Annotated in this window: 54 protein-coding genes and 6 pseudogenes (2 of these 60 only partly in view); 28 read left to right on the top strand and 32 right to left on the bottom strand. The window is 66.7% G+C overall.

The window, feature by feature from the left end; translation table 11 throughout:
* From ACTRO_RS37045 to ACTRO_RS37030, 4 genes are all read right to left on the bottom strand, one after another.
* On the bottom strand, nt 1-643 hold the 5' portion of the coding sequence (locus tag ACTRO_RS37045; RefSeq protein WP_051451977.1) for a CpaE/TadZ family protein. The gene continues 167 nt to the left of window position 1, outside the view; only the first 643 of its 810 coding nucleotides appear in the window; the start codon lies at nt 641-643; its stop codon lies off the left edge, out of view.
* Entirely contained in the window at nt 643-1,200 is a 558-nt protein-coding gene (locus tag ACTRO_RS37040) for an SAF domain-containing protein (RefSeq protein ID WP_051451976.1), read from the bottom strand. Before ACTRO_RS37040 ends, ACTRO_RS37045 begins: the two co-directional genes overlap by 1 nt.
* A 195-nt stretch (nt 1,201-1,395) precedes the next feature.
* Entirely contained in the window at nt 1,396-2,061 is a 666-nt protein-coding gene (locus ACTRO_RS37035) for a hypothetical protein (protein WP_051451975.1), read from the bottom strand.
* Nucleotides 2,062-2,297: 236 nt separating this feature from the next.
* Complete coding sequence (locus ACTRO_RS37030) at nt 2,298-2,897, bottom strand: hypothetical protein (protein WP_157436662.1); 600 nt, start codon at nt 2,895-2,897, stop codon at nt 2,298-2,300.
* Between the two features lie 609 nt (nt 2,898-3,506).
* Here ACTRO_RS37030 and ACTRO_RS37025 point away from each other — a divergent pair.
* From ACTRO_RS37025 to ACTRO_RS37005, 6 genes are all read left to right on the top strand, one after another.
* Complete coding sequence (locus ACTRO_RS37025; RefSeq protein ID WP_157436661.1) at nt 3,507-4,124, top strand: prepilin peptidase; 618 nt, start codon at nt 3,507-3,509, stop codon at nt 4,122-4,124.
* Between the two features lie 184 nt (nt 4,125-4,308).
* Nucleotides 4,309-4,734, top strand: coding sequence for a hypothetical protein (locus tag ACTRO_RS37020; protein WP_034270752.1), 426 nt, complete (start codon nt 4,309-4,311; stop codon nt 4,732-4,734).
* Between the two features lie 215 nt (nt 4,735-4,949).
* Nucleotides 4,950-5,339: a hypothetical protein gene (locus ACTRO_RS50090; RefSeq protein WP_051451972.1), complete on the top strand. Its 390-nt coding sequence runs from the start codon at nt 4,950-4,952 to the stop codon at nt 5,337-5,339.
* A complete protein-coding gene (locus ACTRO_RS51590) occupies nt 5,266-5,571 on the top strand; it encodes an SUKH-4 family immunity protein (RefSeq protein ID WP_425394897.1) in 306 nt (101 codons plus the stop codon). The genes ACTRO_RS50090 and ACTRO_RS51590 overlap by 74 nt, the downstream gene beginning before the upstream one ends.
* A 91-nt stretch (nt 5,572-5,662) precedes the next feature.
* On the top strand, nt 5,663-6,487 hold the full coding sequence (locus ACTRO_RS37010) for a protein phosphatase 2C domain-containing protein (protein ID WP_034270750.1): 825 nt from the start codon (nt 5,663-5,665) through the stop codon (nt 6,485-6,487).
* Between the two features lie 6 nt (nt 6,488-6,493).
* The gene (locus ACTRO_RS37005; RefSeq protein ID WP_051451971.1) at nt 6,494-6,958 is read left to right on the top strand and encodes an NUDIX hydrolase; all 465 of its coding nucleotides are present in this window, start codon (nt 6,494-6,496) and stop codon (nt 6,956-6,958) included.
* A gap of 46 nt (nt 6,959-7,004) precedes the next feature.
* Here ACTRO_RS37005 and ACTRO_RS37000 read toward each other — a convergent pair whose 3' ends face one another.
* The 16 genes from ACTRO_RS37000 to ACTRO_RS51585 form a co-directional block, all read right to left on the bottom strand.
* Nucleotides 7,005-8,993 (bottom strand): ATP-binding cassette domain-containing protein, encoded by a 1,989-nt coding sequence (locus ACTRO_RS37000; RefSeq protein ID WP_157436659.1) that lies wholly within the window; start codon nt 8,991-8,993, stop codon nt 7,005-7,007.
* 110 nt (nt 8,994-9,103) lie between these two features.
* A complete protein-coding gene (locus ACTRO_RS48420; RefSeq protein WP_063628136.1) occupies nt 9,104-9,781 on the bottom strand; it encodes a histidine phosphatase family protein in 678 nt (225 codons plus the stop codon).
* Entirely contained in the window at nt 9,778-11,433 is a 1,656-nt protein-coding gene (locus ACTRO_RS44460) for an NUDIX hydrolase (RefSeq protein WP_157436658.1), read from the bottom strand. The genes ACTRO_RS48420 and ACTRO_RS44460 overlap by 4 nt, the downstream gene beginning before the upstream one ends.
* Nucleotides 11,434-11,455: 22 nt before the next feature.
* A complete protein-coding gene (locus tag ACTRO_RS50575) occupies nt 11,456-11,578 on the bottom strand; it encodes a hypothetical protein (RefSeq protein WP_281177925.1) in 123 nt (40 codons plus the stop codon).
* Between the two features lie 238 nt (nt 11,579-11,816).
* Entirely contained in the window at nt 11,817-13,199 is a 1,383-nt protein-coding gene (locus ACTRO_RS36985) for a tetratricopeptide repeat protein (protein ID WP_034270747.1), read from the bottom strand.
* A complete protein-coding gene (locus tag ACTRO_RS36980; RefSeq protein ID WP_034270744.1) occupies nt 13,196-13,540 on the bottom strand; it encodes a hypothetical protein in 345 nt (114 codons plus the stop codon). Before ACTRO_RS36980 ends, ACTRO_RS36985 begins: the two co-directional genes overlap by 4 nt.
* 143 nt (nt 13,541-13,683) lie before the next feature.
* Complete coding sequence (locus tag ACTRO_RS36975; protein WP_034270741.1) at nt 13,684-14,598, bottom strand: phosphotransferase enzyme family protein; 915 nt, start codon at nt 14,596-14,598, stop codon at nt 13,684-13,686.
* Entirely contained in the window at nt 14,595-15,287 is a 693-nt protein-coding gene (locus ACTRO_RS36970; protein ID WP_051451967.1) for a 3'-5' exonuclease, read from the bottom strand. Before ACTRO_RS36970 ends, ACTRO_RS36975 begins: the two co-directional genes overlap by 4 nt.
* 3 nt (nt 15,288-15,290) lie before the next feature.
* Nucleotides 15,291-15,920: a phosphoglycerate mutase family protein gene (locus ACTRO_RS44455; protein WP_051451966.1), complete on the bottom strand. Its 630-nt coding sequence runs from the start codon at nt 15,918-15,920 to the stop codon at nt 15,291-15,293.
* Nucleotides 15,917-17,593: an NUDIX hydrolase gene (locus ACTRO_RS44450; RefSeq protein ID WP_051451965.1), complete on the bottom strand. Its 1,677-nt coding sequence runs from the start codon at nt 17,591-17,593 to the stop codon at nt 15,917-15,919. Before ACTRO_RS44450 ends, ACTRO_RS44455 begins: the two co-directional genes overlap by 4 nt.
* 74 nt (nt 17,594-17,667) lie before the next feature.
* On the bottom strand, nt 17,668-18,645 hold the full coding sequence (locus ACTRO_RS36955; RefSeq protein WP_157436656.1) for a hypothetical protein: 978 nt from the start codon (nt 18,643-18,645) through the stop codon (nt 17,668-17,670).
* Between the two features lie 293 nt (nt 18,646-18,938).
* Nucleotides 18,939-20,342 (bottom strand): FGGY family carbohydrate kinase, encoded by a 1,404-nt coding sequence (locus tag ACTRO_RS36950; protein ID WP_034270735.1) that lies wholly within the window; start codon nt 20,340-20,342, stop codon nt 18,939-18,941.
* 335 nt (nt 20,343-20,677) lie between these two features.
* The gene (locus ACTRO_RS36945; RefSeq protein WP_034270732.1) at nt 20,678-21,292 is read right to left on the bottom strand and encodes a GNAT family N-acetyltransferase; all 615 of its coding nucleotides are present in this window, start codon (nt 21,290-21,292) and stop codon (nt 20,678-20,680) included.
* A 5-nt stretch (nt 21,293-21,297) separates the two neighbouring features.
* A complete protein-coding gene (locus ACTRO_RS36940; RefSeq protein ID WP_084316820.1) occupies nt 21,298-22,803 on the bottom strand; it encodes an APC family permease in 1,506 nt (501 codons plus the stop codon).
* 33 nt (nt 22,804-22,836) lie between these two features.
* Nucleotides 22,837-24,534, bottom strand: coding sequence for a GPP34 family phosphoprotein (locus tag ACTRO_RS36935; protein ID WP_034270729.1), 1,698 nt, complete (start codon nt 24,532-24,534; stop codon nt 22,837-22,839).
* Between the two features lie 45 nt (nt 24,535-24,579).
* The gene (locus ACTRO_RS51585; RefSeq protein ID WP_084316819.1) at nt 24,580-25,401 is read right to left on the bottom strand and encodes a helix-turn-helix transcriptional regulator; all 822 of its coding nucleotides are present in this window, start codon (nt 25,399-25,401) and stop codon (nt 24,580-24,582) included.
* Between the two features lie 214 nt (nt 25,402-25,615).
* Here ACTRO_RS51585 and ACTRO_RS36930 point away from each other — a divergent pair, with 214 nt between their 5' ends.
* Both ACTRO_RS36930 and ACTRO_RS36925 read left to right on the top strand, forming a co-directional pair.
* On the top strand, nt 25,616-25,912 hold the full coding sequence (locus ACTRO_RS36930) for a hypothetical protein (protein ID WP_034270727.1): 297 nt from the start codon (nt 25,616-25,618) through the stop codon (nt 25,910-25,912).
* Between the two features lie 301 nt (nt 25,913-26,213).
* Nucleotides 26,214-26,822 carry a flavoprotein gene (locus tag ACTRO_RS36925; protein ID WP_211244541.1) on the top strand — a complete coding sequence of 203 codons (609 nt, stop codon included), beginning with the start codon at nt 26,214-26,216 and terminating at the stop codon, nt 26,820-26,822.
* Between the two features lie 301 nt (nt 26,823-27,123).
* On the opposite strand, the gene ACTRO_RS36920 is transcribed toward ACTRO_RS36925, so the two are convergent.
* The 7 genes from ACTRO_RS36920 to ACTRO_RS46440 form a co-directional block, all read right to left on the bottom strand.
* The gene (locus ACTRO_RS36920; RefSeq protein ID WP_034270725.1) at nt 27,124-27,759 is read right to left on the bottom strand and encodes a 2'-5' RNA ligase family protein; all 636 of its coding nucleotides are present in this window, start codon (nt 27,757-27,759) and stop codon (nt 27,124-27,126) included.
* On the bottom strand, nt 27,759-29,114 hold the full coding sequence (locus ACTRO_RS36915) for a helix-turn-helix domain-containing protein (RefSeq protein ID WP_169740002.1): 1,356 nt from the start codon (nt 29,112-29,114) through the stop codon (nt 27,759-27,761). Before ACTRO_RS36915 ends, ACTRO_RS36920 begins: the two co-directional genes overlap by 1 nt.
* 384 nt (nt 29,115-29,498) lie before the next feature.
* Complete coding sequence (locus tag ACTRO_RS47750; protein WP_157436654.1) at nt 29,499-30,797, bottom strand: class I tRNA ligase family protein; 1,299 nt, start codon at nt 30,795-30,797, stop codon at nt 29,499-29,501.
* Between the two features lie 39 nt (nt 30,798-30,836).
* Nucleotides 30,837-31,922, bottom strand: a complete 1,086-nt coding sequence (gene serC, locus ACTRO_RS45015; RefSeq protein ID WP_034278455.1) for a 3-phosphoserine/phosphohydroxythreonine transaminase — start codon at nt 31,920-31,922, stop codon at nt 30,837-30,839.
* Nucleotides 31,923-31,993: 71 nt separating this feature from the next.
* Nucleotides 31,994-34,465, bottom strand: coding sequence for a valine--tRNA ligase (locus ACTRO_RS36905; protein ID WP_051451961.1), 2,472 nt, complete (start codon nt 34,463-34,465; stop codon nt 31,994-31,996).
* Between the two features lie 14 nt (nt 34,466-34,479).
* Entirely contained in the window at nt 34,480-35,712 is a 1,233-nt protein-coding gene (locus tag ACTRO_RS44440) for an NUDIX hydrolase (protein WP_169740001.1), read from the bottom strand.
* An 8-nt stretch (nt 35,713-35,720) separates the two neighbouring features.
* Nucleotides 35,721-36,818: a Gfo/Idh/MocA family protein gene (locus ACTRO_RS46440; protein WP_084316815.1), complete on the bottom strand. Its 1,098-nt coding sequence runs from the start codon at nt 36,816-36,818 to the stop codon at nt 35,721-35,723.
* 442 nt (nt 36,819-37,260) lie between these two features.
* Here ACTRO_RS46440 and ACTRO_RS51575 point away from each other — a divergent pair.
* From ACTRO_RS51575 to ACTRO_RS36895, 3 genes and pseudogenes are all read left to right on the top strand, one after another.
* Nucleotides 37,261-37,605, top strand: a pseudogene (locus ACTRO_RS51575) (NAD-dependent epimerase/dehydratase family protein); the annotation flags it as partial.
* Nucleotides 37,606-37,609: 4 nt separating this feature from the next.
* Nucleotides 37,610-38,149, top strand: a complete 540-nt coding sequence (locus tag ACTRO_RS50570) for an NAD-dependent epimerase/dehydratase family protein (protein WP_281177923.1) — start codon at nt 37,610-37,612, stop codon at nt 38,147-38,149.
* Between the two features lie 40 nt (nt 38,150-38,189).
* Nucleotides 38,190-39,221: pseudogene (locus ACTRO_RS36895) on the top strand (IS256 family transposase); the annotation flags it as partial.
* 21 nt (nt 39,222-39,242) lie between these two features.
* Here ACTRO_RS36895 and ACTRO_RS36890 read toward each other — a convergent pair.
* Nucleotides 39,243-40,481 (bottom strand): IS110 family RNA-guided transposase, encoded by a 1,239-nt coding sequence (locus ACTRO_RS36890; protein WP_034270723.1) that lies wholly within the window; start codon nt 40,479-40,481, stop codon nt 39,243-39,245.
* 384 nt (nt 40,482-40,865) lie between these two features.
* On the opposite strand from ACTRO_RS36890, the pseudogene ACTRO_RS46425 reads away from it, so the two are divergent.
* The 7 genes and pseudogenes from ACTRO_RS46425 to ACTRO_RS36855 form a co-directional block, all read left to right on the top strand.
* Nucleotides 40,866-41,084 (top strand): annotated as a pseudogene (locus tag ACTRO_RS46425) (transposase); the annotation flags it as partial.
* A 254-nt stretch (nt 41,085-41,338) separates the two neighbouring features.
* Entirely contained in the window at nt 41,339-42,001 is a 663-nt protein-coding gene (locus ACTRO_RS36880) for an HAD family hydrolase (RefSeq protein ID WP_211244539.1), read from the top strand.
* Nucleotides 42,002-42,272: 271 nt separating this feature from the next.
* A complete protein-coding gene (locus ACTRO_RS36875; RefSeq protein ID WP_084316813.1) occupies nt 42,273-43,553 on the top strand; it encodes a helix-turn-helix transcriptional regulator in 1,281 nt (426 codons plus the stop codon).
* Nucleotides 43,554-43,603: 50 nt separating this feature from the next.
* A complete protein-coding gene (locus ACTRO_RS36870) occupies nt 43,604-44,005 on the top strand; it encodes a GNAT family N-acetyltransferase (protein ID WP_063628135.1) in 402 nt (133 codons plus the stop codon).
* 339 nt (nt 44,006-44,344) lie between these two features.
* Complete coding sequence (locus tag ACTRO_RS46420) at nt 44,345-44,878, top strand: haloacid dehalogenase-like hydrolase (RefSeq protein ID WP_169739999.1); 534 nt, start codon at nt 44,345-44,347, stop codon at nt 44,876-44,878.
* A protein-coding gene (locus ACTRO_RS36860) for an IS3 family transposase (RefSeq protein ID WP_157436653.1) occupies nt 44,838-46,102 on the top strand; the annotation gives its coding sequence in 2 pieces (ribosomal slippage) (nt 44,838-45,116 and nt 45,119-46,102; 1,263 coding nt in all). The genes ACTRO_RS46420 and ACTRO_RS36860 overlap by 41 nt, the downstream gene beginning before the upstream one ends.
* Before the next feature lie 232 nt (nt 46,103-46,334).
* On the top strand, nt 46,335-46,892 hold the full coding sequence (locus ACTRO_RS36855; protein WP_034278434.1) for an NUDIX domain-containing protein: 558 nt from the start codon (nt 46,335-46,337) through the stop codon (nt 46,890-46,892).
* On the opposite strand, the gene ACTRO_RS36850 is transcribed toward ACTRO_RS36855, so the two are convergent.
* Together ACTRO_RS36850 and ACTRO_RS51190 are read right to left on the bottom strand one after the other, a co-directional pair.
* Nucleotides 46,875-47,756 (bottom strand): NsdA family TPR-like regulatory protein, encoded by an 882-nt coding sequence (locus ACTRO_RS36850; RefSeq protein WP_084316810.1) that lies wholly within the window; start codon nt 47,754-47,756, stop codon nt 46,875-46,877. The genes ACTRO_RS36855 and ACTRO_RS36850 overlap by 18 nt on opposite strands.
* 31 nt (nt 47,757-47,787) lie before the next feature.
* A complete protein-coding gene (locus ACTRO_RS51190; protein ID WP_084316809.1) occupies nt 47,788-48,000 on the bottom strand; it encodes a helix-turn-helix domain-containing protein in 213 nt (70 codons plus the stop codon).
* A gap of 108 nt (nt 48,001-48,108) precedes the next feature.
* Here ACTRO_RS51190 and ACTRO_RS51185 point away from each other — a divergent pair.
* The 10 genes and pseudogenes from ACTRO_RS51185 to ACTRO_RS36810 all read left to right on the top strand — a co-directional run.
* Nucleotides 48,109-48,387, top strand: a pseudogene (locus ACTRO_RS51185) (HAD family hydrolase); the annotation flags it as partial.
* 85 nt (nt 48,388-48,472) lie between these two features.
* Entirely contained in the window at nt 48,473-49,462 is a 990-nt protein-coding gene (locus ACTRO_RS36845) for an NAD-dependent epimerase/dehydratase family protein (RefSeq protein WP_034270712.1), read from the top strand.
* 125 nt (nt 49,463-49,587) lie between these two features.
* Nucleotides 49,588-50,064 (top strand): annotated as a pseudogene (locus ACTRO_RS36840) (asparaginase domain-containing protein); the annotation flags it as partial.
* A gap of 69 nt (nt 50,065-50,133) precedes the next feature.
* A complete protein-coding gene (gene tnpC, locus ACTRO_RS36835) occupies nt 50,134-51,567 on the top strand; it encodes an IS66 family transposase (RefSeq protein WP_063628134.1) in 1,434 nt (477 codons plus the stop codon).
* Between the two features lie 255 nt (nt 51,568-51,822).
* Entirely contained in the window at nt 51,823-51,948 is a 126-nt protein-coding gene (locus ACTRO_RS50565; RefSeq protein WP_281177921.1) for a hypothetical protein, read from the top strand.
* Between the two features lie 27 nt (nt 51,949-51,975).
* A protein-coding gene (locus ACTRO_RS36825) for an IS3 family transposase (RefSeq protein ID WP_157436651.1) occupies nt 51,976-53,171 on the top strand; the annotation gives its coding sequence in 2 pieces (ribosomal slippage) (nt 51,976-52,252 and nt 52,252-53,171; 1,197 coding nt in all).
* 44 nt (nt 53,172-53,215) lie between these two features.
* A pseudogene (locus tag ACTRO_RS51180) lies at nt 53,216-53,443 on the top strand (asparaginase); the annotation flags it as partial.
* Nucleotides 53,440-53,913, top strand: a complete 474-nt coding sequence (locus ACTRO_RS36820; RefSeq protein WP_034270704.1) for a PPC domain-containing DNA-binding protein — start codon at nt 53,440-53,442, stop codon at nt 53,911-53,913. The pseudogene ACTRO_RS51180 and the gene ACTRO_RS36820, both read left to right, overlap by 4 nt.
* A gap of 169 nt (nt 53,914-54,082) precedes the next feature.
* On the top strand, nt 54,083-54,550 hold the full coding sequence (locus ACTRO_RS36815) for an NUDIX hydrolase (RefSeq protein WP_034270701.1): 468 nt from the start codon (nt 54,083-54,085) through the stop codon (nt 54,548-54,550).
* Between the two features lie 55 nt (nt 54,551-54,605).
* On the top strand, nt 54,606-55,580 hold the full coding sequence (locus ACTRO_RS36810) for an inositol monophosphatase family protein (RefSeq protein ID WP_211244537.1): 975 nt from the start codon (nt 54,606-54,608) through the stop codon (nt 55,578-55,580).
* A gap of 366 nt (nt 55,581-55,946) precedes the next feature.
* Here ACTRO_RS36810 and ACTRO_RS44435 read toward each other — a convergent pair whose 3' ends face one another.
* Together ACTRO_RS44435 and ACTRO_RS36800 are read right to left on the bottom strand one after the other, a co-directional pair.
* Nucleotides 55,947-56,840 (bottom strand): phosphotransferase, encoded by an 894-nt coding sequence (locus ACTRO_RS44435; RefSeq protein WP_051451954.1) that lies wholly within the window; start codon nt 56,838-56,840, stop codon nt 55,947-55,949.
* Between the two features lie 148 nt (nt 56,841-56,988).
* A protein-coding gene (locus ACTRO_RS36800) for a phosphotransferase (RefSeq protein WP_034270699.1) crosses the window boundary here: on the bottom strand, nt 56,989-57,671 show its 3' portion. It continues 244 nt past the right edge of the window; the window shows 683 of its 927 coding nt (coding positions 245-927); its start codon lies beyond the right edge, outside the window — the gene reads right to left on this strand; the stop codon is at nt 56,989-56,991.

Here is a 57,671-nt window from a genome sequence, read left to right as displayed (position 1 = left end):
TAACCCCGCCTAGCCACGCCGCGCCCTTGCGGTCGTGCGGCAGCTGGGCCCACACGCGCATGCGCATGCTCGCCTCGACTTGACCCCGTTCGAACCCGGGGCCGACGAGGACCAGGCCGAGCTCGGTGTCCGTGGCCTCGGCGCGCACGGCGAGAGCGTCTATGGACTTGGCGAGCCGATCGCATTCATCGAGGGTCGGGCGCGCCACCAGCAGCGCGACATCGGCATGGGCGAGGATGCGGTGAGTGTGGGAGCCCGGATCGAGCCGCCCGCAGTCGACGACGGTGACCGTGTCCGTGTCGTGCGCAAGGTTCGCCCACAGTGGAAGCCCGTCCCCGGTCAGCAGTTCGAGCGCGCTGCCGGCCTGCTCTGCCGCGGCCGGTGCCGCGATCACCGGCAGCCCACCGGGAAGCTCCTGCGCCTGTTCGAAGGCGACCTTCACGGAGTGGTCGCGGCGTGCCACGGCGGAGAGCGAGACCAAGCCCGGCGCGGGATCCAGGCCGAAGCGCGCGGCGAGGTCCCCTCCGGACGGATCGGCTTCGATCACCAGCACGCGCTGGGTACCGGGCCACATCGCCGCGAGCGCGAGCGCGCTCGTCGTCACGCCGGGGCTGGCTTTGAGGGACGCGAGAGCGATCAGCATCACTGGTCTCCTGCGGCAAGCACGATCAGCTGGGCCCCGTCCGCCGGGATCGGCGCGATCTGCCCGGCCGCGGACGGCGAGGCCTGCAGCGAGACCTCCACATCGCCGCTCGAGTTCGACGCGGGCGTGATCGAGAGCACGGTCGCGGTCGGCAGGCTGGCCACCTCCACCGGGCTCGCGCTCTGGCCCGCAGCGGTCACGGGAGCTACCGCCACACTCGCTCCAGGCGCCACCTGGGACGGATAGGACCCAGGCTTGACCTCGAGGGCGACCAGCGCCTGCCCGGCCGCCGGGACCGAGGTTCCGCCGAGATCGGCCTCCGACAGGAGCGTGCCGGCCGGCAGGCTCACCCCGGCACGGTGCCCGATCACCTTGGCCGCGTCGGCCACCGGAATCAGCGGGACCGAGGAGTCCGCGGCCACCTGCACACTGCGCAGATCACTGACGCTGATCACCTGGCCCGCGATCACCGCGGAGCGCAACTCGATCACAGATGTGCGCCCGCCCAGGTGCGTGTAGGCCACTGCGAACGCGCCCGCACCGGCGAGAGTGAGCACCGATCCGATCGCCAGGAACGGCCGTGTGCGCTTACGCGGAGCGGCCGAAAGCCGCGATGCGCCTGGTACCGGAGCAGACGGCTTGGGGCCCTTGCCGCCGCGCCCGAGACGCGCCGGGCTGGTAGAAGAGGTGGGTGTAGCCATGAAGGTGCCTTACACGTGGTTCGGGAAATGGATGTCGTAGCCGGGCGAGCGTCAGCTGCCGGTGACCAGGGCGCGGGATTGTTCCACGTGCACGGCCTCGGTCGCGGTGGTGGTCATGCCGTTGAACGCGCCATTCTGGCCGCCGCCGGCCCAAGTGACGTTCCAGGTGATCGTGGCGCTGACCGTGTAATCCCCGGTGCCGGAATCCTTGGTGTAGGTGTGCCCGCACGTCGGGGAGGCGGCGCTCGGTGCATCAGAGCTCGTGTACGGAGTACCTGGACCGGAGCAGGTCGTGCTCGTTCCATCGCCCCAGGACCATGTCACCGACACCGGCTTCGCGGTGGCGGTCACCGACTCGCCCGGAACCGACGCGGTCGCCGACTTCGCGGCGAACTGGCTGGCCGGCACCCAACTCCACATCGGAACCGACACCAGTTGCGGCTTGCCAGGCGCTGGGCTCGACTCGATGGTCGGAACCGCCAGCTTCAACTCCTTCTGCGCCTCAGCGGCGAGCACCGCAGGAGCAGGCGCAGTCGGCAGCGTGCCATTCGGCACCCACACCACCTGGGTCGTGGTGGTGGCGATGTTATTCGAGTTGATGGCATCCGGGCACGTCATCAGATACCACGCGCCCGGCTTCTTGCCGGGCGTAACGCCAGCCGTCGGCTGGTAACCGGGATCCGCCTGATAGGTACAAGCGCCGTTGACGATCGTCACGGTCGGCGTGGGAACGGCGCCAGAACCCGTGGTCGAACCCGATCCGCCCGCAGAGCCGTTCGAACTGCCCGAGGAGCCGCCTTGGCCCGGAGAAGCCGGTGTGCCGGCGGTCACCGTACACTGCTGGGTCGCCGGATCGCACTCGCCGGTGGCGATGCCACTGTCCGCTAGTGCAGCCTGCGCGCAGCCCAATATCAGGGTTAGAACTAAGGCCGAAAGTAGTGCGTTGCGGGTCATCAGCAGGTCCCGACGATCTGAACGACGAGTTGGCTGACCTTCCACGTGCCGCTGGATTCGACGACGAGTGCCTGCGTCTTCTCTCGCCCGCCAGGCACCTTGTTGTAGAGGTGGCCATCGGTGGTGTAGAGCAACCAGGAATCCGTCTGGACGCAGTCGTTCACGACCACTTGCGTCGGGTCGTTGGCCGGGATGACCTGACCGGCTGTCGGATGCAGCAACACCGGCTGCCCGTGGGTTACGCCGCCCTTGACGTTCGTGTTGACGTACACCGCCCCGGTCACGTACGACAGCGCTGCTCCTGTCAAATGATCGGCTAGCCGAGGATTCTGGTAGTCAGCCTTGCTGGATATCGCCTCGACTGAGGCCCAGTCCGCGAAGGCGGACCGGTATGCAGCCAGAGCCTGTTTCACGGCAGCCGTCGCCTTGGATGAACTGCTGGGAGACGCGGACGCTGCCTTAGTCGTCGCGCCGCCCGAAGCGGCGGGAAGCGCGGCCGGCCCGCTCTGGCCGCCGCATGCGGCAACGGACGCGAGCAGCGCGGTCGCGGTGAAGCCGGCCGCGGCGCCGCGGCGCAATCGAAACTGAGTCATCGTCAACCGCCTCAATGAAGTCGTACTGCCCGGGCTCTGGAACGTCCCGGTGGGCCTGGGAAAACCAGGCCTTAGGTGGCTGCTGCAGGATTCCTGTCGCTCGGAGCCGAGCGACAACCGCCGTGTGAGTAACGGTCCAGTTCGGATCCGACACGGAGCTCTTCGTCAGGCGACATGGCCGGTCTGCCGATGTCGTCCGCCTCCCATCTCGCCGGCGCGCCGACTGCGCTCCGCCCCGCGAGAATCCATGTGGTTGCCGAGACCGTATCTGCCCCGAGCCCATGGAACAGGGGCAACGCCGTGCGCTCGCTGGTAGAAGCGGGCAGGGCGAAGCGATGCCGCACGTGGGTACGCGGCATGGCGAATCACCTCAAACTAGGGCTTAGAGTGCTCTCGCGAGCAAATGATCTCTTGCCCTAAATTCTTACCCGACCACACGCAGGAGGGGGCAAGGGCCACAAGGGCCGCCATGTCGGATTGTTGCCATATGCTCAGCAATCCGTTGCCATTCGGTTATAAAGTTAGCGATCCTAAGCAAGTCGCGGATCGCCGGGATCTCAGCCTCGGCCAGAACGAGGCTGCAGGATGCATAGACGCACGTCAGGAGTATGAACAGTGAGCGGTTGGCTCGCGATGGTGGCGGGAGGGAGCGTGGGTGCGGCGTCTGGTGCGTACGCAGCGAAGGAGCTCGCTGGCCGTTATCACGGACACGGAATGATAACGGCCGCTTTCTCGATTTTCGGCGCGGCCCTGGGAGCCGGTGTCGCGGCCCGGCTCCATCCCTGGGCTCTTGGTGCCGCATGCCTCGTGTTGCTCGCTGTTGCACTTCCGCTTTCGGCGATCGACGCCGCCACCCGGAAGCTGCCAGACACTCTCGTGCTGCCCGCCACCGCCGCCTGCGCTGCTCTCCTCGCGGTGACGGCCATCGGCTCTGGAGAATTCGGCCCACTCTGGCGTGCCCTGACCGCCGCCACCGTCATCTTCATCGGCTTCACCACCTTGGCGGTCGTCGTGCCGGGTGGACTGGGCTTCGGCGACTGCAAGGCAGCCGCCCTGTGCGCGCTACCGCTCGGCTACCTCGGCTGGCCTCACATCCAGGTCGGCATCTTCGCAGCGTTCCTGATCGCAGCCTTCTACATCTTGGGCCGCCGACTGACGGGTACGGCGTCGCGCACGCTCGCCTTCGGCCCGTTCCTGTTCGCGGGCGCCCTCTACGCTCTGCTCTTCACGTAGGCCTCTCGCTCGCATCAATTCACCTCAGCTTCAGCGCTCATGTGAGCCGCTACCGCTGGCAGGGCGCCACGCGACGAAGCGCCTTGCTGTTCGCCGAACCTGCACTACCGTTGGGTGACAAGAGAACCCAATGGGCCGGCCTCAGTGGGAACGGGCCGGCCGTGACGTGGACGGGCGTGATCGGATGGCCATCTTCCGGGCGTACGCCAAAGTGCTGGAGCCCGACGACCCCGCGGTGCGGATCTACAAAGCGGGTTATCGGACGTGCCCTGGGGAGCCTGGACAACTGCTTGCCGACGTGCTGCAGCGGACGGGTGGTGCCTACGAGACAACGACCCAGCTCTCGCCGTCGTTGCGTAACGACATCCGCGAGATCGCCGAACTCACCTCGGATACGGCGTTGCTCGCGATCGCGGATCTGGCCGAGGTGCCCGTGTCCCTGGAGCCTCTGCGTGGTCTCGACCCGCACACTCGCATCGTCATCAGAGCAGAACTCCAATACGAGGCGGACGAGGGCTCTCGAGTGAGTGGACTCAGGGAGCGTCGACCGGCCGTGGCGACGATCATGCCTGACGGCACAGTCGTCGCGGGGGATGCGCTTCCCACATGACATCAGTGCCGCGCACGCGGACGCTTACATCAAGAATTCCAACCCTGATTTTTCGAGGCCGCGAGCAGTGGCTGTCGCTGGACACGGACGGTAAACCGGTTCTCGTACAGTCTCGACTACGGCCTGACCAAAGCGGCACCGACATGAACTCGCTGCGTCGCACCCTAACTCAGGTCCGCGAAGGCTTGCCCAAGTAGACGCAACGGAGAGAGCCCATGCGCATCGAAGCCGAGCCGTTCGACTACGACCTGCCCGCCTGGCGGCCCTACGCCTCCGCCCGCCTCGCCACGCTCGGCGCCCCCGAACCTGCGAGAGCCGCGTTGACCGGTCGCGGCCTGCCCGATGCCGCCGCCGAGCACTTCGTGCGCGTCCCCGAACGGGAACTGGAAGAAGCCGATCTGCCCGGCTGCGGCAAGGCCGCCTTCCTCGGTCAGGTCTGGGACGGGTTCAACAACACCTACTGGCTCAGCCTCGCCGACGGGACCGTCTGGATGCGCTACGGCCAGCACGACGAACCCGCCCACGAAGCAGATCAACACCTCGGTCACGGCGCTCCAGGCGGTCCTCGCCGTCTACGAGGCCTACGTCTCTGCGGAGTCGGATGACCTCGAGCAGCAAGCACGCGAAGACCTCATCAACCAGACCGTCATCCACGCCGTCGCGGCCGACCCCAGCGCTTTCACCGACGACGAGAACTGGTGGTCCCAGACCTTCCTCGAGATCGAATTCAGTTCAGCGCGCATCCTCCTCGGCGAACAATCCCTGTTCCAGCTTGTCACCCAGGACGCGGCAGGACGTTGGGGAGTGGACCACCCCGGCTACGAGGACGACGAGTAGTTCAGCCAGCAGCGCTTCGCTTGACGTCTCTCGCCGAGTTAAGTGCGCCGCTGCCGCTCTCGGCCATCCGCAGCGGAGGATGATGAGAAGCATGACATTCGAAATCCTCGATACCGTCAGCGATGCCGGCGGCGCGAAGCCGACCGAGGACCGGATCGGGCACTCGCACGTCGCCGCATGGGTCATCGACGGCGCCACAGACATCTACCCGGAGCCGTTCCTGCCCGCGGTCAACGACGTGCACTACCTTGTCGATGCCGTCGGCGCCGAACTCTCGCGGATCGAAGAGCCTAGTTTCACTGCTGAGGGGCTGCTGAGGCATCTTGCCGACACCGTGCGCGAGGACATCGCCGCACGGGGCTTCCCGGCTGAGCGAACGCACCCCACCTGTTCGCTCGGCCTCGCGCTCGACCGCAGGGATGAACTCGAGTTCGCTCGCATCGGCGATGTCACGATCATCGCGGTCGGCAATGGGTTGACGGAGCTATCCACCGACTTCTACAACCAGCGCGAGATCGCCGCCGTCGCTGCCGCTGGGTCCTCCGGCTTGGACTCCGACCACGCGCGCCAAGCGCTGCTGCGCCGGCGCCGCGAATACATCACCGGCGCCCACGCCGAGGGCGTCTTCTCCGGCGACCCCGACGCCGTGCTGCGTGTGCACTGCGCCACCGTCGGACGTGAGGACGTGCGTCACATCCTGCTGTGCACCGACGGCTTCGCCAGAGCCATCACCGATTACCACCTGTTTCCCGACTGGCCAAGTCTGATCGAGGCTGCACTGAAGGAGTCGTTGTCCGCCATCGCCAGAGCGATCCGCAACATCGAGCACCACCCGAAGCATGATCTGACGGACAGTCACTTCAAGCGCAGCGACGATCTTGCCGCCGTGCTGTGCGCCCCGAGCAGGAGCCGCTGACCGGAGATGGCCGAGCACCCGCCCTACCTCGTACCTCACCCGGTCTATGGCCACCTCGAATATGTCATGCCCGTCTCGGCGAAGGCCGTCGTCGACTGCAACGGCCGCATCCCGCTGCTGCGCAACGAACGCGGCGAGTGGGAACTACCGGGAGGAAAGGTAGAGGCAGGTGAGGACCTCGAGACGTGCGCGATCCGTGAAGTCCACGAGGAACTCGGCATCGTCATCAGCCAGCTTCACCTGGTCCAAGCGTGGATCTACGCGATTACCGCGCAACGCCATGTCCTGGTCGTGGCCTACGCCGCCACGTGCGTCAGTCCAGGCGAGCCCCGACTCTCGCACGAGCATAGGGAACTCGGCCTGTTCAAACCCTCCGAGATCGCAGCGCTTCCGATGCCGGCTCCCTACAAGAAGGCTGTCCAAGCCTCCCGAGAGTTGAGCGCCTCCCGCTTATCCAACGGTGCGGCTTAGCGGCATGATCCATAAGGCCTCCGTGCCGGTCCGTAGACGTTGTGTATTACGTCGCAGCCCGTGCGCTTTCGTCCAACGCGGGCCCAGCAGCGTAGGAAGCGGCGCCGAACTGAGATGCTTGCAGCATATAAAGCAATCGATATTCTCCGTCTGCGCCCATCAGTTCCTTGTGGCTGCCGGATTCCACGACGCGTCCGTCCTTGAGCACGATGATCCGGTCGGCGCGGGCGACGGAGGAGAGCCTGTGGGTGATGAGTACGACGGTGCGTCCGTCGGCGCGGTCGAGGACCCGGTTGAAGGCCTCGGCCTCGGCGCGGGGGTCGAGTGCTGCGGTCGGTTCGTCATAGACAGCCCAGGCCGGGGCGCGGTAGGCCGCTCGGGCGTTCGCGATCTTCTGCCACTGGCCGCCGCTGAGGTTCGTGCCGCCCTGGAATTCGGAGGCAAGCAGGCTCCGGTATCCGTCGCCAAGCTTCTCGATCACCGCGTCCGCGCCGGAGGCCACGGCCGCGTCGCGGACCCGCTGCGGGTCCTCGAGGTCGGGGCGGCCGATTTGGATGTTGGCTTCGGCCACGAACGGCCAGCAAGGGTAGTCCTGTGCCAACACGCCCACGTGCGTGCCGGCGCGGGTGCGGTCCATCGCGGAGGTCGCCATGCCGTCCCAGTACACCTCGCCCTCGGTGGGCAGATACAGGCCGAGGATGAGTTTGGCGAGGGTGGATTTGCCCGAGCCGTTCTCCCCGACCAGCGCGATGACCTGCCCGGATTGTAGGTCGAGGTCGATACCGGCGATCGCGGGGCTCTCACGGCCGGGGTAGGTGAACGACACGCCGCGCAGGCTGATCGTCGTAGGCGGCCCTGCGGGGACGAGGCCTTGACCGGTGATGGCGGCGGCATCGGCCTGGGCGATCGCGTCTTGCCAGTCGGCGAGGTAGAGGCCGTATTCGAAGATCTGGTTGACGGTGCCGATCGCCGAGCGGATCTGGGCGGTGCCGGTGCGGATGGCGAAGGTGGCGGTGCCGGCGGTGGCCAGCGGCACTACCCCGCGCCAGAGCAGGTAGCCGAGCAGCAGGTAGCAGCACGCCAACGCGGTACCGGAGACGCTGCCCGCGGTCAGGGTGGTGCGAGCGTCCGCGCGCGCGAGGCGTTCTTGTTCACCCTCGTAGGCGGCGGACAGGCGGGCGTAGTGGGCGTGCAGGAACCGGTCGACTCCGTGCAGGCGGATCTCCTGGGCGGGCTGCTTCTCGGTCATCAAGTCGGCCAGGCGCCGTTGCTGGCGCGCCCGGCCCTGCCATGCGATGCGTGAGCGGTTGCGCCGCCGATACGACATCATGCTCGCGACCCCGCCCGGCAGCGCGGCGAGGATCAGCAGGGGCAGCAGGAAGGGGCCGAGGACGACCAGGACGGAGGCGGCCGCGGCCATCGCCGCCACGGCGGTGATCAGCTGCGTGATCTGCTCGATGACGTACTCGGCCCAGCCCGCGCCGAAGCTCGCGCCCTCGAGCGTGTCGTGGAAGGATCCGAGCTCGAACACCGACAGCTCCACGGAGGTCGCCCGGGTCATCAGCTCGGTGAACGCGTGCCGGGTCACCTTCGGGCGCAGCCGCCCGGAGGCTGCGGACCCGGCCGCCGAGAGCAGCGCCCCGCCGGCCGCGGCGACCCCGACCAGGATCAGGGACGGCAGGGCGGCGCGCGCCCGCGCCGGGCTCGGGCCCGCTGAGAGCAGCCGGATCAGGATCTGGTTCGTCGCCAGCAGCCCGAACGCGGTCGCGATCCCGGTCGCGCTCTGGAACACCAGCATCGCCAGCAGCGCACGGCGATCCGCGCGCCACCCCAGCCCCAAGCAGATGCGGATCAGCTGTGGCAGGCGCCTGGCGAGTTGGGCGAAGGACGCCTCGGCCACCGCCGTGTGATGGCGCGCCCAGCCCATCTGGAACACGATGCCTGACCCGAACAACGGATCCGAAGCCCCCGACATGTCCGCGTCGGTGCGGCGCCGGCGCGCCCGCCACCGCGATCCCGCTCCAGCCCTAGTCATGGAAACGCTCCCCGCGCTCACGGCCGGCGCGAGTCTCCAGAATCGGGATCCGCATGTCACGCCCCTCCCCAACTTGAATCAATAGGCTGTGGTAGTTCGGTTGCGCTCGGTCACTGGGTGCCGTCGGGTTCGAGACCGGTCCCGTGTAGGTGCCGCACGTCGTTGTGGGCGAGCAGTGCCCACGCCCCGCACTCGTGCGCGCCGGGCCACACCTGGCGGTGGTGGCGCCACCTGCTGATCCCGGTGTGCCAGGTGATCTGGTAGGCACGTGCGCCCGAATCCGGGCCGAGACCGAAGTAGGCGGCAATCGCGGCGTCCTGCGTTTCGGCGTGGGCGATGATCAGAATGCTGTGTCCGGGGTGGCGAGCGGGCAGGGCTGCGAGGAAGTCGCCGGCGCGCTGTCGGTAGCTTGCCCAGCACTCCGCGCCCGGCAGCGGGGCGGCCTCGGGCGCGAGCGGAGGGATGGTTCCGATCGCGTTGGACTCCGGGTCCCACGGGTCGCCCGGGCCGTGGTCGAGCGAGCGCAACTCCGGCGCGAAGACCACCTCCATGTTTAACGCCTTGGCGACGGGCTCCACCGACTCCACACAGCGGCGGCGCGGGGAGGCGTAGAGCGCGTCGAAGCCGCCGTCGGCTCTGGTGCTCGCGGCCAGGTGCGTCGCGGTGTATTCGGCTTGCGCGCGCCCGCGGGGGGTGAGACCGCGGCAGTCCGCGGCGGCAAGTCCACGCTCGGTGTTGATCACCGCCTCGCCGTGGCGCACTATCGTCACGCGGGTAACTTCGCTCACGATGCGTCTCCGTCTCTGCCTGCTGACGCGGCGGTGTGGGGTTGTGGGTCGCCGTGGTCGTGGTAGCCGTCCGGGGCGGGCCGGTCGACCGGTAGGCCGTGCTCTTCGATCGCGGCACGCTTGGCCGCGGCCGCCTGGAGGTGCCCGCTCGGCCCGAAGTCGAGCAGGGCCGCGGCGCGCTCGATATCCACCAGGTACCGCCGGTAGGCGGGCCTGCGCCCGGCCAGGTGCGGGTCGCCGTCCGGGGCGATCGGGTGGTAGCGGCGGATGACGGCGGCGTAGCGCAGTTGGAGCACTCCGTCCGGGTAGCGCGGGTCCGCGGTGCTCGACTGCCCGCCGATCAGGACGGCGGTGTTGAGGTACACCTCGACCTGGGATTCCTCCATCGCCTCGCGCGCGAGGGTCTCGAGCGGATGCTCGCCCGCCTCCGGCCCTCCGGCCGGCAGGGCGTAGCGGTGGGTATCGGTGCGGTGCTGCAGCAGCACCCGCCCGGATTCCTCGTCGAACAGCCACCCGCCGACCTGCCCGACCGGAAGATCCGGCAGCGCATCCGGGGCGTGCCACCGCCATTGCGCCCGCTCCCCGGTCCGGTAGCCGTGTTCGAGTGCCATCGGCGCGCCAGGATCGCGCAGACGCTCGAGCGCACCGGCGATGCGCCGAGCCAGGCGCGGGGTGACGAAAGCGCTGACACGGTCGGCATCGACGAACTCGAACGCGTCGAGTTCGTCTGCGGGTAACCGGATTGCTGCGATCGCGTGGTTATCGATGACGCCGCCGTCGAAGAGGTATTCGGTGTGCGTCTCGGTCTCGGCGCGCGCCGGACACTGGTCGATCACCAGCAGCCCGCCGGGCTCGAACTCCGCGAACCCGAGTTCCTCGATCGCTTCGCGCCGCGCCGCCTGCCACGGGTACTCACCCTCGTCGAAGCCGCCCCCCGGCAGTGACCAGCGCGAAGAGCCGGTCGGGCGCACCAGCAGGATCCGCCCAGCCCCGTCGCGGATCAGCACGTGCGCGCCCGCGACCGTACGCGGCAGCGATCTGCGATAGGCGCGCTCGGCGGCCCTGCGCGGGGATGCCGCCCCGACGTACTCGATGTGCAGCACGGGAGACGAGGGTACGGAGCCGTCGGATTCGGCCGGGGCCGTGACCCTCGCCATCGCGGCGGCCAGCGCGTCCTGATCGAAGTCCCGGTCGAGTTCCAAGGTCCGGCACACGACCATCGCATCGCCCGGGCCGGGGACCTCCACCAGCACCCCGGGCGCGAGCACCGGAGTCTTCCCAGCCGGTCCGGCCACATACCGGCTTTCTCGTTCGGCCAGGACCCGGCCCAGCTCGGGGCCTGCTTCGATCCTCACCGGCGGCTCGAGATACTCCACACACACATCCAGGCGCAGCGCGCACGCGAGCTCCGCGGTCATCGCGTCGGTGACGTAGCCGCCGACGTTGACCACCAGGAGCATGTCGGCCGCCGCAAGCCGCCGCCGGACGAACTGCTCACGTGCTCCCGTCACATCGGCGGCCGGGCCGACCACGACCGCGCCGGCCGCTGTAAGAACGGCCATGACCTGCTGCCATTCCCGCTCGGCCCAACTCGGCGCGCACAGGCACACCGTCTTCAGCGCGTACCTACGTGCACGCGATTCGTCCAGCACCTACGACCCCCTCATAGACGATTCAGACCTCTGCCATGGCGGGCATCGGACTCAGCTCGTTCCAGAACATCGCTGCGCCAATCTCTTCCGGCATCCGCCGCTTCCGGCGAACATCGCGCTTGCCCGCACCAGCCAGCCCCTGCATAGCCCGAGTGCACCCGTCTGGCTTCACGACCGCTGCGGAGTATCTCAGCCCGCGTGCCCGCCGCACCTCGACTGTAGATTGCCAGGCGTGTCCACCGAATTCCACTGAGTAATCACGCGTCGGTGAACCCGGCCACGCATCGAACGACGCCAAGCCGGCGGCGGTGCGCGAAGGATGCGGACACCGCGGCCGCAACGACCCAGTCCAGGTTCTGTCGGCGATTCCCGCGCACGAGTGACTATTCATGTTCTTCTCTGCAAGCTTCCGGTTCGCGCAGGCAGGTAAGGCGATCGATCTCGCGGCCGACGCCCATCGCGTAATACTTCTGGTCGTGCTCGGCATAGATGGCTTGGGCTTCATGGAGGAGCGCGAGCGCGACGCGCAGGTGGCCGCGCGCGGCCTGGATCCGGGCGTGTTCGACCAGCGGTTCGGCCAGCAGCAGCGGGATACCGATCTGCGCGGCGGCGTGCACGGCTTCGAGCGCTGTCTGCTCAGCGCTTGCCAGGTCATCGCACGACCGGTGAGCTGCGGCGAGAGCCACGGTCCCGTGGACCCTGTACAGGTCGTGGCCCGCCGCGAACGGCGCCGCGAGCGCGGCCGAGAGTTCGTCGCGGGCCAGTCCCGCGCGGCCAGTGCGGGCATGGATCGCGCCGAGGTGGATGCGGGCGACGGCTTCGCGCTCTTGGTCGCCGGCTTCGCGCGCGAGGTCGACGGCCTGATCGAAGAGGATCTCCGCCTCCGGCAGGGAGTCGGCGTGCAGCCAGGTCAGCCCGAGTCCATGGAGGGAGCGGATCACCGCTTGCGCATCGCCGTCGGCGCTGCGGATCTCGAGGGAACGCTGGTAGCGCGTGCGCGCAGCCGCCGTGTTGCCTCCGGCCAGGTCAAGGTGGCCGCCGTACTCCTCGAGCATCGCGCGAGCACCCCGGTGAGTGTCGCGGTAGGCAGCCGCGATGCCGTGCTCATACGCCTGCTGCCATCCGTCCCACGCCCCCGTGAGGGTGCTGATATTGAGCGTCAGCAAGGCCAGGCGCCACGCTTGGGCGTGGCCGCCCGACTCGCGCGCGGCTCCGATTTCCCGCAGGAGCCGGGCGCGTTCGCCAACGAACCAGTCCAGCGCGTGGGAGCGGTCGGTGAAGCTCAACGTTGGACGCTGCGGGTCCGGTGCGATCTGCTCTCGTCCGGGCAGGTCAGCCACACCGAGCACCTGAGCGGCCTCGAAAGTGCACGCGAGGTGCCACGTGGTGGCTCTGGTATAGCCGTCGCACGTGAGGATCGCGGGGCGCAGCGGCGAGGGGCCTGGCGCGGCGCGGAAGGAACCCGGGTCGGTCTCACTCGTCTGGGCCAGGTGATGCCGGGCAAGGTGGCGCAGATGACGCAGCGCTTCGCTGGTGGGCAGGTCGGCGTGCGCGGCAATCACCGCCGCTGGAGCGTCGACTCCGTCGAACGCGGCGAGTACCGCGAGCACTCGGCGTGCCGGCGCGATGAGGGGGATGACGCCGGGAAGCTCGATCCCTGATGCCCAATCGGGCACACGCAGCGAAGGGTTGCACGCCGCCTCGCCGCCGCGCTCGTCAGCGTCGATAGAGGCTGGCGCCGGTGGCCGAGCGAGCCGGGCGGTCATGAGCCGTCTCCGAACACGATGGTCTGCACGCCCGGGACGAACCGCGGACAGGAGGATGCGGTCCACTCCTGTCCGGATGGCTGCCAACCGAAGTCAGGGACTCGGTAGTGCGCCGACCAGGTAGCGTCTGTTCCGAGCGTGACCTCCCACCCACCGATCCGACATGGCGCGGAGATCTGACGGTCCACGGTCGTTCCCGCGGCGCTGCACCGGGTCTGGGCGACCATGACACCCGCGCTGGTCTGGTGCGCGTGAAAGTAGAGCCCGAGTGTGATGCCGGTGGATATCGCGCCGCCGCAGACGAGCCGGTAGGCGGCCTGGACGTAGCCGTCGGCGGCCATCACCGGATCCGGCCGGTCCTGGGTGGCTGAGCATGTTGCGAGCGGACCAGTGGAATCTTGTGCAGACAGTGCCAGGGCGCTGCCTGCGGCTGCGATGGTTACGACGGCTGCGGCGCCGATGCGTATAAGCCAGGGAGTGCGGTTCATAGCGCCGCCTCCGGGTGACGGCCGTCCTGCCGAGCGGAATCATCAGAACTCAGGATCCTGCGAGCGTGCTCGAGCAGGTGGGTGTCGTTGTGCGCGAGGGCCCAGGCGAGGGCGGAGAGCGCGTCCAAGACCGCCCAAGCACGCAGCGCCGTCGCCTCAACTGGCATGAGATCTCGTCCGTATCCGGTGTAGAAGGCGTCGCGTGCTGCCGGGCTCCGGGTGAAGACGCCAGTCTCCAGGCGTACCAGGTCGCGTACGGCCGGGGCGAGTGCGGCCCGCTCGAAGTCGATGACCGCGACCGTGCCGCTGTCTAGATCGATCAGGAGGTTGCGCGGCCAGAAGTCCCCGTGCGTCGGCACCGAGGGCATCGACGCGGCCACCGTGGCGAGTTGCTGCGCGGCACGGTGGATGCAGTTGCGCTGAGCCGCGTCCAGTTCGGCGCCGACTCGTTCGATGTGCGTGTCGGTCTGCGCGACCAGACGATCGATCACGTCCGAGTCGGCCACAGGCGCCGCAGAGTCGTGCAGTCGCCGCAGCAGCTCGCCGACCTGCCGATACGCCTGCGCCGATCGGGCCGGGTCCAAGTAGGCCTCCTTCAGCAGCACACCGGGCAGGAAAGTGGTGACCACGACGCGCAGATGCGGGTCGGCCGCCTCAAGCCGCGGCGCCCTGTCACGGCCGAGCGCGCTCGCCCAGGCGTATCCGGCCGTCTCCCGGGCGTAGAAGGTGTCATCGATCAGACGCTTGAGAATGTGGTCGGTGCCGTCTTCGTCGCGGATCCGGTAGACCTCAGACCCTTCATAGGGCCACGACAAATCCGCCACGACCCGCACGTCGCCGAGCCGGTCCTGGACGAAGGGTGCGAGTTCGATGGGCAGCGAGAGTTCGGCGATTCCAGTCGGTTGGCTCATGAGGCGGGGACCCCCACTTCCCATGGCGCGGCGGAACGCTGTGCCGGCGGCCGGGGCGCAGCGCGTCCGGCGACGCGATCAAGGCTGGCCAGGTCGTGCCAGCACCCGGCGGCTGCGCCGTCCGAGAGCAGCCGGAGGAAGATTTGGGTGGTCAGTTCGACGTCTGCCATTGCGCGGTGGCGATCTGGTCCAGGTGTAATGCGGTAGTGGTCGAGGACGGCATCGAGCCGATGCGAGGTGAGGTGCGGGAGTACGGCCCTGGCCATGGTGACGGTGTCGAGTAGCGGTGTGACGGCCAGGTTCGGGCAGTGCTCGGCCTGTCTGCGGATCAAGCTGCCCTCCGTCCCTGCGCTGTGCGCGACCAGCCGATACGGCGGCGCTGCCAGGCGGCGGTCGAGCTCACCGAGCACGTCTCGCGCGCTGCGCTCCGGCGCGAGCATGGCTGCGGTGATCCCCGTCAGCGCCGTGCTGCGCGCGGTCACCGGGACGTCGTCGGGCGGCCGGATCAGGGCGCTGAAGCGTGCCTGCTCGTACCAGCGGCCGTCGTCGTGCCGTAGCGCGAGGGCCGCGACCTCGATCGGCTCCATGGGGCGGCCCGCGGGCGTGAGCGCCTCGAAGTCGATCACGATGATGCCGCAGGCGAGTGCGGGCGCCGTCCACCCGGTATCGGCTGGCTTGATCTCTTCCATTGCCTATCTCCGTTCTCCGACCGGGCCGGTGGGCAGATCCGCCCTCTGGGAACGACGTGGCAGCGCTGCGGGTTGCGTGGTGGGCGCGGCGTGCGGGAAATCGAGCCGGAGCTGTTCGAGGTCGCAGTGCTGCAGGAGCGTCCACCTCGCGGTTCGCTCTGGCTGTTCGTCTTCGTACCGCCATCGGCTGAGCCAGCCGTGTCCGAGGGTGGCCAGCGCAAAGTCACCGGAACCGGCCGTCGCGCGCGAGAAGGCTGAAGACGCGGCGGTCAGAGTCGAGGCGTGGCCGACCACCACGACGCGCCCGGAACGGTGGACCTCGCACAGTTGCGTCAGGAACCGCCCGACGCGCTCCCACTCGTCACCGTCGGGCCGCAGCTGCGGGGCCAGGTTCGCGGTCAGCCGCAGCGCGTGCGCGATCGGCGTGGCCGTCTCCAGGCACCGAAGCAACGGCGAACTGTAGAGGGCCGCGATCGTGCCGAGCCGCGCGACCTCCTGTGCCAGATAGGCGGCGAGCGCCTGCGCTTGGGCCAGGCCGCGACCGGTCAGGCCCTGCGCGGACTGGGATCCGGCCGCATCGGCTCGGGACCAGTCCTCACCGTGGCGGATGAGCAGTAGCTCGGTGGCGGTCATAGCACCACTTCCCATCCGTCGATGTAGTCGGCGGCCGGCGCATCGCCGTGGTCGCGGTAGCCGTCGGCGGCCGGGCGGTCAACCGGCACGCCCATCTCGCGCGCGGCCTGTTCGGCCGCGCGCGTCTGGGCCTCGGCGTGTGGGCCCCAGTCGAGCAGGCCGGCTGCGCGGCGGATATCGGTCAGGTACCGGCGGTAGGGGGCGCGGGGGCGGGTGAGCTTCGGGTCGCTGTCCGCGGCGATCGGGCGGTAGCCGAGGACCGGGGCGACGTAGCGGGCCTGGGCCAGCCCGTTCGGATGACCGCGGTCGCCGTAGGTGACCTGGAACCCGATCAGCCGAGCGGCCCGGTGGTCGATCAGGATCTGGCTTTCTTCGAACGCCTCGCGTGCCGCGGTCGCCAGCCAGTCCCGATCACCGGGTTCCAGGCCTCCCGCCGGGAGCGCGAAAGCGCCGCCGCGTTCGGTGCAGTGTTGCAGGACCACCCGCCCGTCGCGGTCGAACGCCCACACGCCCGCCTGGGTGATCGGCACGCCGTTCGGCGGTTGCTCGCTCGGGTGCCACTGCCACACCAGGCGCGTGCCGGGGGCGAACCCCTCTTCCAGAACGATCGCCCCACCGTCTTCGAAGCGCTCGAGCACGGCGGCGATCACGCGCGCGGTGCGCGGCGCGACCATCGCGTGGACCCTGTCGCAGGCGGCGAAGACGAGCCTGCCGTAACCGGTCTTTTCGGTCCTGAACAGTTGCGCGAGGTGAACCGGATCGAGCGGGCTGGCGTCGAAGACGTACCCGGCGCACACTCCGCCGGCCCTGAGGTCCACCGCGGCCAGGCGCACGCGGTCTGCGCGCTGTTCGAAGAGCTCCCACGCGAGTCGGCGCGCTGCGGCTGCCGGATCCTCGCCCGGGCCGAGTTGCACACTGGGCAAGTCGAGCGCCCCCGGCTGTCCACGTTCCAGGACGACGGTGCTGTCCGGGCCGTGCGCCAGCAGCCCGACGCGGATACCCAAGCGAGCCGGCGCCGCGACTGACTCACTGTGCTCCTCGCCGAGGAAGTCGAGTTCGGCCGCGAGATAGGCGTCATCGTCGGTACCGGGATGTGCGCCGCGCAGATGCTCGGCGAGGTCCGCGCCCGACAGTCCAGGGCCCACCCGGGTCGGGTCGATACTCGCTGCGGCTTCGATCAGTCCCGGATAGCGCAGCACCCCAGCGACCCGGAACAGGGCGCCGCGTTCAACGTCGGCAGCGGCGATCCGCACGACGCTGCCGCGGGCCAACTTCGCCGGGAACTGCTGCGCGGGTCGCAACTCGATGAACCGGGTGCGCCCCACCAGCCCGGCATAGACCTCCGGGTCTACGCGGAGGCGGATCGGATCCTCGAGGAAGCTGAGCGGTTTGGCCAGCCGCATCGTGTACGCGATCTCCTCGGCGGTGCCCGGTCCCGTGTACCCGTCGGTGTTGGCCACCACGACGCAGTCGGCGGCCGCGATTTTCCGCAGGTGCAGCACCTTCAGGCGGGCGTGCTCGTCCGGGGTGAGCTGCTCTCCCGGCGGAACCGGGGCCAGCACGATCGCGCCGGAGAGCCCGAGACGCCGCTCCAGCTCCGCGATCTGCCCGCTCGATCGCATCGGCGCGCAGATGCACACCATGGCCTCGTCCAGATACTCGTATGCGATCACGACGTCAGCTCCGATCTCGATGGCGCAGGGTTCAAAAGGGCGGTCACGCGGGCACCGGCCGCGAGGGTGGTGGCTCAACATCCCGGGGCCGTGTTCTCGCTCGCGCTCAGCCCCTCGGCCGTCGCGGTCACGGTCACCACGCCCCCGCAGTAGCCGTCTGCCGGGATGCCGAACGGGAGCCGGTAGGAGCGGGCGCCTGTGAGCGTCGTCGTATACGAGCTCTGCCCGACCCGCCGGCCGCCGACGGTGCCCCAGTACGTCACCGTCAGCGTGAACGCACTCGTGTCCGCGGTGTCGATGGACACGAACGCGTCGACCTCGCGCCGCGTGGCACTGCCGCCAAGGAGGTCAACCTGCAGGGCCTCGATGCCCACGCTGGCGGTGGTTGCCGGCTCGGCGCCCGTACGCGCGGAGCCTGAGGCCCGGTTCGTGATGCCAGCCGCCGTACGGCTCGGCGCCGCCGCGCGGCTGTGCGGACTCGATACCGGAGGTGATTCAGGGCTGAGCGCGCCGAGCTGCGGGGCGGCTAAGGAATCCGCGTGGAGTATGAACTCGTACATGCCAGCCAGGACCAACGCGACGCACCCCAGGGCGACGCTGTGCCCGAGCCAACCACCGCGCAGTTGCATAGCAAGCCACCGGGTGCGCGAGGGCGACAGTTCGTCCTCGTGCTGACTCTCGACAGGCACCGGGTCCTGGATGCGCGGGGCGGCAGTTCGCGTGCGTCCGGCGCACAACTCGGCCTCGATCTCGTCGAGCAGCCGCGCACCGAGCACCGCGATCTCGACGAGTTCCGCGGCCAGAGCCTCGCCGTCCTCGCGCGACCAGCCCGGGCCGCCCTCGCGGTCGGCAGATCCCCCGAGCCGGGTTTCCCACCATGAGCGCAGGAACCCGATCCGCGCCAGCAGGATCTGCGCACCATCGCGCACACCCGCCGGGATCCGCGGATCCGTGCGCAGAGCCTCGAGTTCCCGTGCGGTGCCCGCGAGCGCGGCCTGCACCTGCTCGGCCTGCTCGCGCGTGCGCGGAGCTGGCCATCGCAGGCGCCTCAAGACCCGTACTGCCTCAACCAGCGCCGCCCGCTCGCTGCGCTGATGTGGGTCGCCGAAGGGCGCCGGCCTGGAGAGCGGCTTGTGAAGGTCGCTCATCGCCAGCCCCCGCGCAGATGGTCGCATCGGCGCCGGGCGTGGCCGACACTCATGGCAGGCGGCACGGGCAACCTCCTTCGCATGCGTAGTGCGGTAATGGGAGGTCCCCGCACCCCGGGGCTTGGACCTCAGGGGCCGGATACGCGTCGTGTGGACGGGTGTCCGGGAGACCCCGGGGTGCGGGAGCATGAGGCGAGTCACGCGGCGGCGCTCATCACCAGTGCTGGGCGGAGGCCCCCTGCGGCCTCACGCCATCGGTCCCGGTACGCGGTTGCCTGGTCTGCCGACCATTTCGGCCGCACGGGCTTGGCCTGGGCCGGTGCCGCCTGGGTCTCGCGCTCGAGGGTGGCCGTGCGGTCCAGGGCGAGCCGGGAGAGGACGCCTGCGCCCTGGGCCGTGGGGTACGCGCCGGGATAGGCAGCCACCGGGATCTGCAGGAGATCCGCCTGCGCCTGAAGCATGCACGCGGACTTGGTCAATCCGCCGTCCACGCGCAGCACGTCCTCCTTCAGCCCGGCGAGGTCGTAGAGGTCGGCGACCGCGGCGGCGATCCCGTAGACGACGGCCGAAACGATCTGCTCACCCGTCGTGGACAGGTCCACTCCCGCCAGCCGCGCCCCGCCCTCCTCGTCGAACCTCGGAACGAAGACTGTCCCTCCTGGGTTTTTCGCGCACGAGTCATCAAGCGCGTCGACCCGGTCGAGCACGCCGACCTTCACGAGCCACGACAGCGCCGACGACGCGGCGGCCACCTGCCCGTCGAGACAGAAGGTGCGCGCGCCCTTGATCCGCCACGCGGTCGAACACGTCAGTTCACCGCGGGTCGGCCTGGCTCCGAGGTTCGTGAGCAGCAACGCGCCGGCGCCGTAGGTGACGTTGACCGCTCCAGGGTTCAAGCAGCGCTGGGCGAGCAGCGCGGCCGGCGCATCGAGGATCACCCCGGCCACCGGCACCCTCGGCCCGAACGCGTCGGCCTCGCCCACCACCTCGTCGTTGGCGACGATCCGAGCCATCGGCTCGTGCCCCAGGCCGAACACGGCTGCCAGGCGCGGGTCCCAGGTACCGGAGTCGAGGTCGACCAGCAGCGACCGGGACGCGGTGGCCGCATCCGTGGCGTACTGGCCGGTCAACTGGTGCAGCAACCACGCATCGAGGCCTGCGACTACCCCGTCGCGGGTGAGGTTCTCCCGCAGCCAGGTGAGCTTCGGCGCGGTGGACTGCGGGCTCAGGCGCAGCCCGGTCGCCTCCGCGATGGTCTCGGCGTGAGAGGCGAGTTCCTGGCAGATCCCGGCCGCGCGCCGGTCCTGCCGGGTGATCACAGGACTCAGCGGCTTCCCGGAGGCAGGGTCGAACGCGAGCACTGACCCGCCGCCGGTGGCGAGCGCAACCACGTCGATGCGCCGCCCGGCCTGGCCGATCGCCTTGCGCGCCGCCGCCCGGACGCCGTGCCAGATCTCCACCGGATCCTGCTCCATCCCGCCGTCCGCGAGCGTGCGCGTCGTCACCCTGACCGTGGAGTGGGCCAGCACCCGCCCGGTCCCACCGATCACGACCGCCTTCGTGGCCGTGGCCGCCTGCTCGATCGCCAGAACCGTGGTCACGCCGATCCCGTTTCCAGCGGGCTGCGCCGTGCTCGCGACGCTGCGGTTCGTCCGGCCATGCAGAACATCTCCTGATCCCTTTCCATGGATGCGACGGATGCGACGTGGGCGAGGCGGCCGACGCTGCTTGAGCGCGATTGCCCAGCGGGGTCTAGTGCGGATCGGGCTCCCGGCGCCCGGGCGGTCCTCGGGCGCCGGGAGGCTAGACCCGGCCCGCGCCCTGCGGCGGGCGTGGCGCGGACCGGGAGCCTTCGGGCCTCAGGACGGCGGTGTCAGCCGATCCGCGGCACAGGGCCTTGCCCTGCAAGCCGCCATCCTGCAGCCGGGTTCGTCGATCAGTCCGTTCGCGGTTCTCGGAGCATCGGGTACATCACCGCGCCGTCGGGCAGTTCGATCGGGCCGCCCGCCGCATCGGCGTAGCCGTGCCGCAGGTAGAGCCGGCGGGCCGATTCGCTCGCCGCCTCGAGGTACGCGGGCAGGCCTTGCTGGTCGAGGTAGGCGTGGTGGGCGTCGAGCAGGCTCGAGCCGAGTCCCTGGCCCTGAAGGTCCGGATGCACCCCGAGGATCATCAGCCAGTGATACGCGCCGAGGCCGGTCGGGTGACGTCCGTGCAGGATCCGGTGGAAGATCAGGTCGCGCTCGGCGAGACCCGGATCGATTGCGACCAGCCGCGCGTCGAGTTCGGCCTCGGGCAGGCCCTCGGCCGCGACCGGCATCCACAGCGCGACGGCGTCGATCCCGATCGCGTACGCGGTGCCCTCGTCGATCGTGTCGAGGACGGCGCACTCGAAGTACGCCGGAAACCGCTGCGCGCGCAGGTGCGGATCGGGCTCGAGGTACCCGGAGGCAGCCAGCAGGTGGAAGGCGGTTGCGATCGTCTGCCCGAGCGCCGGCGCGGCCGAACGCGGCGGCCAGATGATCGCGGTGTCCGCGCCGCCGGTAGTGTCCATGCGCTTCACGCGGCACCGCCTCCCACCGGACGCCCGCGGAGGGTGCTCTGGGCGGGGCCGGAAAGCCTTCCATACGCGTCGGGATCGCGCCAGCGCAGGAACACGCTCCACGCCAGCGCAATGGCCGCGGTCACACCGATCAGCCAGTACAGCCGCGCGATGGTCGGATCCCCGGCTCCGATGCCGAACAGCAGCGGCAGGTTCACCGCACACGCGCCGACCATGCCCGCGAGCAACAGCGCGGCGAGCACCGGCAGCCACAGACGCACGGCCACGTGCTCGCCGCTGCCCTCGCGCCGGAAGAACACGATGACCGCGACGGCCGTGACCGCGAACAGCCCCATGATCACGAAGCCGCCGAACGTCGAGGCTATGTAGAACCACTGATTCTGCGGGTTCCACTGGAACAGCTGGATCGCCCCGATCGCGCCCAGCCCAAGCAGCGACTGAAGCAGAGAGGCCACGCGCGGTACCCCGGAACGCCCCACCCGGCCAAGCACAGACGGGAGGATGCGGGCACGGGCGGCGGAGTAGATGTAGCGCGTCTCCGTGTTGTGGTAGGCGAGCATCGCCGCGATCACGCCGGTCAACAGCAGCGTGTGCCCGGTAGAGGCCGCAAACCCGTGGCCCATGCCGAAGTACACCTCGGGCCCGAGCGTTCCGGCGGCCTGCGCCACCGACGGCCCGTAATGCACGTCCATCGCCCACGCCGCGCACACATAGATCAGAGCCGCACCGACCAGCGAGACGATCGTGGCGCGCAGCACCGTGCGCTTCGCCTCGCGCGCCTCAGGCCCGTACACCGGCCCCTGCTCGATCCCGACGAAGCACAGCGTCAGAATCGCCCCAATCGGACCGACCCCGGCCCAGGAGATCCGCCCTGGATTGAACGGCCCGAGGTGGAAACCGCCCGCGGCCGGATGGACCAGGCCCGCGGCATCGAGCACGAACCCGATCACGATCTCCGCCATGGACAGGATGCCGAGGAACGTCGCGCTGACGTTCACCTCCGCCAGGCCCAGGATGCCCACGAGCGCCCAGACCGCCAAGGCGCACGCCCACCAGCTCGCGTTCCAGCCGAAGTTGTCGTGCAAGAACCCGGCCAACTGTGGACCGATGAACCCGAACAAGCTCAACTGCAAGGCGCCGTAGGCCAGCAGCGCCAGCCATCCCGCCATGACCCCGGCCGGACGGCCCAGACCCCGCCCGATCATGGCGTAGAACGCGCCCGGGTTCTCCACGTACCGTGACATCGCGAGATACCCGACGATGAACACGCTCAGCACGAGCGCGACCAGCACGCACGCGCCAGGCACCGCGGTGATGCCGGTCGCCGCGTACGCGAGCGGCATCGTGCCGGCGTTCACCAGCAGCGGGCCCAGGGCCGCGACCATGAAGAACGCGACCATCCACGTTCCGAGCTTGCCCTTGGCCAAGGTGGCCTCGACCGTTCCGGGTGAGGCACCGGGCCCGCCGCGGCGGGCCCCCGGTGTCTCCGTCGTCTGCGTCATTCACGATTCCTTATGATGAGAGGGGATGTAGGGTCACCGTCGCCCGGCGGCGACGGTGGTGGTCACCGCGGCGGTGACGGACTCGATTAACCTGGCCACATCCGGCCCGGACTGATCAAGCAGGGCGGCGACGACGTCGGCCTCCTCCGCCATCCACCAGGTGGTCTTGTCGGCCTCGTGCTGGCCGGTCGCGCGCACCAGCGCATGCAGCACCGCGGCCACCGCCCGGCTCGCCTCCGGCACGCGGGAGGGGAAGGTGGCCCGGATGACGATGCGATCCACCAGCCCCGCATCCGCCGGTACTGCATCCCCCTCCGCCCGGCCGAACAACCGGCGCCCGCTACGCTCGGCACGCACGAGGACCTCCGCCTCCAGCAGCGCCTGCTCGACGTCGTCAGGGCCCTTCGTCGCCACGTAGGCCAGCCAGGTCTCGATCGGCAGCGGCTTTTCCGCCTCCACCGTCGCGACCAACTCGCGTGCCACGAGTGAGACACGCACCGCAGCGGTGTCGGTGGCCGTCACCGACAGGCAGCCGTCAGGCTGGATGGTGAGCAGTCCGGCAAGCAGGCACTCGGCGATGACCGCGCCAGCGATACCCAGGGCGCTGATCTCGCGCGCGACCCGAAGCCGGCCAGTGCGCGGATCGCGCGCGACCAGGTGGTAGCAGCCCGAGAGAGCCAGGTTCCGCAACGGGTCCGCGGCGATCTCATCCAGATCGGCTAGCGTCCTACGCCGCGCCAGCTCACCGGCGATCTCGTTCTCATGCGCCCCCCATGCCGCGCTCAACTGGCGCTGCAGGCCGAAGATCGGTAGGTCGGGATCGCTGTGAGCCACAGCGACCAGCGCCAGAAGCGGGTCGCGGATCACCGGGCCCGCCGGGGTCTTCGCGGCGATGACCGACTGCGCGAACTGCCGCAGCCCAGACGCGCTCAGCCGCAGCGAGGGCTGCGCGGCTCGAAACAGACCCACCAGGTCACACGGCGGCGCCTCCTGCCTGGATGCCCAGTCGAACGAGCACGCCCGCAGCGCCGCCCGCGTCAACTCGGCGACCTCCTCGAACGACAGCTCGAGAGCACCCGCCGGCGCCGGCGACCCGTGGCGCTCGACCCTGGCCCAGGCCGAATCCTCATCCTCGGGCCCCTGAAGGTGCACCCCGGTTAGCGTGTAGCCCTCGCGCACGGTGCCGATCGCCGCCACCGCGGCCTGCGCCCCCGCCCGCGCCTCAACCGAGCCGTCGAAATCCTGGTAGTGATGGCGGGCGACGTCGTACGGCGGCATTACCCAGCCCGTACGCACCACAAACGGCCCGCGCACACGGAACCTCGCGGCAAGCACCCGCCCGGACTCGGTCACCACAGCCTCAAACAACCCGACGTGCTCGACAAGTGCGGCCAGCAGTGGCTCGTGCCCGGCAAGTCCCGGATCGCTCGCGCCCACATCGGGGAGCATCCGGTCGACGTCTCCCACGTTCACCACCAGGGACCGATCCGCGGGCGTGTACGAAGCCAGCACGAGGATCGGGCCATCCTGGTGGCCGTGGCGGATCAGCCACAAAGCCTGGAGATAGACCGCGAGTGCCGCTCGATCCGCCGCCCACGGCAGTCGCGCGTCAGTAACCGCCCGCGCCACGAACTCCCCGGCCTGCCGCGCCCCCTCGGGCGTCGCCGCAAACCGTGCCGCGTCGGTGGACAGGCTCGCGATACCGGCAGCGGTGTGTAACGCTCCGCTCATCTCGAGACCCCGATCGCCCGGCGCCGACTGGCGCCTCGGAGGTTCTCAACCATGGTCAATTCCCGGGGACTGGATAGGCAAGACAGATAGGTGGATTCGATGTGAAGGAGCACGGTCAGACGTCCGCAGCGCCCCGGACTCTGATGGCCGACCAGGGTCGGCGCACGGCGGAGATCGCGACACGTTGGCGCGGCACGCAACCGAATCGGCCCCGTCTGAGTCCGCGCCGTGAACATCGCCGTGTACTGAGATCGATTCCCGAAAAAGGCGCCGCCGCCAGCTCGCCGACAACCCTGAACTACCTCGCGCCCTAGGCCCGATTAGAGGGATTGAGGGCGGGCTGGCGCCCGCACTCGATCGTCCCGACAGTCCTGGACGATCAAGCGGCAGGGCAACGCGCTCAATCCCGTCGTTGCGGGTGACGAAGTACCGAAGCCGAGAGAATGGGTAGGTCCGCGACTCAGTACGCCAGTGTCCCGTGGGGAGCGGAACCTGGGCGCGCTTGTGGGGCGCGACATGCTGGTGCGAACCGGCCTCGCGTGCGAGCGTGCCTCCCTGAGCCCGAGCCGCGGGAACAGAACTACTTGGAGCGGAAGATCCGCCATTCGTGTCAGTGCGTGCGGCGGTATCCCAAACCGAGATGAGCAGGCCATCAGCCTGCATCAAGGTGTCGCAAGCTTCGGCGAGATCACGCGCTAGCAGCCGCACACCTGTTTCCGCGCGGCTGACGGTGGACTTGGACGTATACAGGGCTGAGGCGAGCTGCGGTTGCGACATGCCAGCGCGTATCCGAAGCCGACGAAGTTCAGCGCCGAACGTGTGTATGGCCGTGAGTTCCGGCGTCAAAGGCTTGAGTCTGGCCGCCATTCACCGACTCCCTTGCGGAAGGAAAACATAATCGATTCGGCTGGCTCGGCACACAACGGTCTGGCAGCTTCCACGGCCGCGCCGTACTGACGTGAGCAGGAGGGACTCAGCCAGGGCTCGGACGATGGTTGGCCCGCGGCCCTTCTCAGCCTCGGCGGACGCCGACACACTCCGCCCCTCGGACCAAGCACCCGTTGTGGAGACGCACTGGGTCATGGAGGATTCGCTGATCCTCACGCGCGCGTGGACTCGGCCCGCACGGCGCATGCAGCCGTTGGCAGTCAACTCCGACGCCAGCAGCGCACCCACACCGTGGTGCGCCCGCCTCATCGGCACGGCATCGGCAGGAGAACTGAACCCGATCAAGCTCGTACACGGCCTCAACTGCACGCAACCGGCGATCTCTCGGTCGCGCACCGAGGCACGGCGGTGTGTTCGCATCATCGGTCCACTCATCGCGAAGCTCCCCTCCAACGATTTCCTGAACGGGCGATATGAAGCGACTCGGTAGTAAAGGCTCGAGAACCAGCACACTCCATTTCAGGCCACGAGCACGCGCGGGTCCAGGGCATCGACCGGGCAGTATTAGGACATCGATCGGACACAGGCGCACCTGACCTGCAATCACACAAATTCGTAGGCTGATACGTGACTCCGGGCGACCGCAGAGCTGCGCCAGCGTCCGATTCCTGCCCGTGCGGTCGCGATCCGCGAAGCGATCCAACTCGCGCGCGACTTTCCCAGGACCGCGGGCGAATCAGTTGAAATTCCGCGCTCGCAGCGTTGACATCGAAGCTTGATACTGTCTCGGCATGATGGCGGACACCGATGACCGGGCAGAATCGAGCGCGAACCTCCAGCCCGTTCTCTACCTGATCGGGTGCGCAGCACCGCCGGTTCGCCACATCCGCAGCGCCATCACCCACGCGCAGGATCGGGGCTATGACACGTGTCTTATCCTTACCCCGACTGCGGCTGCGTTGCTCGACGACGACCTGCCCGAACTCACCGGTCACCCGGTGCGCTCGACATACAAGAAGCCCGGCGCCTCCGACGTCCTGCCCGACGCTGACGCGTTCTTGATCGCGCCGATGACGTTGAACACGACCACTAAGTGGGCCGACGGGCACCAGGACAACCTGGCACTTGGCCTGATCGCCGAAGCCGCTGGCCGCCGCATCCACGACGCCGCTCGAGACCTCCCGCTCCGGCCCATCGTCGCGATGCCTTACCTCAACGTGTGTCAGGCCTCGCATCCCGCGTTCGAACGCGGCGTCGCGCAGTTGCGGACCATTGGAGTGCGTGTCCTGCTCGGCGAGGACGGATTCACCCCTCACGTCCCGCATACCGGCCAAGGCCGACCGCAGGAGTTCCCCTGGCGACAAGCCCTCGACGCGCTCGGATCGAGCGCATCGCTCTAAGCCGGCGCTGAGGCGCTCGACCTGCCACATCGGCCACGGCGCTGCGCTCGCGGGGGGCCGAATAGCGGCGTTGCGCATGCGTTCGGCTCCTTTGGGTGTGGGCAACTGTGTGCCTCTACAACACCCGCATCCGCATACGCTGCGCTACCCCTTGGATGCTGACAGCTTCCGCTGTACGCATCGGACACACCGCGCCAAGGGCGCCCGCTACTTCCAGCCCGGAGAGGGCCGTTCCTTCCCACTGTCCGCGCAGCCTCGGCGCTTGACCGGTGGTATGGACGGGCTCACTCGGGGCTTGGAATCAGCCTCCAAGCTCCACCTTCGCCGCGTACTCCCACTCGTATTCGCGCCGGTCTCGACCAAGCACAATTAGGTCCGCCCGATTGACGGCTACGGTGACTGGGGGCACCTTCGATTCCTCGATCGCGGCGATGATGGGGCCCGCCGGCGCCACACGGTTGCCATAGGCGATCGTGACATGCGGGACGAAGCCGTCCTCGGCCTCGGGAACGCTGCCCAGGACCTCAGAAATCGCCGCCCTCACAGCCCTGCGTACCTCGGTCACCGGAGAAACCGGCTCGGGGTCCCAGCGAATCGCCTCGGGGGTGAATGCAGGCTTATCAAGATGCAGTTCGAACGGACGCACGCGTGCCAGCCGTTTCCGCGCGGCGTCGATCAACGCTGCCAACTGGGCCGCGTCGATATCCGTCGCCAGCCCGACGCCCTGCATCGTCATGTGCAGTCCATGATCGGCGACCAAGTCCAGCTGAGCGAACCCGCCGAGCAGGTCGCGGTAAGCCGCAGCGTGCGCGTGAAGTACCTCGTCCTGCTGGAACGTCAGGTGCCAGGTCAAGAAGCGCGTGCCCGGCCCCCAACCCTCACGCCACCACCAATGGTCAGCAGTCGTCGGCGCGCTGTAGCTTGAGGTGTCGCTCATCAGGGCACTTCCTCCTCGGATGCAATGGCTGGCAGCGCTGGCGCGGCCGCGGGCCGGCTGCAGAATTCAATGATCTCATCGGCGAGTGGTTGCGCCTCGCGTCCCTGAAGACGTCGGCCGACGAGCGATGCGGGCAACTCCGCGAGACGATTCGTCAGAGTCGCGAGTCTGCGCGTGGTTGGGAGATCAAGCACTGGCCGGAGAGCCGCGGCGGCGGCGTCGACCCGACCGGCCCTCGTGAGCGCCATACCCCTTGTGATGTGGATCTGCGCGATCGTCCCGAACCCGATGTGCTGTTCTCCCCCGCACAGTTCCAGTGCAGCCTCGGCTTCGGCCAGAGCCTCCTCTGGCTCTCCGATCTCCAGTAGCGCGGAGGAGAAGTAGTTGAGCCGTCGCACGGGCCCGCATTCGAGTAGTCCGCCAACCGCGTCGGTGCTGCGCGGCCGGTCGGCTGCGTCGAGAGCGTCTCGTAGTGCACTGCGCGTCTCGTCCGTCGCACCCAAACGAGAGAGCGCGTCTGCCTGCTGACAGGCGAGCATGACCGCCGCGGTGCCCGGCGCTCGGATACCGGCACCGCGGCGGGCGAAGTCGGCTGCCCCAACGAGGTCGCCACGCCACAACGCTGTCTTGGATGACACGACGCACGCCCACGCGGATGTCGCCGGATCCTCTGCGAGTTCGGCACACGCCCATGCCGTACGTGCCTGTAAGACTGCGGCATCCAGCTGTCCCAGGTCCCCCGATAGCCACGCAAGGATCCCGCTGATCTGCGATGCAATGCTGTAGAGCTGCTTTGCATGGCCGGGCCGGTGGGTCTCGCGAATCAGACCATAGACGTGGTCCGCCAGATATGCAGCCTTGAGGGCAGCCTCCGCCGGCGGCTGGCGCAGGCAGTCGTGGGCGAGCGATCTGACGTGCTGCTGCAGGAGCTCGATCGTGACCGGGCCGAGCCCGGCACGCTCGGCCCACGCGCCGAAATCCGCCGCGCGCGCAGCCGCCGCCCGCACTGGATCATCATCAGAGTGGCTCACGAGATTCATCGTGCCCACTGCGGAACCTACTCGCACACTGTCAGCATGACTGTCAGCATGCTCGGCGCGTCGTTGAGCGAAGGCCCACACTGCCCTCAGTAGGCCGTGCCCGGTAAGCGCCTCGTCCAGTAACTCGACCGTGCGTTGATCGGGCGGAAGTGACCGGCCCTTCTCATAGGTGCCAATCGCGGCCCCGGAGAGATGCGCACGGAGTCCGAGATCGTTTAGGGACAGGCCCCGCGCAGTTCGCAGCTGGCGAAGCTGATAGCCGAACAGCGCCCTCGCACTGATGGTCGGGTCGAGTTCCCGCGGTTGCTGAGCCACCTGGTTCCCCACATCGGCTTCTGAGCAGACACCAGGCCGGGCTCGCCGTGGCGCCCCTGACCTTATGCGATGCCGCTCGAATGATCCTGAGTACCCTTCAGAGTACGCCACAGATGCTTGCAGCGAAACAGAACTCGATGACTGCGCAATAATGTCGAAATCAAGGAGCCCGTGAGGTCCTGGTGCTCACTGAGGTGCAGTCGGTACTTGCTTCCAGCATCGGCATTAGACACGAGTCCCAGTGCCGACACGTATCAATGGTCGATGCCGCTGACCGCACCCACGCTGGACACCATTTGCACGCGCTGCCGCGCACCTCGAAGTGTGACGATGCCCAGCCGAGCATGCGTAGGGCCTGCTCGCCCGGGTGCCCGGAGCCTGTCATTACCCGTGCAGGCGCGGCTCCGGGCCGAAGAAGATCGTGAACAGGATTTCAAGGCGCTTCTGGGTCTGCTCACAACGACGGAGGCCCTGTTTGCGCACCTGCGGGATAAGGTCATTGGACAGCGTTTTAACGACAGCTTTGCGAAAATACGCGAGAGCAGCAGTAACGTCTCCGGCTATCAGAGCTTGATCAACTCGACCAAGCGCTTCCCTCATTCCCGAGTCCACGTCGACGCCGGCGGAATCCGGCACCGTTGGCTGAAGCCTCAGATACTTCAGGCAGTTGACTGCCTTCTCTCGCAGCCGCGAAGCAGCAGCGATCGGAATCCTAGCAGCCACGATATCCTTACCCAGAGTGCAAGATAGAAGTGCTGCGCGTACGTTTGTGAACTCACTTGTTTCGGAAGAATCTGCGATAGAGGCTCCTGTATATCTCGACAGCTTCCTTCCGCTGGCGTCGAGTAGGACGCCGTGATTCACGATACCCACAGGGAGCGCGTCTGATCTGTTGGCGCCGAGCGTGAGAACGAGCCACTTGCGTTGGATATCCATCCCAGCGAAGAGCGTAATGGGACCAGTGAAGCCGCGGCCCCGGAGGACCGTCGGGTACAGTGCCGCCACGAGACGTGGATCGAGAATCTGGCCACAGCTCAGAGGCGACGGCACTCCTAGACGGCGGTTGCCGTGCTGGACTCGATACCAGGGGTTGATGTCCTTTAGGTTTTGAAAGCGTCGAAGCGCATAGGGCGGATTCCATCGGACTGCGATCGCGCGTTCAAAGATCTGAAACGTATCGAGCCGTAGGAACCAGTCCGTTGTTTGCCGCAGTTGGAGGTCCTTGCCACACTGGAAGCACACAGTTGTCGCCGAAGTGGCTGGAAGAGCGAGCTGACAGGGAAAACACCATTTTTCCTCAACACGACGCTCAGCGATTTCACCACGCTCACATAGTTCTACTACAGCGCTTTGAAGTTCAACTCGACTCTCGTGCACATCGTCCCGTACAGGCACATCTTGGTCCAGATCGATGCCGAACTTCGCCAGGATCGACCGTGCCTGTGCCACCGCGCCAGCACAATAGTTGAAGTACTCCTCGCCCTCATCAGCAAATTGAGACTCGATACGTCTGCTTGACAGGTTCCAGGCTTCTGGGACCAAGGCTGGCCTCCCGAGGTATGCAGACATCCGCTTTGCAGCATCGAGGAGGCTCAGGGTGTACAGCGTGCCGAGATGGGGCGCCGCCGGAGGCGACGGCGGACCGAGCATAATGGGTGAAGCATTAGTCAAAACGACGTCCAATGTAAATCGCCCCTCAATTCCGCTAATAACAGCTCATCCTTACTTGCTGCGGCGAGCAAAAGAGGCCATGAAATCCACGAGGCGCTCGACGCCTTCAAGCGGGACGGCATTGAACAGTGACGCACGCAGATGCCCGACCTTACGGTAACCCCAGAGCCCAACAAGCCCGACTTCCTCAGCCTCTCGCTGAAATCTCTCTTCAAGATCAGCCGTCGGCGCCTTGAAAGTGACATTTACTTTAGACCGGTGGCGCGAGTGGACAAGCGCCTGATAGAACTCGCTGTGATCGAGGGCCTCGTAGAGGAGCTTGGACTTCGCCTCCGCGAGGGACGCCATGCGTTCCACTCCGCCGTTAGCGGCAGTCCACTCGGCCATGAGCCTAAGGACGAGGATCGTACTCACGGGCGGCGTGTTGAACCTCGATTTGGCGGCCGCGTGAGTTGCGTAGCTCATGAACGGAGCAATTGGCCTCACTGGCGTAAGTAGATCTCGGCGCATAATGACCAGTGCGAGACCTGCGGTCCCCAGGTTCTTATGAGACGTGGCGTAGATACACCCATGCTGCGCGATATCGAAGGGGCGGGTAAGCAAGTCACTTGAGGCGTCACATGCCAGCCAGGTTGATTCTGGAGGCTGTGGCGGGCGCTCATACTGAGTGCCCATTTCCGTGTTATTTGACGTGTAGTGGACGTACGCCGGGTCCTTGGAGTAACGCGTTGCATTAACCTCAGGAATGGAGAGAAAACTGCTACGGCTACTACTGGCGGCAACATGCACACCGCCGTATGCCGCTGCCTCTACCGCTGCGGCTCTGGCAAAATGCCCAGATTCGAGATAGTCGGCCGTGCGCTCTGGGGAAAGATGATTCGCCGGCAACATCGAGAACTGGAATCGTGCACCACCGTGGATTATAAGGAGCTCGTACGCATCCGGTAGATGGAGCAAGGTTCGGAGCAGGTCGATTGTGTCATCAAAGAGATCTTCGAATTGCCGCGTCCGGTGACCCAATTCAAGAATGCCGAGGCCGAAATCTCTGTACGAAGTGACCTGCGCTACATACTTCGCCAGTACCTCGTCAGGAAGCATGGACGGGCCGGGGGAAAAGCTGATGGGGCGAGAGGGCATGGCGTCTCCAAGCTGCTGGCTCGGATAGGACATCGAACAGGGGCCGGCCACCGCGTGGCCGGCCCCCGCGGTCACGCGACGATATCGATCGCGATGCCGGGCACGCCGCTTTCGTGAGCCGCGGCGCCGAAGACGACTTGTTCGGCGCGAGCGGCGGCACGCAGGTGAGCGGCCATCGCCGTCGCCAGCGAGCGGCTCTGCTCATCACTGCTGTTAAGAATGAGCGTGGCTAGCCTGGTGTTGTTGCCGAGCTGGAGTTGGCTTCGAAGCGCACGCACCTGATCCAGCACGGTGGACATGTGGGTGATCATCGTGCGGTCGCTCCTCCACTCGCCCGCAGGGGTGGGCCAGGAAGTGAGATGAAGGCTGACGATCTGCTCTCGTGCCCGGAAGTGCTTCTGGTACAGGTGCTCCGTCACGAACGGAGCGAACGGAGCGAACATGCCGAGAATGGCCCGGAAAGAAACGTCCATGGCGTAAAGCGCGCTGTGCCGCTCCTCGTCCGGGTACGAGCCGGGGTCGAGGAACCTGTCCTTGATCATTTCGATGTAGCGGTCGCAGTAGATCGACCAGAAGAACCGCGACGCGGCCTGGTAGCCAGTCATGTAATCGTAGTCGTCCATAGCCGCCGTAACCTCGTCAAGGGCCTCGGCGAGGTGTGACAACATCCACTTATCAACGGCCGTCACAGACGATCCGGGCTCGATTTCTTGCTGGTGCCCACCGTCGAAGCCGTTCATGGTCATGAATCGGGCGACGTTCCACAGCTTGACCGGAAGCTTCCGGCCGGTACGGACGTCCTTCTCGTTGTACCGAAGGTCGGACCCGATGCGCGCCTTAGTCGCCCACAGCCGCAGCGCATCGGCGCCATAGCGATCGATCATATGGTCGGGCACGTACCGGTTAAACCCGTCGGCGGTGGTCGACTGTTCCAAGTCGCGCTTCGCGATCTTCTTGCCCTGCTCGTTGAGACCCCACCCGGAGATCATCACAGTGTTCCAGGGCAACCGGTCGAAGTGAAAGTGCGACTGGACGAGAGTGTAGAAGAGCCAGGTCCGGATGATCTCGAAAGCCTGGACACGTAGGCTCATGGGCGCCAGCAGAGGGTTGGATTCCAAGCCGTTTTCGGCCCAGCCATCGTTGATCTGCGGCGAGAGGGAGGACGTCATCCAGGTATCCATGACGTCCGGATCCGCAACCAAGCTGCCCGCGCACTCCGGGCAACGCTCAACGGGCGGATCGGTGGCCAGCGGATCGATGGGCAGGGTCTCGAGATCGGCGAGCACAGCCCTGCCACAGTCCTCGCAGAACCACACGGGGAAGGGCGTTCCGAAATGGCGCTGGCGACTGATGTTCCAGTCCCATTTCAGTCCTTCGATCCAGTCTTCCAGCCGTCGCTGCATGTGGCTGGGGATCCAGTGCAGCTCCTTGGCCCGGGCCAGCAGGGCCTCGCGGTGCTCGCGCACACCGATGAACCACTGGGGCCGGATCTGAAACTCCACCGGGGTGAGGCACCGTTCGTGCACACCGACGGTCTGTTTGATCGGGGTGCTCTCCAACAAGCTGCCGACCTCGCCGAGCCGAGCAGCGATCGCAGACCGTGCCTGCGACAATTGCAGGCCGGCAAACTCGCCGGCGAGCTCGTTGAGCCGCCCGTCGGAGGTGACAACGAGGCGGAGATCAAGACTGTCTTGCCGCCACTTGATGGCGTCTTCGCCATCGCCGAACGTGCAAACCATCATTAGACCCGTGCCGAACTCGGGGTCGACGGTTTCGTCGGTCTTGATCGGCACCTGGTAGTCGAACACCGGAACGGTGGCAGTGGTGCCGAGCAGGTGCTGGTATCGTTCATCTTTCGGATGGAAGTAGAGCGCCACGCACGCAGGCAGCAATTCAGGGCGCGTAGTCGCGATCACGATCTGGTCGCCGCTGCCGGTGGCAGTGAACGCCACCTTATGGATCTTGCTGGTGCGGTCCAGATCCTCGACATCTGCCTGGGCAAGCGCAGTGCGGCACTCAGTGCACCAGATGATCGGGTCTTCCACGCGCCGCATGTGTCCGGCCTGGTGAAGTTTGATGAAGCTTGACTGAGCGGTGCGCTGGCAGCGCTCATCGATCGTCGAGTACAGCAAGGACCAGTCTACGGAGAGGCCGACGCGGCGCCAGAGGTCTTCGTAGCGTCCGGCGGTCTTGCGCGTCTCGTCCAAGCACAGCGCCACGAACTCTGCGCGCGGCATGTCGACGGCCTTGACGTTGTAGGCCTTCTCGACGTACCGCTCTGTGGGCAGGCCGTTGTCGTCGAAGCCCATCGGGTAGAAGATGCGATCACCACGCATCCGGCGGTACCGAACGACGAAATCGGGCTGTGCGTAGCTCATCGCGTGACCGACGTGGAGGTGGGATGCCGATACGTAGGGCGGAGGTGTATCGACGCTGAATACCGGGCCGACCGCCTGGCGGTCGAACCGATAAATGTCCTGCTCCTCCCACAGCGACCGGACCGATGCCTCAACGGCATGGTGGTCGAATTCAATGGCATCCATAGCCGGGTATCCTATCAGTCACGCTCGGCGACAGCGGCCGTCGGCAGGTTGAGGTAGCGTTCGAAGATCATTCTTGCCTCGACGGTGAGGGGCAGTGAGGGGATGTCACGGATGTGGGCGAAGCGATAGTTCTCGTGCTCGCTCAGGCGGGGGGTAGCTGTTTCCGGGAGAGCAACTTCGAAGACGAACGCGGCAAGCCTGTCGCTGATCAAGGGCTCACACTCGAACAGAGCGAACGGCTCGAGGCTGATGCCGGTCTCCTCCAGGACCTCGCGCCGGGCGCCAGCAGTCGGACTCTCCCCAGCGGCCAGGTATCCACCCGCCACAGTCCAGAGGCCCGGATACAGGTAGTCGTCTGCAGGCCGTCGCAGCAGCAGTACCTCGTCGCCCCTTCTCATGATGGTCATCGCCGCGGCCTGCGGATACTCCATACCCCAGCGGACCGTGGTTGCCTTGCCGTCCCAACGGACATCCGAGACAGCAAGCCGTCGATAGTCGGAGATCAGTCGGAGATGGAGCGAATCCATGAAGGCTGCCACGCGGAGGGCGAAGTCGACACCGAGGTCGTCGTATTCAGAAGCGGATTTGCGGCGCGCGCATTCGTGCAGCAGATCGATCTCATGGTCGGTCAACTTGCCCGCCTGAATCAGAAAGTCTAAGCCGTCGCGATAGCCCATAGAGATATACCCGTAAAACACGGCAACGTACTCAAGGCTGATAAGCGGCGTTCGCACGAACTCGGCAGTCCCATGCGCGGCCATGGAGGCATCGAAGATGTATTTGCGCAAGAAATAGCAGAACGAGGCAATGACCCGGATGGCCTCGATGCGCGTGCGCGACGGTGAGGGATCGGGAAACTCACTATAGCTGTTGCGGCCGAAGAGCGGGACTCCGGTGTACTTCGCCTGGTAGACAAATAGCTCTGCCCGATTCTTGTGCATGAAGAGCCCGTGCCTGCTCAGCGACGGCGCCGAGTCGGCAAGGGTGTGAACGTTGACACTCACCGGGAAGCCGTGACGGCTTTGGATCTCGGAGCAAGCCCCGATGATCGCCGAGACCGTTTCGGCGGTCAGCCCTTGAACGACAATCTGCACGTCAGCGTTACTGCGGGCATGAGCAATGCCGCGGGCCCGTGAGCCCATGAGCAGGGCCCCTTCGATTGCCGGCACTGCGCCGAATCCGTCGCGCAAAGAGGCAATGAGACGCGGATCAAGGTCTCGGCTTGCGAGCTTGTTGGAAACAGTCAAGTCTGGGATCATCGCCTGCTCTCCGGGCTGCTCGTGCTACACAGGTCGGTCACGGCCTCCGCGGCGTGCTCTGGCTGATGCTGGACAGCCCACGGGTCAGACGTCGGCATATTGGGGCGAATCCAAGCTCCACCATTTGCAGCTGAAATCGCAGCCGCTTCCAGAACTGCGACAACGCCAGCAGCATGCATGCCGTCGGTCTTGGGCGTCATGCCCGTCATCACACACTCCGCGAAGTGAGCAATCTCCACATCCAGTGGCCGATTATCAGCAGCGTTCCGCAGAGTGCGCGTCGAGGAGGTACCGTTCTCGCACAGCGCTACAGTCCCTTCGACATCGTCATACACAATGCCCGCCTTGGTGCCGGCTACTGTGGCGCGTCGCACCTTCTGCGGATCAACGCAGCTGAGTTGGATATGACCAAGGAAAGATCCGAAATCTAGCGTAATCTGAGCCACATCAGCAAGATCTGGGCGGGCGAAGGCGTACTCCACGCAGCGGACAGCCTCGGGCAATTCCCCAGCCCAATGGTTCAAGATGGAAACATCATGCGGCCCAAGGTTCCAAGTTACGTTGACATCGGACCGGAACCTACCGTAAGCCAATCGCTGGAGGTGCATGTATCGCACCCGTCCCAACTCGTCGCTGGCGAGAGCTCGATCCACAGATTCGACATAATCTGAGTACATGAAGGTATGGCCGACCATGAGCGCTCGGCCGGCGCTGTGAGCTCGCAGCGCCAATCTGACACAATCAGTGCTCGTCAGAGCCAGGGGCTTCTCGACGAAGACATGCTTCCCGGCATCTAGAGCATCCATAGCCATTGCGTAATGGGTGACGGCGTCGGTGACGATGAGGACGGCGTGCACGTCTTCATCGGCGATCAAGTCGGCAGAGGAGACAACTTGCGGCACATTCCCGAGATCAGCAGCCAGCGATGTAGATCTCGACATATCTGCGTCTGCCACTGCGCATAGGTCCAGCACGGGGCAGCGCGCGGCAGCGTTCGCCACATTCACCCCCCACTGGCCGCAGCCAATCAATCCGACACGGACAGGCTGACGCAAAAGTTTATGACCGGCTTCGCCAAAGTCCCGCGTAGTCATGGCTCAGTCCACCTCGCCCTGCCAATCCCGCCATAGTTGAACACCGAAGACTCCCTTTCTGTCAGTGTTCGAGTACAGTCTCAGAATCATCTCAGGCTGCGCGTGGCTGTCGAGGATTCTGAAGTTGCACGTTGACGTTGCAACTTGACGGCGTGCCGGCCAGCGCCCTCAGCGTGGCATGAGCTGGGGTCTGCTCGCGGGATCCTGGTGTCGCGAACGCCCAGATCTGGCCGAGGCCGTCGGCAGCAGGACTACCAGCCAGCGACCATGAACGCCGTCATCGCCCGACGCATACGCTGGCCGTCGTTGCGGGAGCAAGCCCGCGGAGTGCAGGTGCAATTGGTCCAGGCCAGGCTGGCGCCGCTCCGGTCGAGCTACTTCGATCCACCGCATGCCTACACCTTGCTTGGCTCCACCGTGACGCTCTGCTTAGCTGGTGACCATGCGCATTCTGGTCACCAGAGCATTCGGTTTCATCGGCACTGCACTCGTTCACCACCTGGCGCAAGATGGTCACGACGCCATAGCCCTTACCACCCGACCAACTCGCGACGTACCCTCGCATGTTCCCGTCACCGACGTGGTACACGGTTCGCTTCTCGATGAAAAACCGCTGAGCCGCGCGCTCCGCGGGTCGGTCGGAGTCGTCCACCTGGGCGCGCTTACGCGAGTCCGAGAGTCTTTCGAACGCGAGAGCGAGTACCTCGCTGTAAACGTCGAGGGAACTGCTGCGCTGTTCCGGGCTGCTGAACTCGAGATGAAGCACTCCGGTCGACCATTGCGGTTCGTGTTTGCCTCACCGGAGGTGTGTACGACACTGCGGCCCCCAACCGTTCGCCGAAGCAAGCGCCATCAAACCCATGAACCCATACGCGCAGTCGAAGCTCCGGGCCGAAGAGTTCCTTCGTGCCGCTTCGCCGGGCGGCTCCGGTTCATCGGTAACTATCCTGCGGCTGTTCAACGTCGCAGGTGCAGTTCATGGTCGCGGCGACGACGATCTATCCCGAATCATCCCCAAAGCTCTAGCGGTCGCGGCTGGCCAGGAACAGCGGCTCCAAGTCAACGGAGACGGCTCGGCCCTGCGCGATTTCGTACGTGTCTCCGATGTAGCCGATGCACTAACCTTGGCGCTCGATTCCGATCACCCTGGAGAGTCCCAGACCTACAACGTCGGCTCGACGCCGGCTTCAGTAGCAGAGATCATCAAGGTCTGCGGTGAAGTCAAGCGGCGGTCACGTCCTGGGATGTGGTGTACGGCTGATCTTCCCGATGGAGTGATGCTGTCTCGTATGGCGGGCGTGGTGCCCGCATGCGAGGCGGCCACCGGCTGATTCTTCGAGAACGACCAAGCTCTTGAAGGAGATCAGCACGATGACCGCTGGAGACAGTCTGCCGTTCGCCGCCGCGCTGGAGGAGAACCTCGCCTCGGCGAGTCCCGACATGCTCCGGGCGATGGTGGCGTTTTTCGCCCAGCAGATGATGGGCGCGGAGGCCGATGCGCTGTGTGGTGCGGAGTACGGGCAGGTCAGCGAGGGGCGTACCAACTCGCGTAACGGCTACCGGGCGCGGGCGTGGGACACGCGGGCCGGCACGGTGGAGCTGGCGATCCCGAAGCTGCGGGCCGGCTCGTACTTCCCGGAGTGGCTGCTCGAGCGCCGTTCCCGCGCCGAGCAGGCGCTGATTAGCGTGGTGGCGACCTGCTACCTGCTGGGCGTCTCGACGCGGCGGGTGGAGAGGCTCGCGCAGAGCCTGGGGGTGACGCAGCTATCGAAGTCGCAGGTGAGCGAGATGGCCAAGACGCTTGATGCGCGGGTGGCGGAGTTTCGCAACCGTCCGCTCGACGGTTCGCCCTACACGTTCGTGTGGGTGGACGCGCTGATGCAGAAGGTGCGCGAGGGCGGGCGTGTACTGAACGTCGCGTGTCTGGTCGCGGTCGGGGTGAACGCCGAGGGGCACCGCGAGATCCTCGGGGTCGATGTCACCAGCAGCGAGAACGGCTCGGGCTGGGTGGCGTTCCTGCGCTCCCTGGTCGCCCGCGGCCTGTCCGGGGTGCAGCTGGTGACCTCGGATGCCCACGGCGGCCTGATCGACGCGATCGGCGCGGTACTGCCCGGCGCGGCGTGGCAGCGCTGTCGCACCCATTATGCAAGGAACTTGATGAACCAGGTGCCGAAGAGCGCCCAACCGTGGGTGGCGACGCTGCTGCGCACCGTCTTCGAGCAGCCCGACGAGCAGGCCGTGCGCGCCCAGATGGCCAGCGTGATCTCAGCGCTCGACGAGAAGTTCCCCAAGGCCGCCGAGCACCTCGAGCACGCCCGCGAGGACCTGCTCGCCTTCGCCGCCTACCCCAGGGAGGTCTGGCGGCAGGTGTGGTCGAACAACCCGCAGGAACGGCTGAACAAGACATCTCACGTGGCTAGGAAGTCAAGCGGCCAGGGTGAGGGTGGCTGGCGGTGGGGCGAAGGCCGCGTGCTCGTCGAAGTGCTGTCGGGTGTGTAGGCAGTAATAGAGCTGTCCGAGCAATCGGTTGAACAGGTGTCTCTGGGCCTGGGCGTGCCAGTCGCCTGTGTCGCGGCGGTGCCGGTAGTGGGCGTTGGCTCCAGGTGAGGCGTTGAGTGCGGCGAAGGCCCATAGGTAGCCGGCCGCGTTGAGGCGGTTGTTCTTGACGAATCGGCGTCCGACGTAGCGTTTTTTGCCGGAGGCGCGGGTGATCGGCGCGGAACCCGCATACGCCTTGAGGGCGCGGGCGTCGGCGAATCGGCTGCGGTCGTCGCCGACCTCGGCCAGGACTCGTGCGCCGAGCTGCACGCCCAGGCCCGGGAAGCTCAGGAGGATCTCGGCATCGGGATGCTGGGGAAAGTGAGCTTCGACGGCGGCGGCCAGGTCGTCAGCGGCCTTGCAGGCGGCATCGAGCTGGCCGAGCAGGGCCAGGAGTTGGGTGCCCATCGCTGCCTCGACGAGTGCAGGGTGGCGGGCCTGGTCGGTGCGCAGCGCTGCCTTGATGCGTTCGGCCTCGGCATCGATGCTGCGGACGCGACCTGCGCGCTTGAGCGCCGCGCGGACTTGGGCCACGGAGAGTCGGGCGGCGTGTCCTGGCGTCGGGGCGATCGCCAACACGGCCCGCGTCTCCGGGCGGGTTAGCCCGCCCTGCCTGACCAGGAAGGCCTGCAACGCGACCGGGTAGTACTCGCGCAGCAGCGAGCGGACCTGGTTGCTGATCTGCTGGCGGCTCCAGACGGCGTCCTGCTGCGCCCGCGCCAGCACGGCGATTGCCTTGGCCAGCTCCGAGTCGGCTGGCAGCGGCCGATGCGCATGGCGGTCGGTGCGCAGGATGTTGGCCAGAACGAGTGCATCGCCCGGATCGGACTTCTTGCGGGAAACCGCGTGTCGCTCCCGGTAGCGGGCCGCGGCGAGCGGATTGATCGCGAATACCTCGCGGTGCCCGGTGCGCAGCGCGGCGACCAGCAGACCGTGGGAGGTCTCGAGCGCGACGGGTATCGGTGCCTCGGCGCTGTCGCCGTGGTCGGCCAGAAGGTCCAGCAGCCGCCGGTATCCGGCCGCGTCGTCATCGATGCGCAGCGCGGCGAGCACGGCGCCGTCCTGGTCGACCAGAGCGATGTCGTGGTGCCCCTCGGCCCAGTCGATTCCGCAGTACACATTCACAGTAGTCTTCCCTTTTCTCGCTTCCCTCGCAGGTGGTGGGCCTTGACGGGTCACGTGGCGACCTAATCCCAGGACTCTGCGGTCCGCCATCTCACTAGCCGTTCGCGACACCGGCGCACCGCGCGGGCCCCGGTCTCCGACAGAGCTCTACGGCTCACGGGTATCGAGGGGTCTCCGCGCAGCAGGCTCGTACCACGAAGAGCGACGACGCACCGAAGGTGCAAGTTCCGCGGCAGTCACGAAGACCCCGGGCGTCGCCGCTCTTGTTCGAGGGCTCAAAGGCCAGGAGATCCGCAGGGATGCGCCCGGGGTCCACGCGACTGCCGTGAAATAAGCCAGGGGCGCCGCGCCCCAGCCGACCAACGGCCGCTAACCATGGATTAGGAGATCCGCCGACGCACCGACGTCGTCGGGATCTTCCCCGACCGCGACGCCATCATCCGCCTGGTCGGCGCCGTCCTGGCCGAGCAGTCCGACGAGTGGACCGAACAGCGCCGCTACATCGGCGCCGAGATCCTCGAACGGTGCCGCAAGGCCGGGGCCGCTCACACGATCGAGGGAAATCAGGGCCCAGAGACCGCCCTCGCGCCCCTCGCCGCATAAACTAGTGACCACGGATCAACCGGTGGCCTTACACCACCACCGTGGACGTGACCTCAGCGCTGTGTCATCCCGGTAGAGCACCTCCTCCCAAGCCGGAGCCACAAGCGCTGCTGCCCGACTGCTCGGCCATCCGCCGCAATCTCCGTTGGACTCCGAGAACTCCGATCTCACGACGATCATTACTGACGCCTGGAACGCACTGAAGTCTCGATGAGTCCGCATCTAACATTCACCCCAAGACAAGGATGAGGCAAGTGAGCGCGAGCGTGCGTGCAGTGATCTTCGATGTAGGTGAGACACTCTTGGACGACAGCACCTTTTGGGGCTCGTGGGCGGACTGGCTGGGCGTCCCGCGCCACACCCTCGCCGTCCTCGTGGGAGTCGTCACTACACAGGGTCGGGACAACGCCGAAGCACTCAGACTCATCAAACCGGGCTTCGACCTCGTCGCCGAACGCGCTGCGCGCGAACGAGCCGGACACGGCGAGTCGATCACCGACGCCGACCTCTACCCGGACGCACGCCCCACCCTCGGGGCCCTGCGTGACGCCGGCTTCTGGGTCGGTATCGCCGGCAACCAGACCGAACGAGCAGGCCTACTCTTGCGTGCCCTCGAACTGCCTGTCGACGCCATCGCCACATCCGACGAGTGGAATGTGGCCAAACCAGACTCGCGCTTCTTCGAGCGCCTATGCACCTGGTCGGGCCACCGTGCCGACCAGATCGTCTACGTCGGCGACCACCGTGACAACGACATCATCGCGGCCCACAGCGCAGGTTTACACACCGCCCATATTCGTCGAGGGCCCTGGGGTTACCAGAACGCTGACGATCCGAAATTGCGGGCGACGGCCACCTGGCGCATCAACGAGCTAACCGAATTGCCTGCGCTCCTCATCTCGTCCGATACTGGCTGAGACCGTCACAGCCCATGCAGAACCGTCGGCCCTTACAGCACGGACGTCCATAAGGACTCGCTACCCACTCAGCGCTTCGACCAGCGCAGGTGGTCCTGCGCTCACCGATCTGGGCTCATGCCCGTTCGTGAATCAGCATTCTTTTACCGAGCCTTGAGATGCCAACGCCACTGACGTGCGGTATTGAGACGAACACGCGCGGTAGCCTAGGGCTAGCGGGATCTCCCAATGTCCAGGCCAGGACCAATGACGGTGGCGAAGTGAGCGAGTGATGGTCGGGGAACGAAGGGTCAGACTTGCTCGTCGACGACGGGCGATCGGCATGTCGCAGCAGGACCTGGCTGATCGCCTCCATGTTGACGTCCGGTCTGTCGGCCGCTGGGAAGCCGGCGGAGGCGATCCTCAACCGTGGCTGCGCAATAGCCTTGCACTTGCGCTGGACATCTCCGTCGACGAACTTGAAGCCCTCCTGCGGGCCGGTCAGCCTGAGTCTGCATCAGTTCCTCTCACCGGCCACGCAATCGCCACTGCCCATACCCGGCAGAATGAACGGCACGCGGTCGTCTCGACCACCGCCGCTGATGAATTGATGAGTCTTCGCCGATCTCTCGCCAGCTCGGTAACCGATGGAGCGCTGTCGGGGTCGCTGCTCTTCGGCCTCGAAGAGACAGTTCGACAGTACGGCCTGGCCGCCCGTGATCAGCCCGCAAGTCTGCTGCTTGCAGACCTCACGGCGGAGCTCAGCGAGGTTCAAGAACTCCTCACGCGCCCGCGCCCGCTCTCAACCGCCGCCATCTTGACCAAGATCGCGGCCCGAATGGCCGGATTGATCTGTCTCACGCTCATAAAACTTGATAGACGCAGCGAATTCCGCAGTTGGGCCCGTGTCGCGAGTAGCGCTGCCCACGAGGCGGGCGACCCGGAGACCATCTCGTGGGTTTTGGCCCAGGAAGCGTACGGGCACTACTACGGCGGTGATCTTAGTGAGGCGCTGGCCGTGGCTGCCAGTGCCCAGCAGGCGGCCCACGCTGCGCCCCGGGTCGGCTCGGTGCTCTCCGCCGCCCTTGAAGCGCGCCTTCTCGCCGCTCGAGGCGACAAGAGCCGGTGCGAGCGCGCGCTCGGCCGAGCAGAAGATGTTCTAGCACACCTGCCGCCGGAGTACATCAATGACTCCGCGTTCGGCTACGACGAGGGCCAGCTCCGTTTCCACGAGGGCAACGCCTACACGCACCTCGGCGACACAGCCAAGGCGTGGCTCGCCCAAGACGCAGCCCTTGAGCTCTGCGCTCCGGCGGACTTCATGGACCGTGCCTTCGCAAGGCTTGATCGCGCCTCTTGCCTCATCAGCGACGGTGACGCCGGCTCAGGCCTCGCGTACGCTATCGAAACCATGAGCAACTTGAGCAACCAGCAGCGAGCGGGCATCATCAGCCTACGCGGCCGGCAGCTACTGCGAGCAATCCCCGAACCTCGCCGTCACGCTCTACCCGCTGCTGCTGAGCTGCGAGACCGCTTGATGACTCCCGATGCGAGCGAGGTACCCGAACCGTGATCACTCTTGCCCCAGTACGCCCCGAGGACACTGAGGCGCTTGCCGACCTCATGGACGAACTGGAGCAGTTCTATGGCGGCACCCCCGACGATCTCCTGGAAGCCAGGTTGGCACAGATCGAGGAAGCACTGTTTGGCGAGCGGCCAGCAGCCGAGGCCTTGCTCGCGTGGGACGGTGACAAGCTCGTCGGATTCGCTTCGTACTCGTTCCACTGGCCTGCAGAAGGCTTCACGACTTCGCTCTACCTCAAGGAGCTGTACGTCGCTCAGTCCTCACGCAGGACCGGAGTCGGCAAGCGACTGATGACAGCGCTGGGCGAGATCGCCCGGGCTCGACGATGCAGCCGCTTCGAATGGGGAACCGATACCGGTAATGAGACGGCGCAGCGCTTCTACGCTTCGCTCGGGGCGACGCCGAACGACGGAAAGGTGGCCTACCGGGTGACCCTCTAAGCGGGGCGCACCAGTTTTCTCCAACACGCTGCTCCACCGCATCGGGCCATCATCAGGACCGTAGATCCGCTGTCCGGTCCCCTGCCACGGATCCGGGTGCCTGATACGTCGAGGGCACGAGTTGCTGCCTCGACTTCTCCACGTTCGTGAATTCTGGCGCGCGGTGAGCTGCATGCTGGCACGGCGAAGCCCTGGCGCAACACCGCGTCGCAGGTCTCGACGTGTCCGTGGCCACTCCGCTCGAATCAACACGTTACCGAGCGAACCAGGACCAGGACCGGCATCGTCGATCCGGATCCGCTCTTCACGACCTTCGTCGTAAGTATGATCGGCGCCCATATGTCCCGGCTCGAGCAGCTCCAATCTCTAGGCCGCGCGCTACCCGGCGCACGAGCAGCACTCGCAGCGCTGGCCGCACGACCCGAAGTCGTACAAGGCTTGCTGACCGGCAACCTCCGGGAGGTGGCGCGCTTGAAGCTCGCTGCCTTCGGTTTGGACCAGTTCATCGCCTGGGAGTTCAGCGCATTCGCGGAAGATGGCTCCGAGCGGCTGGAGCTCCTCGACGCAGCGCGATCGCGGGCGCTGGTGAACGCCGACCTCTCCATTGCGACGGAGCGGCCGATGCTCATCGGCGACACCAACAACGACGTCAGCACGGCCCGCGGCGGTCACGTCTCGATCATCGCCGTCGCAAGCGGGCAATTCACAGTCTCGGAACTCCGCGATGCGGGGCCAGCACGGTTCTCGCCAGCTTGGACGGTGGGGCGACCCCTTCGACGTGGACACCTTGATGATTGGATCCTGATGGATCCGCATGGAAGAGGTGCACGTGATGGGACGTCCGTCCAACTACTCCCCGGAGTTTCGCGCTGACGCGGTGGCGCTGGTGCTCGATTCGGCCCCGCCACGCACGATCGCCGACGTGGCGATGGAGCTGGGCGTGAACCGGGAGACGCTGCGCTCCTGGGTGCGCAGGGCGCAGACCGAGAAGGCCTCGGCCCAGGCCGGCGGGCTTAGCGCCGCCGAGCGCGAGGAGCTCAAGGCGCTGCGCCGACGGGTCAAGACGCTTGAGGAGGAGAAGGAGATCCTGCGCAAGGCCACCCAGTTTTTTGTCAAGGAGATGAATCGCTGAGCTGCCGCTACAGATTCGTCTCCGAGCACTCCCGGCCGGATCTTCCGGCCGGTCAGCGGCACGCGGTCACCCGCCTGTGCCGGGCGGTGAACGTCAGACGCAATAGCTACTACACCTGGATGGCCGCAGCACCGGCCCGCGCGCGGCGGGCAGCGGAGGAGCGGGCGCTCGCCGGCCGGATCCGCCGGATCCACGAGGCCTCGCGCTGCACCTACGGCGCCAAGCGCGTCGCGCTCGACCTCGCCGCCTGGCACGAGCGCGACGGCGTCGGCCCGGTCAACCACAAGAAGGTCGCCCGAGTGATGCGCGAGCACGGCATCGAGGGCCGCCACCAGCGCCGACGCCGGAACCTCACAAAGCAGGACCCTGCCGCAGCACCTGCACCCGACCTGCTCGGACGCGACTTCACCGCGAGCGCGCCGAACCTGAAATGGTGCGGGGACATCACCTATATCCCGGTCGGTGAATCAGCGTTCGTCTATCTCGCCACAGTGATCGACTTGTTCTCCGGCCGCCTGATCGGCTGGTCGATCGCGGATCACCACCGCGCGGAACTGGTGCGCGACGCTCTCGCTGCCGCCGTCGCCGCCCGCGGCGGGTCCGAGGCCGTACGCGGCGTGGCCTTCCACTCCGACAGGGGCAGCGAGTACACCTCGCGCCTGGTCGCCGACTACTGCGCGGGCCAGGGCATACGCAGGAGCATGGGCCGGGTGGGTTCGTGTTTTGACAACGCCGCTGCGGAGTCGTTCTTCGCGGCCTACAAGAGAGAGACCGTCACAACCCTCGAGACCGGACGGTTCGCCGACGAGGCCGAAGCCCGCCGCGAGACGTTCCGCTGGATCGCGCTCTACAACCACAGGCGCCGCCACCGCCGTGCCGGGCTGCTCTCGCCAGCCGACTACGAACTCCGGTGCAACTCCACCAGCGTCAATGATAGTGCTACACTGATACTCGAAGCCGCATGAAACCCGGTGTCCATATCCCGGGGGTCACCTCAACGGCGCACCTTTCGATGCCGCACTCGATTCATATCTGACCGAGCCGAAGTAGGCCGCCGTACCTGATCGTGCCGATTCTAATCCGCCGCTTCGTGCCGGACCTACGGAGGCGGTCGGCCGGATGCGGCAACATTCGCAAGTGGGAGAAGGAGGTCCGGTGTCCGCGGTCTGCAGGTGTGGGCTCTGGCACAATGGCCAGGTGGGCAACGACGAGGAAGACGGTTCGGTCTGGAAGGTTTACGGGTCTAGGACTATCTACGACAACCAGTGGATAAAGGTAGACCTAGTCGATCTGGAGCAGCCCGACGGCCACCGTTTCGAGCACCACGTGGTACGCCTACGAGCTGCGGCGATCGCGGTCATGCTCGACGAGCAGGATCGCGTGCTGATGCTCTGGCGCCACCGCTTCGTCGCCGACCGCTGGGGCTACGAGCTACCCGGTGGTTTGGTCGATGACGGGGAAGAACCAATCGAGACCATCACTCGGGAGATCGAGGAAGAGACCGGGTACCGCGCCACGAGCATCAAACCGCTCCTGAGCTTCGAGCCGATGGTCGGCATGCTCGATAGCCCCCATCACCTCTTCGTGGCACGCGACCTCGAGCAGGTCGGTGAACCCACGGACGTCACTGAGTCGGCACGGCTGCAGTGGATTCCGCTTACCTCACTCCCTGACCTGATCGCCAAGGGCGAGATCTGGAACAGCGGAACTTTGATCGCAGTGATGCAGATCCTGCTATCACGCCACGAGGGCTGAAGCAGCTTCGACCCGGCGCAATTGCCGCTCAGAGCTCGTGACCATCGCAAGATGTCGGGCCTGGGCCAACTGTCGGCTGGCCTCCTCACGCTCGCCCGCGTGTGCCAAAGCGATGGCATAGTCGCACCGGAGCCCCGCCTCTGCGCGCGTGAACGACCGGTCCATCGCTTCCAGAGCGGAGGCGGCCTCCTCCACCGCACTGGCCACGCCAAGGCGAGCCATGCAGTGTCCGCGCCACCGGGCGAGATGTGAGGAATCCAGAGAGAGGAACGGCAGATCTGGATCACCTGCTCCCGACGGGAGCAGCAGATCAGCTCGTTCCAAGGCCGCTAACGCTTCTCGCTCGGCGCCATGGGCAGCACAGACCTCCGCCTGCACACCATGCATCCATGCACGAAGGCGAGCCGGGACCTTCGCACTGAACTGGTCAAGTGCCTGGGCGACGCACTCAACGGCGTCGCCGGTCATGCCCAGGTCCATCAGGACATAGGCTTGCTCCGTCATCGCATGGGCATAGTGCACTGAGCTGCCCGCTTCGAGTGAAGCCGCCTTCGCGCTCTCGAACATCCGCCACGCCGTGTTGAAGAGGCCGAGGTCCAAGGACTGCCATGCGGCCAGGGTGGCGGTATCCGCGAGCACTGCTGCAAGCTTTGATCGCCATCGATAGGTGACAGAGTGACGGAGCAACGATTCCATATTCTCGATGTGCGTGGTGATCTGATCCCGCAGAACCGCGCCGCCGAGCCTGCGATCCTGCACCCGAATGTTCCCCGTCTGCGAAATAAGCAACGCAACCGTTGACTGGTCAACACGCTGGGAGAGCGAGATCGCAAGGCGCAACGAGAGGGACTCTTCGGATTCCAACCTGGAATCCTGCTCGATAACCGCCGGGGCCTCAGGACGGCGAGCGAGGAGATCGGCGAGGTCCTCGAGAGTCAACTGAAGCGCGCGCCAAAGCGGGACGGTTCCACGGCTGGGGTTCCGACGCGCCGTGCTCCCAGCGTGCGACGCTCTTCACATCAACGCCGAGCCGTATCGCGAGCCGCTCCTGGGACATCCCGAGTGCGCGTCGACGACGAGCCAATGCCGTTCGCCGACCAGTGGGCATCACCAGACCCCTTACATCTCGCAGGTCGCAGCGTTCGGGAGATGCGACCGTTCGACACAGATCCAATCCTGACAAGGTTACCGGTGGCGACAGGTCTACTACAATGCGATTGCAGGGCCGAACCTTCGTCAACCCTGCCACGATGAGTCCATCACGGACGCTGATCTCTACGCCGATGCACGTCCCGCGCTCGCTGCCCTACGCGACGCTGGCCTGTGGGTTGGAATCGCTGGAGACCAGACCGAACGAGCCGGCCAACTCCTGCGCGCCGTTGACCTGCCGGTCGACGCCATCGCCACCTCGGGCGAATGGGGTGTGGCAAAGCCGGGGCCGCGCTTCTTCGAGCGCCTGTGCAGTTGGTCAGCTTGCGACGCCGACCAGGTCGTCTACGTGGGCGACTACCGGGACGACCCTCCGCTGCATGCCTACGCCTTGCTTGGCTCCACTGTGCTGCGCTGCTTAACTGGGGACCATGCGCATTCTGGTCACCGGAGCATTCGGGTTCATCGGCACCGCAGTTGTTCACCGCTTTGCGCAAAACGGTCACGACGTCACGGCCCTTACCAGCCGGCCAATCGGCCAAGTGCCCTCGGATATTCCTGTCGCCGAAGTGGTTCACGGTTCCCTGCTGAATGAGGAGTCGTTGAGCCGCGCGCTTCGCGGAGCCGATGGCGTGGTACACCTCGGCGCTCTGACAAGGGTCCGCGAGTCCTTTGAGCGCGAACGCGAGTACCACGCCGTCAACGTCTCGGGAACCGCATCGCTGGTTCGCGCCGCCCAAGCCGAGAACAGCGCATCAACTCGACCTTTGCGGTTCGTGTTCGCCTCAACCGGAAGTGTCTACGACACCGCGGCACCGCAGCCGTTCACCGAATCAAGCGCCGCCAAGCCGACGAACCCGTACGCGCAGTCGAAGATGCAGGCCGAAGAGGTCCTCCGTACAGCTGCTTCGGAGAGCTCGCGTTCGTCAGTGACGATCCTGCGGCTATTCAACGTCGCTGGCGCAGCCCACGGCCGCGGCGACGGCGACCTTTCCAGGATCATCCCGAAAGCGCTCGCGGTCGCAGCCGGTCACGAACAACAGCTGCAGGTCAACGGGGATGGTTCGGCACTGCGCGACTTTGTGCACGTGTCCGATGTAGCAAGCGCGCTCACCAGGGCACTGTTGTTCGGGCGCCTCGGGGAGGCCCGGACCTACAACGTCGGCGCAACCTCCGCCTCGGTCGCAGACATCATCAAGGTCTGCGGCGAAGTCAGCGGCCGTGCCATCCCCGCGGAACATCTGCCTCCCAAGCCGGAGCCGCAAGTCCTGCTGGCCGATTGCTCTGCCATTCGTAGCGACCTCGATTGGACTCCGAAGCACTCCGATCTCAGTAGGATCGTCTCAGATGCATGGGCTGCAGTGAAGTCCGCTGGCCGACGCTCCTCTTCGGTCGATGGCTCGCCCGCGCAAAGCGCTTGATCGCTGTCGATCGGTGGGGAGGGGAACCCGGCGTCAGCCCAGTTGACGCTCGGCCCGGCGCGTCGGCTCCGTGCGCCTGTGAACCGTTTGCAGTGCTGCGCCGCGACCCAAGGGAAGGACCGCAATTGATCGAACAGGCGCCGCGATTGGCTGTGTTCAGCCTTGGCGGGACCATCGCCATGACCGCGCAGGCGGGCGGTACCGTTGCCCCGGCACTGACTGGCCAGCAACTTCTGGAAGCAGTGCCCCAGATCGGAGCCCTCGGCTTCGACCTCGAGGTCTCAAGCTTCCGGCAGAAACCAGGGGCGTCGCTCTCCTACGACGACCTGTTCGATCTCGCGGAGGCGATCAGCGCCGCCGTCGACGCCGGCGCAGCCGGCGTCGTGGTCACCCAGGGCACGGACACCATCGAGGAGACCTCGTACTTCCTTGACCTACGCCACGACCACCGCGTACCGGTGGTCGTCACGGGCGCAATGCGCAACCCGACCATGGCCGGCGCCGACGGCCCGGCGAACCTCCTCGCAGCCCTACAGACTGCCGCCGAACCGCGCACCCCACGCCGTGCCCTCGTCGTGTTCGCTGACGACGTTCATGCAGCGTGACAGGTTTGGGTGCTTGATCGACCCGGCTGGTTGACGGCCTGTCAGGATACTGTGATCATTGGTCGGGTGACCGCGTCGGAGCAGCCTTCGTATGAGGAGTTGCTGGCCGAGAACGCAGCGTTGAGGTCCGCGGTGGCCGAGTTGTCGGGCGTGGTCGAGGTGCTGCGCAGCCAGGTCGAGGCGCTCAAAGCGCAGTTGTCGGCGAACTCGCGCAACTCCTCGAAGCCGCCGTCCTCGGACGGGTTGGCCAAGCCGTCGCCCAAGTCGCTGCGCGGGCGCTCCGGGCGCAAGCCCGGGAGGCCGAAGGGCGGCCCGGGGCTCACCCTCGATCTGGTGGCCGAGCCGGACCGGGTCATACGCCACCGCCCGGGCTCGTGCGCGGGCTGCGGGAGTGCGCTACGCGATGCCGCGCCGGTCGCGCTCGAACGTCGGCAGGTCTTCGACGTTCCCGCAGCGGCGGTCACGGTGACCGAGCACCGAGTGGTCTCGTGCCGGTGCGCCTGCGGGACGGTCACGGCCGGCGCGGCTCCCGCGTACGCGTCGAAGACCGTGCAGTACGGGCCACGGATCACCGGGATCGCCGTGTACCTCCTGCACGGACAGTTCCTCTCGAGGGCCCGCACCGCCCAAGCCCTCTCGGACCTGTTCGGCCTGACCCTGGTGCCCTCGACCATCGGCGCGATGGTCAAACGTGTCGTGCGGCCGCTCGGCCCGGTGCTCGAACGGGTCCGCACGGCGATCGCGGGTGCGCCGTTGGCGTTCTTCGACGAGACCGGGATGCGGGTTGCCGGCGCGTGCCACTGGCTGCACTCGGCGTCCACCACCCGATTCAGCCTGCTCACGGTGCACCGTCGGCGCGGGCGTGAGGGCAGCGACGCGGCAGGGGTGCTGCCGAGTTTCATCGGGATCGCGGTGCACGACGCCTGGGCGCCGTACGACACCTACACCGGCGCCACCCACGCACTGTGCAACGCCCACCTGCTGCGGGAACTGCTCGCGGTCACCGAAACCGGACGCGATGCGGACAAGGCGTGGGCCACCGCGGCGATCGAGACGCTCCTCGCGCTCAAAGCAGCACTCGAACGCGCCGTGCACGACGCCGGCGGCGGTCCGGTCGAGGTCGACACCGCCGGGTTCCACACCGCCCGGCTCACGCAGATCGCCGCACACGGGATCGAGAGCACCGCGCAACGCGAGACCACGCTGGTCCGCAAGCACCACGCCCTGGCCGTGCGCCTGCATGCCCGGATCGAAGACTACGTGCGCTACGCGCGTCACCCAGAGTTCGGGATGTTCTTCGACAACAATCCGGCCGAGCGCGAGATCCGGATGCCGAAGAACCGCATCAAGATCTCCGGGAGCATGCGGACCCTGACCGGAGCACGCGAGTTCGCCGCGATCCGCTCCTACACCGCCACCGCCGCCAAACACGGCCTCGGTGTTCTCGACGTGCTGATCCAGGCCGCCGAAAGCCAACCCTGGACCCCACAGACGACCTGACGGCCACCCAGCATCACGGTTGCCAGCTCACCAACCCAAACCAGTCACCATGCAGCATCCCAGGTCAGCAAGGCCCACAGCACCAGCATCGCGGCGTTCGCCTCGGCACCCGGCCCGATCGGCCACGTCGCCGAAGGCCACGTCACCTACCACGCCAGCCCCGCACCAGCCCCCAGCATCCGCGGGGCGCTGCTGCGTCGGGTACGCACCGGCCTGATCACCGCGGCGTTGGGCGACGACACGACTCTGCTCGGGATGGCAGGTCCGCACCTCGACGGCCTCGTCGTGGCCGGATTCGGAGCCGGGCACGTGCCGGCCGACTGGGTCCCGGTCCTTGAGAAGTGGGGTGCCCCGCAGTTCTTGGACATGAGTCCGGCATAGGATGAATGTTCACGAAGTGAGGATGTAGTGGCAGGCAGGACGCGTAGGTACTACTCGCCGGAGTTCAAGGAGCAGGCGGTTCTCGAGGTGCTCAGGCCTCGCCCGAACAGCCAGGTTGCCGCGGAGCTCGGGGTGGACGACGGGACGCTGCGCAAGTGGGTGCACACCTACCGCAAGACCCATCCGCGCGGGCCGGTTCCCGCCGCGGCGTCGGACACGGGTGATCTGAGCGCGGAGGAGCGCGCGCGGCTGCGGGCGCTGGAGAGGGAGAACCAGGAGCTGCGGGCGAAGATCGAGTTCTTGGGAAAAGCCACGGCCTTCTTCGCCCAAGAGTATCGGTGAGCGAGCGCTACGAGCTCATCGACGGGGAGAGGGCGGGCTACGAGGTCGCGATGATGTGCGACGCGCTGGAGGTCTCGCGCTCGGGCTACTACGACTGGCGCTCGCGCCCGGCCTCGGCCACGGCCGAGCGGCGCGAGGAGCTCAAGGGCGAGATCACTCGGGTGTTCGCCGCCTCGCGGGAGACCTACGGCTACCGGCGGGTGCACGCGCAGCTGCGTCGGGAGGGGATCGAGGCCGGCCCGGAGCTGGTGCGCGCGCTGATGCGGGAACTGGAGCTCGAGCCGTGTCAGCCGCGGCCCCGGCCGGTCACCACGGTCCGCGACGAGTACGCGTCGGCGACCCCTGATCTGGTCAACCAGGTGTTCGACGACGTCGTCCCCGGCCGTACCCTGGTCGGTGACATCACCTATATCCGCACGTGGGAGGGATTCTGCTATCTGGCGACCGTGCTGGACTGCTGTACGAAGATGGTACTGGGGTACGCGGTGGCCGACCATATGCGCGCGGGGCTGGTGATCGACGCGATCCGGATGGCCGAGCGCAACCACGACCTGCATCCCGGTGGGATCTTCCACGCCGACAGGGGTAGTCAGTACACGAGCATGGAGTTTCGCGACGAGCTTCGGAGGCTCGGCATCCGCGCGTCGGCCGGGCGGACCGGGGTGTGCTGGGACAACGCGATGGCCGAGTCGTTCAACGGCGTCATCAAAAATGAGCTGATATACAGGACGACCTACGCGACGCACGCCATCGCGAAGCGCGACATTGCCCGGTACGTGGAGCTGTTCTACAATCGTCAACGCCTTCATTCGACGCTCGGGTACCGCACCCCCTTCGAGGTCTACTCGGAGCACGTCTCGAAGATGGCTCTCGCCGCGTAAGACAGAGATCGGATGCTGTCCGAGAACTTCGTGGCCCCTCAAAGCTCGCTTCGCGCATCCCTGTCGTCCTCACCACCCGTACTGGCCGCGGACCAGTACTCAGCCGCACCTACGGATTCCCCGGTTCCGAGTCCGACCTACTCTCCCGCGGCCTGCTGTCTGGCGAGGCGCTTACGCCCGTCAAGGCGAAGGTCTTGCTGCACACCGCCTTAGCCGCCGGCTTGACCGCGTCGGCCATCCACAGCCTGATCGCCGCCGGAGCTGCCTCGTGAAGGCCGCCGAACTCACCCTCGGACGCGCCTTCGGCGTGACCTTCGACCATGGCGAGGACTTCTTCGAAAGCCTCACATCGTTCTGCGCCGAGAACCATGTTCGTCAAGGGTTCGTGCCGAGCTTCATCGCGGGACTTGCCGAAGCCCGCGTCGTCGGCACCTGCGACAAACTCGAGAGTCCTGACGCGCCGGTGTGGAGCGCCGTGCACCTGAGCAACGTCGAGGCGTTCGGTGGTGGCACCTTCACGCACCTGGACGATGGCTCAATCTCTCCGCACATCCACGTCACCGTCGGTGAAAAAGCCCGCTCGGCCACCGCCACAACGAGTCACCTGCTATCCGCGAGGATCCAGTTCCTCACTGAGATGCTGGTGTTCGAGGTGCTCTCACCTGTGATGACGCGCGAGCGAAACCCGGATCTTTACGATGTGCCCCTGCTTGGCTTCGGGCGCGGCGCTGCCGCGCGCTGACGCCGAGTCCAGAGCGTTACGACGACACAGCGATTCACGTGATCGAGCTCACCGGTCGCGGAGGTCTAATGAATGAAGTCGTCTGGGCGGCCCGCACGTCCGATTGCGCGCCACCGACCGCTGCTGCCAGACGCGCCCTCGGCGCGTGATCGAAACGGAGGGCCCAGGCATGGGACGCACGGAGTACTACGACGACCCCAGAGCGCCCAGGCCCAACTCGCTTGTGCCCGCCAGCGGGATCCTCGTGGTCAACGAGGACGGTGAGATCCTCATGCAACGTCGCCGCGACACCGGCCAGTGGGCGATCCCCATGGGCAAACAAGAACTCGGGGAAAGCTCCGGCGCGTGCGCCGTGCGAGAAACCGAAGAAGAAACCGGCATCCTGGCCGAGATCACGGGACTTCTCGGCGTCTACTCTAACCCCCACCACATCGTCGCATACAGTGACGGCGAGATCCGCCAGCAGTACGAGGTCATCTACATCGGCCGCCCGTTCGGCGGCGCACCCCGCATCAACGACGAGGCCGACGGCGTGCGCTGGATCGGCCTAAGCGACCTGGGCTCATACGACATTCATCCATCGATCCATGAGCAAATCGGCCACTTCCTCAGCGGCAGCTACCCCTACCTCGGGTAAAGCGCGCAAGCCCGCATGATGCTGATAAACACACGCGTCTCAAGGCCGCCGCACGTTGGACACCTGCTGGAGCGCGCTGAACAACGGAAAGGCGACCATGTACTCCGGCCCCGCACCCACCGACACGGCCAACACGGTCGCGCGCATCGTGCGCACCGTGATGGCCGAGTCGCGCCCAGCCCTGCTGAGGGCCGCCCTGACCGGCCGGCGGGGCGAGAAGGAGAATCTGCGGCATAAGGGCAACTTCCTCTCGGAGCACGACGTACGGATGCACGATAGGTACCGCGATCTGTTCGCGGAAGCCCTCGGTTCCTTCGTCTACGCATCGGAAGAAGACGACCCGCTGATCGTCGGCCCCGACACCGACCCTGACCTGCTGATCCTCGTCGATCCACTCGACACCAGCGAGTTGGCGGTCAGAGCCCTAAACGGGTACACGCATGTGCTTCTCTACTCCAGATGTCTTCGCCGACCGGTCGCCGCCGTGGTCGGCGACATCTACCACCATGTGCAACTCTTCATCGGGTGTCGTCACCACGACGGCGAGGACCGGGCCTATCTGATCACCGCCGATGACGACGTGTATCGTCTGTCGACGCGGCGCACGCCCGTCAGCATTTCGCAAGCACTGATCACAAACTACCTGATGCGGCCCGCCGAGCGTCTCCAACCGATCGCGCGCCAGCAGTCCCTGATCGACGCACTGACCAAGCCCGGCGCAGACGGACCTGCACGCGGCCGCATCGGCGTCGACTTCGGCTCCATCAGCCTCTGCCACGTTGCCGCGGGCCAGACCGACGCCACCGTCGAGTTCGCCAAGGGCTTCGCCATCTGGGACCTCTCACCCGGCCACTACATCCTGCACTCAGCCGGCGGATGCGTGATCGACCTGCACGGCAAGGAACTATCCCTCGACTACGGACTCGACAGCCTCGAGGACATCGCCGCCGCCATGAAGAAGCGACGCACCTTCATCGCCGCCGGCGCCGCGTCCCTCGCCCATGAGATTCTTGCCTGTTTCGAGCCCTGAACGCGCCCTTCGTCCGCGATCTATCCGGCACGGTGCGCTCGCGCGTTTCGCGATGGCCGAGTCGCGCTGGCCCTCGTGAGAGCAGCCCTGGCCGGCCCGCTCAGCGAGAGCGAGAACCTACGCCATACGAACTGGACGAACCGTCACCATCGAGCTCTTGTACTGGGACGCTCACGGCTCTCGAACTCGTCGTCCGCGCGATGCGCCGCGCCTCGACAATCTCGATGACGCCCCCATCCACCTCGATGCCATCGCGCCCAGTGAACACAGAAACATCACTGCATTGTCGCCCGATAGCTTAACGAAGGATTGCCGGGGCGGACCCTCGGCCTCCGATGGGACAGGACGCGCCGCGCGGCGCTGTTGCTAGAACGTCGAGGGCGGGTTCCACCGTGCGCTGATTCGACCCTCGCGAAGCGTCTCGATGCGGTACGCCACTTCGGCACGTGCGGCTGGCCTCATAGCCGCTGTTCTGATATACGCACCTAGGCCGCTGACCTCCCGGATCGCGACCAAGTCCTCCGCGGAGGGCCAGTTTCGGAAGTCCCAGCCGTAGCTGCAAGCAGCGGCGTCGAGGTCGTCATGGTTGGTAGGGAAGCGCCGTGCAAAGTACACCTCCTGGACAAGGTCCCACTCCCGCGGTCCGCGCGAGACGTGGTCCCAGTCCCCGAGCACCGAGCCTCGGACGGTGTGGAGCAGATTGTTCGGGTGCGAATCCCCGTGGATCGGGCCCCGTGGCAATCGGAACAGCATGTTCTCCCACAGCGCCTCACATCGCGCGACCTCGTCGGTGAGCCATACCCGATCACGCTCGTCAAGGGCTTCCGGATGCCTCGTCAGCGCACGCCCGACACCACCCAGTGGACTCGCCATGGCAGGCAGCGGCAACTCGGCGAGGTCAGTCGAATGCAAGGTCCTGAGCAACGCGGCGAGTCCGCCAGGATCAGCTGGCTTAGCAACTGTCTCGACGTACACCCAGAAGGAAACGACGAGGCCCTCCGCGCAAACCACCTGAGCCACCCTGGGCCGAACCGTCGGAAAGCCGACCTGCGCAAGATGTTCAGTCACAGCCAACGATGCCGCCACACCGGCCGCGGCCTCGTCCACCGCCAAGCGCGCCACGGTGTCTTCGTTCGGAAGATGGATGACAGTGTTGGAGTGCAGGCGCATGAGCTGCGCTCGTGAGCTGTCCAAGCCGGCCATCCTGCAGGCCACGTTCAGGGCGCGGCGAATTCGATCCTCGACCAGCCGGTCATACACGGTTCAGGTCTCTCCGATCACCGCTCGACTAGTGTGAGACTCCGCCGAAGACTCGCCGGGCAGTACACGCGCTCGACCTAAAAAGTCGGGCTGCACATCGCGGCTGGTCGACCATGGCTGCCATCCGAAGAGCCCGGACTCGAGTGAGTCAGAAACCCGCAGGGCCGCGTGTCAGCAACGTTGGGTCTTCGACGTAGTCGATTCTACGTCTGGCTCGGGCGACCACCCCAGGTTCCCGTGCGGTTCGGGAAGCGAGCCAGCACGTGATCCGGAGCAGGCGGATCGCCACGAGCAGTTCGATCTCCTCCTCCGCGCGGGGATCGGCGCCGTATGCCTCGATCGCGGCACGGTAGTCGTCCGCTGAGATCCATCGCGCACGCAGATGGACGAGCGGGGTGAGAGTATCCCACTGCCATGGGCCGAGCCTCATATCCTCGAGGTCAAGGAGATAGACAGCTCCCTCATGCACGAGTGTATTGAGCGTGTGGGCGTCGCCGTGGATGGCGACGTACGGTTCCGACGGCCAGCGTGACTGCTTCCAGAGGGATCGAAGCTCGTCCCACCTATGCGCAAGGCGGGCGCGATCCGCATCGGAAAGACCGGTCGCTGCACGGATTTGGCCCGCGACGCGCGCCCACGGATCGAAGCGGGCAATGTCCAGACCGGCGGTCGGCAGGCTGTGCAGGACGCGGAGGGTTGCCATCAAGCTGTGCAGGCTCGCATGCTCGCGAGAGGGAATGTACTGCCACCAGGTCACCACCCGCCCCTCAGCCACGGTTAGCTGCGGGCAAGGAGCGGCTGCGGCCGGAGTCGGCGTGAACAAGCCCTGAT

The organism is Actinospica robiniae DSM 44927, assembly GCF_000504285.1.
Lineage (GTDB): Bacteria > Actinomycetota > Actinomycetes > Streptomycetales > Catenulisporaceae > Actinospica > Actinospica robiniae.
Note: the sequence above shows the minus strand (reverse complement) of the source record. Positions and strands in the feature narration are given on the sequence as shown.

What these genes read in the sequence shown, in the direction of transcription:
- ACTRO_RS37020 (WP_034270752.1), top strand. Translation starts at nt 4,309, where the DNA reads ATGGCCATCTTCCGGGCGTACGCCAAAGTGCTGGAGCCCGACGACCCC.
- ACTRO_RS50090 (WP_051451972.1), top strand. Translation starts at nt 4,950, where the DNA reads ATGCGCATCGAAGCCGAGCCGTTCGACTACGACCTGCCCGCCTGGCGG.
- ACTRO_RS37010 (WP_034270750.1), top strand. Translation starts at nt 5,663, where the DNA reads ATGACATTCGAAATCCTCGATACCGTCAGCGATGCCGGCGGCGCGAAG.
- ACTRO_RS37005 (WP_051451971.1), top strand. Translation starts at nt 6,494, where the DNA reads ATGGCCGAGCACCCGCCCTACCTCGTACCTCACCCGGTCTATGGCCAC.
- ACTRO_RS37000 (WP_157436659.1), bottom strand. Translation starts at nt 8,993, where the DNA reads ATGACTAGGGCTGGAGCGGGATCGCGGTGGCGGGCGCGCCGGCGCCGC.
- ACTRO_RS50575 (WP_281177925.1), bottom strand. Translation starts at nt 11,578, where the DNA reads ATGCAGGGGCTGGCTGGTGCGGGCAAGCGCGATGTTCGCCGGAAGCGG.
- ACTRO_RS36985 (WP_034270747.1), bottom strand. Translation starts at nt 13,199, where the DNA reads ATGACCGCCCGGCTCGCTCGGCCACCGGCGCCAGCCTCTATCGACGCT.
- ACTRO_RS36980 (WP_034270744.1), bottom strand. Translation starts at nt 13,540, where the DNA reads ATGGCCGCCGACGGCTACGTCCAGGCCGCCTACCGGCTCGTCTGCGGC.
- ACTRO_RS36975 (WP_034270741.1), bottom strand. Translation starts at nt 14,598, where the DNA reads ATGAGCCAACCGACTGGAATCGCCGAACTCTCGCTGCCCATCGAACTC.
- ACTRO_RS36970 (WP_051451967.1), bottom strand. Translation starts at nt 15,287, where the DNA reads ATGGAAGAGATCAAGCCAGCCGATACCGGGTGGACGGCGCCCGCACTC.
- ACTRO_RS44455 (WP_051451966.1), bottom strand. Translation starts at nt 15,920, where the DNA reads ATGACCGCCACCGAGCTACTGCTCATCCGCCACGGTGAGGACTGGTCC.
- ACTRO_RS36945 (WP_034270732.1), bottom strand. Translation starts at nt 21,292, where the DNA reads ATGGACACTACCGGCGGCGCGGACACCGCGATCATCTGGCCGCCGCGT.
- ACTRO_RS36940 (WP_084316820.1), bottom strand. Translation starts at nt 22,803, where the DNA reads ATGACGCAGACGACGGAGACACCGGGGGCCCGCCGCGGCGGGCCCGGT.
- ACTRO_RS36935 (WP_034270729.1), bottom strand. Translation starts at nt 24,534, where the DNA reads ATGAGCGGAGCGTTACACACCGCTGCCGGTATCGCGAGCCTGTCCACC.
- ACTRO_RS51585 (WP_084316819.1), bottom strand. Translation starts at nt 25,401, where the DNA reads ATGGCGGCCAGACTCAAGCCTTTGACGCCGGAACTCACGGCCATACAC.
- ACTRO_RS36930 (WP_034270727.1), top strand. Translation starts at nt 25,616, where the DNA reads ATGGAGGATTCGCTGATCCTCACGCGCGCGTGGACTCGGCCCGCACGG.
- ACTRO_RS36925 (WP_211244541.1), top strand. Translation starts at nt 26,214, where the DNA reads ATGATGGCGGACACCGATGACCGGGCAGAATCGAGCGCGAACCTCCAG.
- ACTRO_RS36920 (WP_034270725.1), bottom strand. Translation starts at nt 27,759, where the DNA reads ATGAGCGACACCTCAAGCTACAGCGCGCCGACGACTGCTGACCATTGG.
- serC (WP_034278455.1), bottom strand. Translation starts at nt 31,922, where the DNA reads ATGCCCTCTCGCCCCATCAGCTTTTCCCCCGGCCCGTCCATGCTTCCT.
- ACTRO_RS36905 (WP_051451961.1), bottom strand. Translation starts at nt 34,465, where the DNA reads ATGGATGCCATTGAATTCGACCACCATGCCGTTGAGGCATCGGTCCGG.
- ACTRO_RS46440 (WP_084316815.1), bottom strand. Translation starts at nt 36,818, where the DNA reads ATGACTACGCGGGACTTTGGCGAAGCCGGTCATAAACTTTTGCGTCAG.
- ACTRO_RS36875 (WP_084316813.1), top strand. Translation starts at nt 42,273, where the DNA reads ATGGTCGGGGAACGAAGGGTCAGACTTGCTCGTCGACGACGGGCGATC.
- ACTRO_RS36870 (WP_063628135.1), top strand. Translation starts at nt 43,604, where the DNA reads ATGGACGAACTGGAGCAGTTCTATGGCGGCACCCCCGACGATCTCCTG.
- ACTRO_RS46420 (WP_169739999.1), top strand. Translation starts at nt 44,345, where the DNA reads ATGTCCCGGCTCGAGCAGCTCCAATCTCTAGGCCGCGCGCTACCCGGC.
- ACTRO_RS51190 (WP_084316809.1), bottom strand. Translation starts at nt 48,000, where the DNA reads ATGCCCACTGGTCGGCGAACGGCATTGGCTCGTCGTCGACGCGCACTC.
- ACTRO_RS36845 (WP_034270712.1), top strand. Translation starts at nt 48,473, where the DNA reads ATGCGCATTCTGGTCACCGGAGCATTCGGGTTCATCGGCACCGCAGTT.
- ACTRO_RS50565 (WP_281177921.1), top strand. Translation starts at nt 51,823, where the DNA reads ATGGCAGGTCCGCACCTCGACGGCCTCGTCGTGGCCGGATTCGGAGCC.
- ACTRO_RS36815 (WP_034270701.1), top strand. Translation starts at nt 54,083, where the DNA reads ATGGGACGCACGGAGTACTACGACGACCCCAGAGCGCCCAGGCCCAAC.